At 73.1% G+C, this 57,123-nt stretch carries 48 protein-coding genes and 1 pseudogene (1 of these 49 only partly in view); 30 read left to right on the forward strand and 19 right to left on the reverse strand.

The genetic code is table 11. The annotated features are described in order from the left end of the window. The 9 genes from KV205_RS14895 to KV205_RS14935 all read left to right on the forward strand — a co-directional run. The coding region (locus tag KV205_RS14895) for a HAMP domain-containing protein (protein ID WP_265864828.1) at positions 1–4,193 on the forward strand (4,193 nt) is incomplete at its 5' end. Positions 4,194–4,511: 318 nt separating this feature from the next. Further along, positions 4,512–5,180, forward strand: a complete 669-nt coding sequence (locus tag KV205_RS14900) for a two-component system response regulator (protein ID WP_265864829.1) — start codon at positions 4,512–4,514, stop codon at positions 5,178–5,180. 148 nt (positions 5,181–5,328) lie between these two features. Continuing rightward, the gene (locus tag KV205_RS14905; RefSeq protein WP_265864830.1) at positions 5,329–8,142 is read left to right on the forward strand and encodes a DNA translocase FtsK; all 2,814 of its coding nucleotides are present in this window, start codon (positions 5,329–5,331) and stop codon (positions 8,140–8,142) included. 266 nt (positions 8,143–8,408) lie between these two features. Continuing rightward, the gene (locus tag KV205_RS14910) at positions 8,409–9,239 is read left to right on the forward strand and encodes a helix-turn-helix domain-containing protein (protein ID WP_265864831.1); all 831 of its coding nucleotides are present in this window, start codon (positions 8,409–8,411) and stop codon (positions 9,237–9,239) included. A gap of 120 nt (positions 9,240–9,359) precedes the next feature. Further along, positions 9,360–10,904, forward strand: coding sequence for a 30S ribosomal protein S12 methylthiotransferase RimO (gene rimO / locus KV205_RS14915; protein ID WP_265864832.1), 1,545 nt, complete (start codon positions 9,360–9,362; stop codon positions 10,902–10,904). Beyond that, entirely contained in the window at positions 10,901–11,602 is a 702-nt protein-coding gene (gene pgsA / locus KV205_RS14920) for a CDP-diacylglycerol--glycerol-3-phosphate 3-phosphatidyltransferase (RefSeq protein ID WP_265864833.1), read from the forward strand. Before rimO ends, pgsA begins: the two co-directional genes overlap by 4 nt. Further along, on the forward strand, positions 11,599–12,141 hold the full coding sequence (locus KV205_RS14925; protein ID WP_265864834.1) for a CinA family protein: 543 nt from the start codon (positions 11,599–11,601) through the stop codon (positions 12,139–12,141). The genes pgsA and KV205_RS14925 overlap by 4 nt, the downstream gene beginning before the upstream one ends. Positions 12,142–12,250: 109 nt before the next feature. Beyond that, a complete protein-coding gene (locus tag KV205_RS14930) occupies positions 12,251–12,634 on the forward strand; it encodes a helix-turn-helix domain-containing protein (RefSeq protein WP_265864835.1) in 384 nt (127 codons plus the stop codon). Positions 12,635–12,927: 293 nt separating this feature from the next. After that, a complete protein-coding gene (locus tag KV205_RS14935) occupies positions 12,928–13,197 on the forward strand; it encodes a hypothetical protein (protein WP_265864836.1) in 270 nt (89 codons plus the stop codon). On the opposite strand, the gene KV205_RS14940 is transcribed toward KV205_RS14935, so the two are convergent. The 3 genes from KV205_RS14940 to KV205_RS14950 all read right to left on the reverse strand — a co-directional run bounded on the left by KV205_RS14940 (position 13,145) and on the right by KV205_RS14950 (position 19,592). Beyond that, positions 13,145–13,918 (reverse strand): SDR family NAD(P)-dependent oxidoreductase, encoded by a 774-nt coding sequence (locus tag KV205_RS14940; RefSeq protein ID WP_265864837.1) that lies wholly within the window; start codon positions 13,916–13,918, stop codon positions 13,145–13,147. The genes KV205_RS14935 and KV205_RS14940 overlap by 53 nt on opposite strands. A gap of 32 nt (positions 13,919–13,950) precedes the next feature. Further along, the gene (locus KV205_RS14945; RefSeq protein WP_265864838.1) at positions 13,951–14,760 is read right to left on the reverse strand and encodes a DNA-formamidopyrimidine glycosylase family protein; all 810 of its coding nucleotides are present in this window, start codon (positions 14,758–14,760) and stop codon (positions 13,951–13,953) included. 194 nt (positions 14,761–14,954) lie between these two features. Then, positions 14,955–19,592: an ATP-dependent helicase gene (locus KV205_RS14950; protein ID WP_265864839.1), complete on the reverse strand. Its 4,638-nt coding sequence runs from the start codon at positions 19,590–19,592 to the stop codon at positions 14,955–14,957. Between the two features lie 355 nt (positions 19,593–19,947). On the opposite strand from KV205_RS14950, the pseudogene KV205_RS14955 reads away from it, so the two are divergent. From KV205_RS14955 to KV205_RS14965, 3 genes and pseudogenes are all read left to right on the forward strand, one after another. After that, a pseudogene (locus KV205_RS14955) lies at positions 19,948–20,718 on the forward strand (AraC family transcriptional regulator); the annotation flags it as partial. An 87-nt stretch (positions 20,719–20,805) separates the two neighbouring features. Further along, positions 20,806–21,555: an AzlC family ABC transporter permease gene (locus KV205_RS14960; protein ID WP_265864840.1), complete on the forward strand. Its 750-nt coding sequence runs from the start codon at positions 20,806–20,808 to the stop codon at positions 21,553–21,555. Further along, positions 21,552–21,860, forward strand: a complete 309-nt coding sequence (locus KV205_RS14965) for an AzlD domain-containing protein (protein ID WP_265864841.1) — start codon at positions 21,552–21,554, stop codon at positions 21,858–21,860. The genes KV205_RS14960 and KV205_RS14965 overlap by 4 nt, the downstream gene beginning before the upstream one ends. A 39-nt stretch (positions 21,861–21,899) precedes the next feature. Here KV205_RS14965 and KV205_RS14970 read toward each other — a convergent pair whose 3' ends face one another. Then, entirely contained in the window at positions 21,900–22,844 is a 945-nt protein-coding gene (locus tag KV205_RS14970) for a hypothetical protein (RefSeq protein ID WP_265864842.1), read from the reverse strand. Between the two features lie 78 nt (positions 22,845–22,922). Between KV205_RS14970 and KV205_RS14975 the strand changes: the two genes are divergently transcribed. Continuing rightward, positions 22,923–23,117, forward strand: a complete 195-nt coding sequence (locus KV205_RS14975) for a DUF3046 domain-containing protein (RefSeq protein ID WP_265864843.1) — start codon at positions 22,923–22,925, stop codon at positions 23,115–23,117. 241 nt (positions 23,118–23,358) lie between these two features. Further along, positions 23,359–24,534: an AI-2E family transporter gene (locus tag KV205_RS14980; protein ID WP_306806317.1), complete on the forward strand. Its 1,176-nt coding sequence runs from the start codon at positions 23,359–23,361 to the stop codon at positions 24,532–24,534. Here the strand turns inward: KV205_RS14980 and KV205_RS14985 are convergent. From KV205_RS14985 to KV205_RS15000, 4 genes are all read right to left on the reverse strand, one after another. Next, entirely contained in the window at positions 24,525–25,304 is a 780-nt protein-coding gene (locus KV205_RS14985; protein WP_265864845.1) for a cytochrome d ubiquinol oxidase subunit II, read from the reverse strand. The genes KV205_RS14980 and KV205_RS14985 overlap by 10 nt on opposite strands. A 51-nt stretch (positions 25,305–25,355) precedes the next feature. Next, positions 25,356–26,645, reverse strand: a complete 1,290-nt coding sequence (locus KV205_RS14990) for a cytochrome ubiquinol oxidase subunit I (RefSeq protein WP_265864846.1) — start codon at positions 26,643–26,645, stop codon at positions 25,356–25,358. A 136-nt stretch (positions 26,646–26,781) separates the two neighbouring features. Then, the gene (locus tag KV205_RS14995) at positions 26,782–27,447 is read right to left on the reverse strand and encodes a response regulator transcription factor (protein ID WP_265864847.1); all 666 of its coding nucleotides are present in this window, start codon (positions 27,445–27,447) and stop codon (positions 26,782–26,784) included. Beyond that, positions 27,444–28,667, reverse strand: a complete 1,224-nt coding sequence (locus KV205_RS15000) for a sensor histidine kinase (RefSeq protein WP_265864848.1) — start codon at positions 28,665–28,667, stop codon at positions 27,444–27,446. Before KV205_RS15000 ends, KV205_RS14995 begins: the two co-directional genes overlap by 4 nt. 223 nt (positions 28,668–28,890) lie before the next feature. Between KV205_RS15000 and recA the strand changes: the two genes are divergently transcribed. Together recA and recX are read left to right on the forward strand one after the other, a co-directional pair. Next, complete coding sequence (gene recA / locus KV205_RS15005; protein ID WP_265864849.1) at positions 28,891–30,018, forward strand: recombinase RecA; 1,128 nt, start codon at positions 28,891–28,893, stop codon at positions 30,016–30,018. A 4-nt stretch (positions 30,019–30,022) separates the two neighbouring features. Further along, positions 30,023–30,589: a recombination regulator RecX gene (gene recX, locus KV205_RS15010; RefSeq protein WP_265864850.1), complete on the forward strand. Its 567-nt coding sequence runs from the start codon at positions 30,023–30,025 to the stop codon at positions 30,587–30,589. Between the two features lie 82 nt (positions 30,590–30,671). Here the strand turns inward: recX and KV205_RS15015 are convergent, their stop codons facing one another. From KV205_RS15015 to KV205_RS15040, 6 genes are all read right to left on the reverse strand, one after another. Beyond that, positions 30,672–32,003: a hypothetical protein gene (locus tag KV205_RS15015; protein ID WP_265864851.1), complete on the reverse strand. Its 1,332-nt coding sequence runs from the start codon at positions 32,001–32,003 to the stop codon at positions 30,672–30,674. Positions 32,004–32,089: 86 nt separating this feature from the next. Continuing rightward, positions 32,090–33,775 carry an FAD-dependent monooxygenase gene (locus KV205_RS15020; protein ID WP_265864852.1) on the reverse strand — a complete coding sequence of 562 codons (1,686 nt, stop codon included), beginning with the start codon at positions 33,773–33,775 and terminating at the stop codon, positions 32,090–32,092. Between the two features lie 170 nt (positions 33,776–33,945). Further along, positions 33,946–34,899, reverse strand: coding sequence for an amino acid ABC transporter permease (locus KV205_RS15025; protein WP_265864853.1), 954 nt, complete (start codon positions 34,897–34,899; stop codon positions 33,946–33,948). After that, a complete protein-coding gene (locus KV205_RS15030) occupies positions 34,896–35,543 on the reverse strand; it encodes an amino acid ABC transporter permease (protein WP_265864854.1) in 648 nt (215 codons plus the stop codon). The genes KV205_RS15025 and KV205_RS15030 overlap by 4 nt, the downstream gene beginning before the upstream one ends. A 151-nt stretch (positions 35,544–35,694) precedes the next feature. Beyond that, positions 35,695–36,612: a glutamate ABC transporter substrate-binding protein gene (locus KV205_RS15035; protein ID WP_265864855.1), complete on the reverse strand. Its 918-nt coding sequence runs from the start codon at positions 36,610–36,612 to the stop codon at positions 35,695–35,697. Between the two features lie 132 nt (positions 36,613–36,744). Continuing rightward, positions 36,745–37,542 carry an amino acid ABC transporter ATP-binding protein gene (locus tag KV205_RS15040; protein WP_274710471.1) on the reverse strand — a complete coding sequence of 266 codons (798 nt, stop codon included), beginning with the start codon at positions 37,540–37,542 and terminating at the stop codon, positions 36,745–36,747. Positions 37,543–37,761: 219 nt separating this feature from the next. On the opposite strand from KV205_RS15040, the gene KV205_RS15045 reads away from it, so the two are divergent. Together KV205_RS15045 and KV205_RS15050 are read left to right on the forward strand one after the other, a co-directional pair. Next, complete coding sequence (locus tag KV205_RS15045) at positions 37,762–38,466, forward strand: response regulator transcription factor (RefSeq protein ID WP_265865089.1); 705 nt, start codon at positions 37,762–37,764, stop codon at positions 38,464–38,466. 18 nt (positions 38,467–38,484) lie between these two features. Beyond that, entirely contained in the window at positions 38,485–39,903 is a 1,419-nt protein-coding gene (locus KV205_RS15050) for a HAMP domain-containing sensor histidine kinase (protein ID WP_265864856.1), read from the forward strand. Between the two features lie 14 nt (positions 39,904–39,917). Here KV205_RS15050 and KV205_RS15055 read toward each other — a convergent pair whose 3' ends face one another. From KV205_RS15055 to KV205_RS15065, 3 genes are all read right to left on the reverse strand, one after another. Beyond that, positions 39,918–40,916 (reverse strand): TAXI family TRAP transporter solute-binding subunit, encoded by a 999-nt coding sequence (locus KV205_RS15055; RefSeq protein ID WP_265864857.1) that lies wholly within the window; start codon positions 40,914–40,916, stop codon positions 39,918–39,920. 92 nt (positions 40,917–41,008) lie between these two features. Beyond that, the gene (locus tag KV205_RS15060; protein WP_265864858.1) at positions 41,009–41,230 is read right to left on the reverse strand and encodes an RCC1 domain-containing protein; all 222 of its coding nucleotides are present in this window, start codon (positions 41,228–41,230) and stop codon (positions 41,009–41,011) included. Positions 41,231–41,303: 73 nt separating this feature from the next. Further along, positions 41,304–42,206 carry a LysR substrate-binding domain-containing protein gene (locus KV205_RS15065; RefSeq protein WP_265864859.1) on the reverse strand — a complete coding sequence of 301 codons (903 nt, stop codon included), beginning with the start codon at positions 42,204–42,206 and terminating at the stop codon, positions 41,304–41,306. A gap of 189 nt (positions 42,207–42,395) precedes the next feature. Between KV205_RS15065 and KV205_RS15070 the strand changes: the two genes are divergently transcribed. The 6 genes from KV205_RS15070 to KV205_RS15095 are packed head-to-tail and all read left to right on the forward strand — an operon-like array spanning position 42,396 to position 48,413. Continuing rightward, positions 42,396–44,024, forward strand: a complete 1,629-nt coding sequence (locus KV205_RS15070) for a four-carbon acid sugar kinase family protein (RefSeq protein WP_265864860.1) — start codon at positions 42,396–42,398, stop codon at positions 44,022–44,024. Next, positions 44,021–45,025: a 4-hydroxythreonine-4-phosphate dehydrogenase PdxA gene (gene pdxA / locus KV205_RS15075; protein WP_265864861.1), complete on the forward strand. Its 1,005-nt coding sequence runs from the start codon at positions 44,021–44,023 to the stop codon at positions 45,023–45,025. Before KV205_RS15070 ends, pdxA begins: the two co-directional genes overlap by 4 nt. Positions 45,026–45,037: 12 nt before the next feature. Next, positions 45,038–45,784 (forward strand): HisA/HisF-related TIM barrel protein, encoded by a 747-nt coding sequence (locus KV205_RS15080; protein WP_265864862.1) that lies wholly within the window; start codon positions 45,038–45,040, stop codon positions 45,782–45,784. Continuing rightward, positions 45,781–47,313 (forward strand): tRNA (N6-isopentenyl adenosine(37)-C2)-methylthiotransferase MiaB, encoded by a 1,533-nt coding sequence (gene miaB, locus KV205_RS15085; RefSeq protein WP_265864863.1) that lies wholly within the window; start codon positions 45,781–45,783, stop codon positions 47,311–47,313. The genes KV205_RS15080 and miaB overlap by 4 nt, the downstream gene beginning before the upstream one ends. 29 nt (positions 47,314–47,342) lie before the next feature. Then, a complete protein-coding gene (locus KV205_RS15090) occupies positions 47,343–47,678 on the forward strand; it encodes a hypothetical protein (RefSeq protein ID WP_265864864.1) in 336 nt (111 codons plus the stop codon). 27 nt (positions 47,679–47,705) lie between these two features. Beyond that, positions 47,706–48,413: a class III extradiol dioxygenase subunit B-like domain-containing protein gene (locus KV205_RS15095; protein WP_265864865.1), complete on the forward strand. Its 708-nt coding sequence runs from the start codon at positions 47,706–47,708 to the stop codon at positions 48,411–48,413. Between the two features lie 95 nt (positions 48,414–48,508). On the opposite strand, the gene KV205_RS15100 is transcribed toward KV205_RS15095, so the two are convergent. Next, positions 48,509–48,763 carry an antitoxin gene (locus tag KV205_RS15100; RefSeq protein ID WP_265864866.1) on the reverse strand — a complete coding sequence of 85 codons (255 nt, stop codon included), beginning with the start codon at positions 48,761–48,763 and terminating at the stop codon, positions 48,509–48,511. 55 nt (positions 48,764–48,818) lie between these two features. Next, a complete protein-coding gene (locus KV205_RS15105; RefSeq protein ID WP_265864867.1) occupies positions 48,819–49,115 on the reverse strand; it encodes a hypothetical protein in 297 nt (98 codons plus the stop codon). 113 nt (positions 49,116–49,228) lie between these two features. On the opposite strand from KV205_RS15105, the gene miaA reads away from it, so the two are divergent. The 6 genes from miaA to hflX all read left to right on the forward strand — a co-directional run. Further along, positions 49,229–50,167: a tRNA (adenosine(37)-N6)-dimethylallyltransferase MiaA gene (miaA, locus tag KV205_RS15110; protein WP_265864868.1), complete on the forward strand. Its 939-nt coding sequence runs from the start codon at positions 49,229–49,231 to the stop codon at positions 50,165–50,167. A 108-nt stretch (positions 50,168–50,275) separates the two neighbouring features. Further along, complete coding sequence (locus tag KV205_RS15115) at positions 50,276–50,740, forward strand: hypothetical protein (protein ID WP_265865090.1); 465 nt, start codon at positions 50,276–50,278, stop codon at positions 50,738–50,740. Positions 50,741–50,828: 88 nt separating this feature from the next. Next, positions 50,829–51,704, forward strand: a complete 876-nt coding sequence (gene dapF / locus KV205_RS15120; protein WP_265864869.1) for a diaminopimelate epimerase — start codon at positions 50,829–50,831, stop codon at positions 51,702–51,704. A 228-nt stretch (positions 51,705–51,932) separates the two neighbouring features. Further along, positions 51,933–54,077 carry a bifunctional (p)ppGpp synthetase/guanosine-3',5'-bis(diphosphate) 3'-pyrophosphohydrolase gene (locus KV205_RS15125; protein ID WP_265864870.1) on the forward strand — a complete coding sequence of 715 codons (2,145 nt, stop codon included), beginning with the start codon at positions 51,933–51,935 and terminating at the stop codon, positions 54,075–54,077. A 106-nt stretch (positions 54,078–54,183) separates the two neighbouring features. Next, positions 54,184–55,764: a M1 family metallopeptidase gene (locus KV205_RS15130; RefSeq protein WP_374214673.1), complete on the forward strand. Its 1,581-nt coding sequence runs from the start codon at positions 54,184–54,186 to the stop codon at positions 55,762–55,764. A gap of 122 nt (positions 55,765–55,886) precedes the next feature. Beyond that, positions 55,887–57,123 carry the 5' portion of a GTPase HflX gene (gene hflX / locus KV205_RS15135; protein ID WP_265864871.1) on the forward strand. The gene runs 257 nt beyond the window's last position, so 1,237 of the gene's 1,494 nt are visible here — the first part of the coding sequence; the start codon lies at positions 55,887–55,889; the stop codon falls past the right edge of the window.

The following is a 57,123-nucleotide window of genomic DNA, read 5'->3' on the forward strand; positions in this document are numbered from 1 at the left end:
GTGATCTGTCGCAGAAGGTCACGGTGGACGTGGCCGGCGAGATGCTGGAGCTGAAGAACACCGTCAACACGATGGTGGACCAGCTCTCGGCGTTCGGTTCCGAGGTGACCCGGGTGGCCCGGGAGGTCGGTGTCGAGGGCCGGCTCGGCGGTCAGGCGCAGGTGCAGGGCGCGGCCGGGACGTGGAAGGACCTGACGGACTCGGTGAACACCGCGTTCCGCAACCTGACCGGCCAGGTGCGGGACATCGCGCAGGTGACCACGGCGGTGGCCAATGGTGATCTGTCGCAGAAGGTCACGGTGGACGTGGCCGGCGAGATGCTGGAGCTGAAGAACACCGTCAACACGATGGTGTCGCAGCTGTCGTCGTTCGCCGACCAGGTGACGCGGATGGCGCGGGACGTGGGCACCGAGGGCCGGCTGGGCGGTCAGGCGCGGGTGGACGGCGTGTCGGGGCGCTGGCGGGAGCTCACCGACTCGGTGAACTTCATGGCCGGCAACCTGACCTCGCAGGTGCGGCAGATCGCCCAGGTGACGACGGCGGTGGCCCGGGGTGATCTGTCGCAGAAGATCGACGTGGACGCGCGCGGCGAGATCCTGGAGCTCAAGAACACCATCAACACGATGGTCGACCAGCTGTCCGCGTTCGCGGACCAGGTGACCCGGGTGGCGCGCGAGGTGGGCACCGACGGGCGGCTCGGCGGGCAGGCCGTGGTGCCGGGCGTCGCCGGTGTGTGGCGGGACCTGACGGATTCGGTGAACGGCATGGCCGGGAACCTGACGGCGCAGGTGCGCAACATCGCGCAGGTCGCGACGGCGGTGGCCCGGGGTGATCTGTCGCAGAAGATCGACGTGGACGCGCGCGGCGAGATCCTGGAGCTGAAGAACACCCTCAACACGATGGTGGACCAGCTCTCGGCGTTCGCGGAGCAGGTGACGCGGGTGGCCCGTGAGGTGGGAACCGACGGCATCCTGGGCGGTCAGGCCGAGGTGCAGGGGGTCTCCGGCACCTGGAAGGACCTCACCCAGTCGGTGAACATGATGGCGAACAACCTGACCTTCCAGGTCCGGAACATCGCCGAGGTCACCACGGCGGTCGCGAAGGGCGATCTGTCCAAGAAGATCACCGTCGACGCCAAGGGCGAGATCCTGGAGCTGGTGACGACCGTCAACACGATGGTGGACCAGCTGTCGAACTTCGCCGACGAGGTGACCCGGGTGGCCCGCGAGGTGGGCACCGAGGGCATCCTCGGCGGCCAGGCCCGGGTGCGCGGGGTGACCGGCATCTGGAAGGACCTCAGCGACAACGTCAACCTGATGGCCAACAACCTGACCAGTCAGGTGCGCAACATCTCCCGGGTGTCCGCGGCGGTCGCCAACGGCGACCTGACGAAGAAGGTCACGGTCGAGGCGCGCGGCGAGGTCGCCGAGCTCGCCGACACCGTGAACACGATGGTGACGACGCTGTCCTCGTTCGCCGACGAGGTGACGAGGGTGGCCCGTGAGGTGGGCACCGATGGCATCCTCGGCGGCCAGGCCCGGGTGCCGGGCGTCTCGGGCACCTGGAAGGACCTCACCGAGTCGGTGAACTCGATGGCCGACAACCTCACCGGTCAGGTGCGGCAGATCGCCGCGGTCGCCACCGCCTTCGCCAAGGGCGACCTCACCAAGAAGATCGACATCGACGCGCGCGGCGAGATCCTGGAGCTGAAGAACACCCTCAACACCATGGTCGACCAGCTGTCGAACTTCGCCGAGGAGGTCACCCGGGTGGCCCGCGAGGTGGGCACCGACGGACAGCTCGGCGGCCAGGCCCGGGTCCGGGACGTGGAGGGCACCTGGAGCGACCTGACGGAGTCCGTGAACGAGATGGCCGGGAACCTCACCCGGCAGGTGCGCGCCATCGCGGCCGTCGCCACCGCGGTGACCCGCGGCGACCTCAACGTCAAGATCGACGGTGTGGACGCGGCCGGTGAGATCCAGGCGCTCCAGGACAACATCAACACCATGATCGCGAACCTGCGCGACACCACCCTCGCCAACGACGAGCAGGACTGGCTGAAGAGCAACCTGGCCCGCATCTCCGGTCTGATGCAGGGCCGCCGCGACCTGGAGGACGTGGCCTCGCTCATCATGAGCGAGCTGACGCCGGTCGTCTCGGCCCAGCACGGCGCCTTCTTCGTGGCCATGCCGACCGGTTCCGCGCACGGCGAGGCCGAACCCGTGGGGGAGGGCGAGGGCGCGTACGAGCTGCGGATGCGCGGCAGTTACGGCTACTCCGCAGGCTCCATGCCGACCTCGTTCCGGCCGGGCGAGACGCTCATCGGGACGGCCGCCGAGGAGAAGCGGACCATCCAGGTCAACGTGCCGCCGGGCTATCTGAAGATCTCGTCCGGTCTGGGCGAGGCCGCCCCGGCCCATGTGATCGTGCTGCCCGTGCTGTTCGAGGGCCGGGTCCTCGGCGTGATCGAGCTGGCGTCCTTCCAGCCCTTCACCCAGATCCAGCGGGACTTCCTCAACCAGATCGCCGAGCTGATCGCGACCACCGTCAACACCATCAGCGTCAACACCCGCACCGAGGTGCTGCTGCAGCAGTCGCAGGAGCTCACCGAGCAGCTGCGGGAGCGGTCGGCGGAGCTGGAGCACCGGCAGAAGGAGCTGCAGAACTCCAACGCGGAGCTGGAGGACAAGGCCGAACTCCTGGCCCGGCAGAACCGGGACATCGAGGTGAAGAACACCGAGATCGAGGAGGCCCGGCAGGTCCTGGAGGAGCGCGCCGAACAGCTCGCGGTCTCCATGCGCTACAAGTCGGAGTTCCTCGCGAACATGTCGCACGAGCTGCGCACCCCGCTCAACTCGCTGCTGATCCTGGCCAAGCTGCTCGCCGACAACGCGGACACGAACCTGACGCCCAAGCAGGTCGAGTTCGCCGAGACCATCCACGGCGCCGGCTCCGACCTGCTCCAGCTGATCAACGACATCCTCGACCTGTCGAAGGTCGAGGCGGGCAAGATGGACGTCTCGCCGACCCGGATCGCCCTCGTGCAGCTGGTCGACTACGTGGAGGCCACCTTCCGGCCGCTCACCGCCGAGAAGGGCCTCGACTTCTCCGTACGGGTCTCCCCGGAGCTGCCCGCGACCCTGCACACCGACGAGCAGCGGCTGCTTCAGGTACTGCGCAACCTCCTGTCGAACGCGGTGAAGTTCACCGACACCGGGGCCGTGGAGCTGGTGATCCGGCCGGCCGGGGCGGACGTGCCGCAGTCGATCCGGGAGCAGCTCCTGGAGGCGGGCACGCTGCACGACCCGGAGGCCGACATGATCGCGTTCTCCGTGACGGACACCGGCATCGGGATCGCCGCCGGCAAGATGCGGGTGATCTTCGAGGCGTTCAAGCAGGCCGACGGCACGACCAGCCGGAAGTACGGCGGTACGGGCCTTGGCCTGTCGATCAGCCGGGAGATCGCGCGGCTGCTCGGCGGCGAGATCTACGCGGCGAGCGAGCCGGGCCGCGGCTCGACCTTCACGCTCTACCTGCCGCTGAGCCCGGTCGCGCCGGCGACGGCGCACGGGGCGGACGCGCAGGACCCGGACGAGCGTCCCGGGGCCGGCGACGAGCTGGGCGAGGGGTTCGTGCACTTCGCGCCCGCACCGGTGCACACCGAGGCCCGCTCGGGGGCCGGCGCGCTGTTCCGGCACCGCCGCAAGACGGCCGAGCAGTGGCCGCAACTCCCGGGCCAGTCGCCCAAGGGTGAGCAGCCGGCCGTCGAGGAGGAGCGGCCGGAGGCCGCGCCGCGCCCGGTGTATACGTTCGCGGGTGAGAAGGTGCTGATCGTCGACGACGACATCCGCAATGTGTTCGCCCTGACCAGCGTCCTGGAGCAGCACGGGCTCGCCGTGCTCTACGCGGAGAACGGGCGCGAGGGCATCGAGGTCCTGGAGCAGCACGAGGACGTCTCGGTGGTCCTGATGGACATCATGATGCCGGAGATGGACGGTTACGCCACGACCACCGCGATCCGGCGGATGCCGCAGTTCGCGGGGCTGCCGATCATCGCGCTGACCGCCAAGGCGATGAAGGGCGACCGGGAGAAGGCCATCGAGTCCGGGGCCTCGGACTACGTGACCAAGCCGGTCGACCCGGACTATCTGCTGTCGGTGATGGAGCAGTGGATGCGCGGGGAGGGACGCTAGGAAAGGTCCTGGAGAGGTGCTCCGGCGGCGGCCCCGCGGCCGGAGCCGGGGCACCCCTCCGCGGCCGGCCCTCGCCAACCGGGTGTGAGAGCCCGCCGGACGGGGAACCTTCTGGTCTCCCGCCGCGTTCGACGTACGGGCACGGCTTGCGTGTTCTGTGACAATGCGGTGACAGGGTGTGGCGACGGGTGGGGTGCGGCTACGATGACCGGCACAAGGACGGACGGCGCATGGGAGTCGTCTTCTGGGGCGGCGCCCGGTGCTTCCCCCGGCACGCAGAGCCGGAGCGAGCCAGTGCCGGGGCGAGGAGGACGGGGCATGGTGCAGAAGGCCAAGATCCTCCTGGTCGATGACCGGCCGGAGAATCTGCTGGCGCTGGAGGCCATTCTCTCCGCGCTCGATCAGACACTGGTGCGGGCATCGTCCGGGGAGGAAGCGCTCAAGGCGCTGCTGACCGACGACTTCGCGGTCATCCTGCTGGACGTCCAGATGCCCGGCATGGACGGATTCGAGACCGCCGCGCACATCAAGCGGCGCGAGCGGACCCGGGACATCCCGATCATCTTCCTCACCGCCATCAACCACGGCCCCCACCACACCTTCCGGGGGTACGCGGCGGGCGCGGTCGACTACATCTCCAAGCCGTTCGACCCGTGGGTGCTGCGCGCCAAGGTCTCCGTCTTCGTCGAGCTGTACATGAAGAACTGCCAGCTCCGCGAGCAGGCCGCGCTGCTCCGCCTCCAGCTGGAGGGCGGCGCGGGCCAGCCCAAGGAGTCCCCGGGGCTGCTCGCCGAGCTCTCCGCCCGGCTCGCCGCCGTCGAGGAGCAGGCCGAGGCGCTGTCCAAGCAGCTCGACGACGACTCCGCCGACGCCGCGGCCGTCGCCACCGCCGCGCACCTGGAGCGCAAGCTGACCGGACTGCGCCGCGCGCTCGACGCGCTCGAGCCCGGCACCGGCGGCGCGCCCTCCCTGCCGGCGCAGAACTGACACACGCTCACCGGAGCGGGCCGGAGCGGGCCGGAACCGACGCCCGCCGTGAGCGGGCGTCAGTTTCACGCCCCGGCAAGGGCGACACGAACGGGTGAGCGCGGACAGCGCTGTTTCCCCGGCGGGTTGCGCAGGTAACCTCAGCACCATGGCCTCACGTACGTCCGGCAAGGGTTCCCAGGGCACGGCGGGCACCGCGAAACCACGGGCCGCCGGCCGTACGAGCGGTGCTGGCGGTGCCGCGAAGAAGACGACGGCCGCCAAGTCGCCCGCCAAGCCCCCCGCGAAGAAGGCTCCGGCCAGGAAGTCCGCGCCCGCCAAGCGCGCGCCCGCGCGCAAGACGGCGGCGAAGAAGCCCGCGGCTCGCCCGGCACCGTCCCCCACCGGGGGCGTCTACCGGCTGGCGCGCGGCCTCTGGCTCGGACTCGCGCACGCCGTCGGGGCGATGTTCCGGGGGATAGGGCGGGGCGCCAAGGGCCTCGACCCGGCCCACCGCAAGGACGGCCTCGCGCTGCTGCTGCTCGGCGTCGCCCTGATCGTCGCCGCCGGCACCTGGTCGAATCTGCGCGGCCCGGTCGGCGACCTGGTCGAGATGCTGGTCACCGGCGCCTTCGGCCGGCTCGACCTGCTCGTCCCGCTGCTCGTCGGCGCCATCGCCGTACGCCTGATCCTCTACCCGGAGAAGCCGGAGGCCAACGGCCGGATCGTGATCGGCCTGTCCGCGCTCGTCATCGGCGTGCTCGGACAGGTGCACATCGCCTGCGGCTCGCCCGGCCGCGGCGACGGCACCGACGCCATGCAGGACGCCGGCGGGCTCATCGGCTGGGCCGCCTCCAAGCCGCTGATCTTCATGATGGGCGAGGTCCTCGCGGTGCCGCTCCTGGTGCTGCTCACCGTCTTCGGACTGCTCGTCGTCACCGCCACCCCCGTCAACGCCATCCCGCAGCGGCTGCGCGCGCTCGGCGCCCGGCTCGGCCTGGTCGAGCCCGAGTACGGGCCCGAGGAGGCCGCCGGGGCGCAGGACTACGACGACGAGTGGCGCGAGGACGCGCCCCGCACCGCCCGGCCCGTGCGCCGGCGCGCGCCCGGCGCGGGCCCGGACTACGACCCCGACCGGGCCGAGGCCGCCGCCCTGGAGCGGCGCGGCCGGCGGAGCCGTACCACCCCGTCCGCGTCCTCCTTCGACACCACCGGACTCGACCCGGTCGACGTGGCCGCCGCCGCGGCCGCCGCGCTCGACGGCGCCGTCCTCAACGGCATGCCGCCGTCCCCGCTGGTCGCCGACCTCACCCGGGACGTCACCGCCGAGCGGGCCGCCGCCGTGGCCGCCGCGGCCGCCGACGCGCAGCCCGAGGCCCCGGAGACGGCGCCCGTCCCCACCGCCCGCGGCGCCGCCCGCGACCGGTCCGGCGGCGGGGTGCCCGACCTCACCAAGCCGGCGCCCGAGCCGACCGACCTGCCGCCGCGCGCCGAACAGCTCCAGCTCTCCGGCGACATCACGTACTCGCTGCCCTCCATGGACCTCCTGGAGCGCGGCGGCCCCGGCAAGACCCGCAGCGCCGCCAACGACGCCATCGTCGAGTCGCTCACCAACGTCTTCGCCGAGTTCAAGGTCGACGCGGCCGTCACCGGCTTCACCCGCGGCCCGACGGTCACCCGGTACGAGGTCGAGCTCGGCCCGGCCGTCAAGGTCGAGAAGATCACCGCGCTCACCAAGAACATCGCGTACGCCGTGGCCAGCCCCGACGTGCGGATCATCTCCCCGATCCCCGGCAAGTCCGCGGTCGGCATCGAGATCCCCAACACCGACCGCGAGATGGTCAACCTCGGCGACGTGCTGCGCCTCGCCGAGGCCGCCGAGGACGACCACCCGATGCTGGTGGCGCTCGGCAAGGACGTCGAGGGCGGCTATGTGATGGCCAACCTGGCGAAGATGCCGCACATCCTGGTGGCCGGCGCGACCGGCTCCGGCAAGTCGTCCTGCATCAACTGCCTGATCACCTCGGTGATGATAAGAGCGACCCCGGAGGACGTCCGGATGGTGCTCGTCGACCCCAAGCGGGTCGAGCTCACCGCCTACGAGGGCATCCCGCACCTGATCACCCCGATCATCACCAACCCCAAGCGGGCCGCCGAGGCCCTGCAGTGGGTGGTGCGCGAGATGGACCTGCGCTACGACGACCTGGCCGCCTTCGGCTTCCGGCACATCGACGACTTCAACCAGGCCATCCGGGACGGCAAGGTCCAGCTGCCGCCGGGCAGTGAGCGCGAGCTCAAGACCTACCCGTACCTCCTGGTGATCGTCGACGAGCTCGCCGACCTGATGATGGTCGCGCCGAGGGACGTCGAGGACGCGATCGTGCGCATCACCCAGCTGGCCCGCGCGGCCGGCATCCACCTGGTGCTCGCCACCCAGCGGCCCTCGGTGGACGTCGTCACCGGTCTGATCAAGGCGAACGTGCCGTCCCGGCTCGCCTTCGCCACCTCCTCGCTCGCCGACAGCCGGGTCATCCTCGACCAGCCCGGCGCCGAGAAGCTGATCGGCAAGGGCGACGGCCTGTTCCTGCCGATGGGCGCGAACAAGCCGGTCCGCATGCAGGGCGCCTTCGTCACCGAGCACGAGGTCGCCACCGTCGTCCAGCACTGCAAGGACCAGATGGCGCCGGTCTTCCGGGACGACGTCACCGTCGGCACCAAGCAGAAGAAGGAGATCGACGAGGAGATCGGCGACGACCTCGACGTGCTGTGCCAGGCCGCGGAACTGGTCGTCTCCACCCAGTTCGGCTCCACCTCGATGCTCCAGCGCAAGCTGCGCGTCGGCTTCGCCAAGGCCGGCCGGCTGATGGACCTGATGGAGTCGCGCAGCATCGTCGGCCCGAGCGAGGGCTCCAAGGCCCGCGACGTGCTGGTCAAGCCGGACGAGCTGGACGAGGTGCTGGACCGGATCCGCGGCGGGGAGTAGGGACCCCGGCCGGCCAGGCCCGTCCGGACGAACCCGCCCGAGCAGGCCCGTCCGGGCGGCGCACCGGGATCGAGACCTGGCCGAGACTCACTCGTAAGGGAAAGTGGGCAACCGTTTCCCTTGGGCGTACGTCAAGTTGGAGGGAGGGACAGGACCCTGTCCCAGCCTCATGGCGTACAAACGACGCCCGCCCGGTTGCCCCACCCTTTCGTACCACCCATAGACTGAACATCCAGCAGGTGGCTACACGCTCGAAAGGCGCTCTCGTGTCCATCGGCAACTCCCCCGAATCCCCCGAGGACGACCGGAACTTCCCGGCAGATGACCGGGATTCGATCGGTCGTGCCCTTCAGCAGGCCCGTGTCGCCGCCGGTCTCACCGTCGAAGAGGTCAGCGCCTCCACCCGCGTGCGCGTCCCGATCGTGCACGCGATCGAGGAGGACGACTTCTCGCGCTGCGGCGGCGACGTCTACGCCCGCGGGCACATCCGCACGCTCGCGCGCGCCGTGGGGCTCGATCCGGCATCGCTGATCGAGCAGTACGACGCCGAGCACGGCGGCCGCCCGTCGCCCACCCCGGCCGCCCCGCTGTTCGAGGCGGAGCGGATCCGCCCCGAGCCCCGCCGGCCCAACTGGACCGCCGCCATGGTCGCGGCGATCGTCGCCGTCGTCGGGTTCGTCGGCTTCACGATGTTCAACGGGAACGACGGCGCCGGCCAGGCCGGTGCGGCGGCGGAGGGCCCGGCCCCCGCGACCAAGACCACCGCCCCGGCCAAGCCCAAGCCGGTCAAGCCCAAGCCCGTGCCCTCCGAGTCCGCCATCGCGGCGGCCCCGCTGGACAAGGTCACCGTCAAGCTGACCGCGACCGACGACAAGAGCTGGATCTCCGCGAAGGCCCACGACGGCAAGCTGCTCTTCGACGGGCTGCTCCTCGCGGGCGAGTCCAAGACCTTCCAGGACGACGAGCGGATCGACCTCATCCTCGGCAACGCCGGGCCGATCGAGCTGTACGTCAACGGCAAGAAGGTCGAGGACACCTTCGAGTCCGGTCAGGTCGAGCGCCTGTCGTACACCAAGGGCGACCCGCAGGCCGGCTGACCCCCGGCCGGCCCCGCCCGGCCCGGTCTTCCGCCGGCCTCCGCCACCGTGTGTGACGGCCGTCGCGCAGGTGAACCCTGCGCGACGGAGGTACGGCCGGGACGAAGTAGTCTTGAGTCCATGCCCGAACGCCGTACCGTCGCCCTTGTCACTCTTGGCTGCGCCCGTAACGAGGTGGACTCGGAGGAGCTCGCAGGCCGCTTGGCAGCGGACGGCTGGGAGCTCGTTGAGAACGCCGAGGACGCGGACGTCGCCGTCGTCAACACCTGCGGCTTCGTCGAAGCCGCCAAGAAGGACTCCGTCGACGCCCTCCTCGAAGCCAATGATCTGAAGGACCACGGCAAGACCCAGGCCGTCGTCGCCGTCGGCTGCATGGCCGAGCGCTACGGCAAGGAGCTCGCCGACGCGCTGCCCGAGGCCGACGGAGTGCTCGGCTTCGACGACTACGCGGACATCTCCAGCCGCCTCCAGACCATCCTCAGCGGCGGCAGCGTCGAGGCGCACGCCCCGCGCGACCGGCGCAAGCTGCTGCCGCTGTCCCCGGTCGAGCGCCAGCAGGCCGCCGCCTCCGTGGCCCTGCCCGGACACGGCGACGGCGCCGAGGCGCCCGCGGCCGCCGAGGAGACGCCCGCCGACCTGACGGATCTCCCCGAGGGCCTCGCGCCCGCCTCCGGCCCCCGCGCACCGCTGCGCCGCCGCCTGGACACCAGCCCGGTCGCCTCCGTGAAGCTGGCCTCCGGCTGCGACCGCCGCTGCTCCTTCTGCGCCATCCCGTCCTTCCGCGGCTCCTTCGTCTCGCGCCGTCCCTCGGACGTGCTGAACGAGACCCGCTGGCTGGCCGAGCAGGGCGTCAAGGAGGTCATGCTGGTCTCCGAGAACAACACCTCCTACGGCAAGGACCTGGGCGACATCCGCCTCCTGGAGAGCCTGCTGCCGGAGCTCGCCGCCGTCGACGGCATCGAGCGGGTCCGGGTCAGCTACCTCCAGCCCGCCGAGATGCGCCCCGGCCTGATCGACGTGCTGACCTCGACCGACAAGGTCGTCCCGTACTTCGACCTGTCCTTCCAGCACAGCGCGCCGGACGTGCTGCGGGCGATGCGCCGCTTCGGCGACACCGACCGCTTCCTGGAGCTGCTCGACACCATCCGCTCCAAGGCGCCGCTGGCCGGTGCCCGGTCCAACTTCATCGTCGGCTTCCCCGGCGAGACCGAGGCGGACTTCAAGGAGCTGGAACGCTTCGTCACGCACGCCCGGCTCGACGCCATCGGCGTCTTCGGCTACTCCGACGAGGACGGCACCGAGGCCGCCGGTTACGAGCACAAGCTCGCCCAGGAGGTCGTCGACGAGCGGCTCGCCCACCTGTCCCGGCTCGCCGAGGAGCTCACCGCCCAGCGCGCGGAGGAGCGGATCGGCGAGACCCTGGAAGTACTGGTCGAATCCTTCGACGAGGAGGACGGCTGGATCGGCCGCGCGGCGCACCAGGCGCCGGAGACGGACGGCCAGGTGATCCTCACCATGGACTCGGCCGACGACGCCGACCTGGCCCCGGGACGTATGGTCAGGGCCGAGGTCGTCGCCACCGAGGGCGTCGACCTGGTGGCGGAGTACTGCAGTGTTCTGGGGAGCGACCCCCAGACCCCCGGAGCCGAGGAGGCGGGCAGATGACCGGAGTCCCGGCATCCGCGACGGGCGGGACCGGTAGCAGGCCGGCGCCCCGCGGCAAGCTGGGGGCTGCGGCCGTCAACCAGGCCAGTCTCTGGAACATCGCCAACATCCTCACCATGATCCGCCTGGTGCTCGTGCCCGGCTTCGTGGTGCTGCTCTTCCAGGACGGCGGCCACGACCCGGCCTGGCGTGCCTGGGCCTGGGCGGCGTTCGCGGTGGCCATGATCACCGACGTCTTCGACGGGCACCTGGCCCGTACGTACAACCTGGTCACCGACTTCGGGAAGATCGCCGACCCGATCGCCGACAAGGCGATCATGGCGGCCGGACTGATCTCGCTGTCCTATCTCGGCGACCTGCCGTGGTGGGTGACGGCGGTGATCCTCGCCCGCGAGCTCGGCATCACCCTGATGCGCTTCTGGGTGATCCGGCACGGGGTCATCCCGGCCAGCCGCGGCGGGAAGATGAAGACCCTCGCGCAGGGCACGGCGGTCGGGATGTACGTGCTCGCGCTCGTCGGTCCACTCGCCACCCTGCGCTGGTGGGTGATGGCGATCGCCGTCGTGCTGACGGTCGTCACCGGTCTGGATTACGTGCGCCAGGCGGTGGTCCTGCGCCGCAAGGGGCTCGCCGCGGAGCGGGCCGCGAAGGCCGCCGAGGCGGCCGGGACGACGGGCGCGGGGGTCGAGTCACGATGAACGGCGCCGCCCGGGTGCTCGAGCTGCTCGCGCTGCGTGGTCACACGCTGGCCGTCGCCGAGTCCCTCACGGGCGGTCTGGTGGCCGCGGAGCTCACCGGGGTCCCCGGGGCCTCGAAGTCCTTCCGCGGCTCCGTCACGGCCTACGCCACGCCCCTGAAGGAGCAGCTCCTCGGGGTGGACGGCACCCTTCTGGCGGAGCGCGGGGCGGTCGACCCCGAGGTCGCGCTGCAGATGGCGGCCGGGGTGCGGGCCCGGCTCGGCGCCGACTGGGGCATCGCCACGACCGGCGTCGCGGGTCCCGAACCGCAGGACGGACAGCCGGTGGGGACCGTGTACGTGGCCGTCGCCGGGCCCGTGCGCGAGGCAGCGGGGGCCGCCCGGGCGGGCAAGGTGGCCGCGTTGCGCTTGAACGGCGACCGAGCGGAAATCCGTAGAGAGAGTGTACGGAGCGTGCTCGAATTGCTGTGGGAACTGCTCCGCGACGAACACTCGGAAAATGCGCGGGCACAGGATACGGAACAGAACGGGGGAGATTGATGTTTGCAGCCATGAGTGAACACGACATCGCTCCCCGCACGGCCGCGGCGCGAGGCGGTACGGTGGGGCGTGAAGGATGCGGCTACGCGGTCCGAGGAGGGAGCCACCGATGATTCTGCTCCGTCGCCTGTTGGGTGACGTGCTGCGTCGGCAGCGCCAGCGCCAGGGCCGTACTCTGCGCGAAGTCTCCTCGTCCGCCCGAGTCTCACTCGGCTATCTCTCCGAGGTGGAGCGGGGGCAGAAGGAGGCTTCCTCCGAGCTGCTCTCCGCGATCTGCGACGCGCTGGACGTACGGATGTCCGAGCTCATGCGTGAAGTGAGCGACGAGCTGTCGCTGGCCGAACTGGCCGAGTCGGCAGCGGCGAGCGAACCGGTGCCGGCGCCGGTACGGCCGATGCTCAATTCGGTGTCGGTGACGTCGGTGGCCGGTGTGTCCACCGAGCGGGTGACCATCAAGGCGCCCGCCGAAGCGGTCGACGTCGTCGCGGCCTGAGCCGAGCGGCAGCACGCAAGCGAAGTTGGGGTGAGCCCCGGTCGGTCCCTGGAAGGGGCGCCGGCCGGGGCTTTCCCGTACCCGTGCGTACGCTCCGCGTACGCGTGAGTGCTTCTCTGGATGCGGGCGCGGCCCGGTCGGGTGAGACTGGGCCGGGGCCGCGCGGGCGGCCTCCGCAGCGACCGGAAGGAATCCGGGCCATGGCGATACGCGAGCCGTGCGCCGGGTCTGCCTCCTGTGCGCCCTCCCGCCGGGTGATCCTGCGGGACTAGCGTCGACCGGAGGAGGCGGCCATGGTACGGCGACGGGTTCCGCTGGTGACGCTCATGCTGGCCGCGGCAGGACTGGTGGCCGGTGGGCTCTGGTGGTGGGCGATGGTGCGCCTGCTGCTGGTGCCGGGGGAGACGGGACCGGTCGAGGGGGCGGTGGCCGCGGGCGGCTGGGGGCTGAGCCTGTTGCCGGTGCACGTGGCCGCCTCGTCACGGCGCCGCGCGGGTGCGCGGGCGCGGCTCACCAGGGCATCGCGACGCCGCCGTTGGGGCGCAGGATCTGACCCGTCGTGAACGACGAGGCGTCGCAGGCCAGATGGAGCACCGCGTGGGCGATGTCGGCCGGCTCGCCGACCCGGCCCAGCGGGGACACCCGGACCATCGCCGCCTCGGCCTGCTCCTGGGCGGCCGGTTCGTGGCGGTCCGTCATCGGGGTGCGCACCCAGCCCGGAGCGACCGCGTTCACCCGCACGCCGTGCCGGCCCACCTCGGCCGCCAGGGTCTTGGTCAGCTGCACCACGGCCGCCTTGGCGACGCTGTAGCAGAGCAGCCCCGGGCTCGCCGTGTCCATGGCGCCCGAGGCCATGGTGACGATCGAACCCGGCACGCCGTGCTCGATCATCGAGCGGGCCGCCTCCTGGCAGGCGTACAGCACCCCCTTGAAGTTCACCGAGAGGATCCGGTCGAGGTCCTCGTCGCGGGTCTCCAGGACGCTGCTGGTGTGCATGATCCCGGCGACCGCCGCCATCATGTGCAGCGGGCCCGCGGCGCGTACGGCGGCGGCGAGGGCGGCCCGGTCGGCGACGTCGAGCGGGTGGAGGTGCGCGGTGCCGCCCCGGCGGGCGATGAGCGCCGCCGTCTCCTTCAGGCCGGGCTCGTCGCGGTCCGCGCAGTGCACGCTCGCCCCCGCCTCGGCGAGGAGCACGGCGGTCGCGCGGCCGATGCCGCTCGCCGCGCCGGTGACGAACGCGGTGCGGCCGGTGAGGTCGTACGCCGTGCGCGCGCTGAGGGTCATGTCCGGACCGTACGACCAGATCTGACGGGTCGTCAATTGGTGCGGGGGTGCTTGTTGCCGTCCGGGCCGCGCTGGCAGCCCGGGCACCAGTAGGTGACGCGGTCGCCCAGCTCCGCGCGCCGCACCGGGCCGCCGCAGCGGGGGCAGGGGCGGCCCTCCCGGCCGTACACGTACAGGCGCTCCCCGGTCCGGCCGGTCGTGGTGGTGCGGCGGTCCGGGCGGTCCTTGTTCGCCTCCAGGAGCCGGTGCGCCGTCGCGACGAGCCGCTCGGGCACGCCCTCGGCGAGCTCACCGACCGGCAGCCACGGGGTGACGCCGGCCAGGAAGGCCAGCTCCGACTTGTAGACATTGCCGATCCCCGCGAGATTGCGCTGGTCGAGCAGGGCCTCGCCGAGGGTGCGGGCCGGGTCGGCGGACAGCCGGCGCACCGCCTCCGCCGGGTCCCAGTCCGGGCCGAGCAGATCCGGGCCGAGATGGCCGACCGCCTTCGACTCCTCCGCCGTGCGGATCAGCTCCAGGACCGGCAGCCGGTAGCCGTACGCGGTGAACTCGGCATTGCCGAGGATCGCCCGGATCTGGTGGGCCGGGCCGCCGCGCGGGCGCTCCCCGGTCGGGAAGATCCGCCAGGCGCCGTCCATCCGCAGATGGGAGTGGAGGGTCAGGCCGCCCTCGATCCGGGCGAGCAGATGCTTGCCGCGCGGAGTGACGTCGAGGACCCGGCGACCGGTGAGGTCGGCGGTGGCGAACCGGGGTACGCGCAGGTCGGAGCGGGTCAGCACCCGGCCGGCGAGCGCCTCGTCGAGCCGGCGGGCCGCGAACCAGACGCTGTCTCCTTCGGGCATGCGCCCATCATGCCGCGCCCGGGGCGGGCTGCGGGTGCACGGTTGTGCGGGATCGCCCGGGCGCGGTGCCCGGCGCCGGGCAGGGCGGCGGGCGTCCGGGCGGGGGGGCGTCCGGGCGGGGGGCTCGGGCGTCGCCCGGAGCCCGGGCCGGCCGGGCCGTGACTGGCCGCACGGTCAGGCGTGGGTCGGCGCGCTCAGGCGCGCAGCCGCAGGCCGCGCGGGGTGGCGTGGAAGCCGGCCGCCTCCAGCGGTCGGGAGAGCGGGGAGGTCAGGGCGGTCGCCCCGTTGATCCGCTCCACCGTGACCGTGCCCAGCGAGCCCGCCGAGGCCGCGGCCGCCAGCGCCTCCGCGGCGGCCTTCAGCGCCGGGGAGTCCGGCTCGGCGGGCCAGGAGAGCAGCGTCTTGCCGCCGCGCTCCATGTAGAGCGTCAGCTCGCCGTCGACCAGGACCACCATGGCGCCCGCCTTGCGGCCCGGCTTGTGGCCGGCGCCGGTGGGCGGCTCGGGCCAGGACAGGGCCGCCCCGTACGCGTTCGCCGGGTCGGCCGCCGCCAGGACCACCGCCTTCGGGCCCGCGCCCTCCTCGGCGCCCCGGTCCCGGGCGTTCGCGGCGGCCCGCAGCCGGTCCACCGCCCCGTCCATGGCGAACTGGGCCGCGCCCAGACCCTCCACCACATAGCCGCGGCGGGCCTGCCCGCTGTCCTCGAAGGCGGACAGGATCCGGTACGTGGCGGAGAAGCCGCCCTCCACGCCCTCGGCGGCCACCGCGCCCCGGGTGACCACACCGTGCCGGTCGAGCAGCGTACGGGCCAGGGCATGGGCCCGGTGGGTCGGCTCCGGCTCCAGGGGCGGCAGCAGCGACCAGCGGCCGCTCACCGTGGGCGGCCCGGTGCGGGAGGCCGGGCGGGCGGCGGCGCTCAGCGTCCCGTACCGGCCGCGCGGGACCGTGCGGCGGGCGCGGTGCGCCGTGGAGCCGGCCGTGCGGCCCGAGCCGAGCAGCGAGCGCAGCGGGGCCAGGGTGTCGTTGGTGAGCCGCCCGGACCAGGCCAGGTCCCACAGGACGTCGGCGAGCTGCGGGTCGGTGGCGTCCGGGTGGGTGGTGGCCCGGACCTGGTCGGCGATCTGGCGGAAGAACAGTCCGTACCCCCCGGAGAGGATGCCGAGGACGGACTCGTGGAGCCCGGTGAGCTCCAGCGGGCGCGGCGGCGGCAGGAGCAGCGGCGCCGCGTCCGCGAGATAGAGGGAGATCCAGCCGTCCTTGCCGGGCAGGGACCCGGCGCCCGCCCACAGGACCTCGCCCGTGGTGGTCAGCTCGTCGAGGAGCGCGGGGGAGTAGTCCCGCACCCGGGACGGCAGGATCAGCTTCTCCAGGGCCGAGGCGGGCACGGGGGCGCCCTGCAGCTGCTCGATCGCCCGCGCCAGGCCGTCGATTCCGCGCAGGCCGTTGCTCCCCAGGTGCTGCCACTGGGGCAGGAAGGTGGCGAGCGCGGCCGGCGGGACCGGCTCCAGCTCGTGCCGCAGGGCGGCGAGGGAGCGGCGGCGCAGACGTCTGAGGACGGCGGCGTCGCACCATTCCTGGCCGATGCCCGAGGGGTGGAACTCTCCTTGTACGACGCGGCCGGCGGCGGCCAGGCGCTGCAGCGCGCCGTCGGTGACCGCCGGGCCCAGGCCGAAGCGGGCGGCGGCCTCGGAGGACGTGAACGGGCCGTGGGTACGGGCGTGCCGGGCGAGCAGATCGCCCAGCGGGTCCTTCACCGGCTCGGTGAACGCCTCCGGCACGCCCACCGGCAGCGCCGTGCCCAGCGCGTCCCGCAGCCGGCCCGCGTCCTCGATCGCCGCCCAGTGGTCGGCGCCCGAGATCCGCACCCGGATCGCGCGCCGGGCCCGGGACAGCTCCTCGGCCCAGCCGGGCTCGGCGCCCCGCTCGGCCAGCTCGGCCGTGGTCAGCGGACCGAGCACGCGCAGGGCGTCGGCGACGCCCTCCGCGTCCTTGATCCGCCGGTCCTCGGTCAGCCACTGGAGCTCCCGCTCGAGCTCCGTGAGCACGTCGGCGTCGAGCAGCTCCCGCAGCTCGGCCTGCCCGAGGAGCTCGGCGAGCAGCCGGGAGTCCAGGGACAGGGCGGCGGCCCGGCGCTCGGCGAGCGGCGAGTCGCCCTCGTACAGGAACTGGGCGACATAGCCGAAGAGGAGGGAGCGGGCGAACGGGGACGGCTCCGGGGTGGTGACCTCCACCAGGCGCACCCGGCGGGACTCGATGTCGCCCATCAGCTCGCGCAGACCGGGGACGTCGAAGACGTCCTGGAGGCATTCGCGGACCGCCTCCAGGACGATCGGGAAGGAGCCGAACTCGCTCGCCACCTGCAGCAGTTGCGCCGCCCGCTGGCGCTGCTGCCACAGCGGTGTGCGCTTGCCCGGATTGCGCTTGGGAAGCAGCAGGGCGCGCGCCGCGCACTCGCGGAAGCGGGAGGCGAACAGCGCCGAGCCGCCGACCTGGTCGGTGACGATCTGCTCGACCTCGCCCTGGTCGAAGGCGACGTCGGCGGCGCCCACCGGCGCCTGGTCGGCGTCGAAGACGGTGTCGGCGAGCCGGCTCGGATCCACCGGCTCGCTGTCGAGCAGGTCGAGGCCCATCAGATCCGCGTCCGGCAGCCGCAGCACGATGCCGTCGTCGGCGTGCATCACCTGCGCGTCCATCCCGTACCGCTCGGCGAGCCGGGCGCCGAGGGCCAGCGCCCACGGGGCGTGCACCTGCGCGCCGAACGGGGAGTGCACCACCACCCGCCAGTCGCCCAGCTCGTCCCGGAACCGCTCCACCAGGATCGTCCGGTCGTCCGGGACATGGCCGCAGGCCTCGCGCTGCTCCGCGAGATACGCGATGACGTTGTCCGCCGCCCAGGCGTCGAGCCCGGCGGCGAGCAGCCGCAGCCGGGCGTCGTCCGGCGCGAGGGCCCCCACCTCGCGCAGGAACGCGCCGAGCGCCCGGCCCAGTTCGAGCGGACGGCCCAGCTGGTCGCCCTTCCAGAACGGCAGCCGCCCCGGCACGCCCGGCGCGGGCGACACCAGGACCCGGTCGCGGGTGATGTCCTCGATCCGCCAGGACGTGGTGCCCAGCGTGAACACGTCGCCGACCCGCGACTCGTACACCATCTCCTCGTCGAGCTCGCCGACCCGGCCGCCGCCCTTCTTCGGGTCGGCGCCCGCCAGGAACACCCCGAACAGACCCCGGTCGGGGATCGTGCCGCCCGAGGTGACCGCGAGCCGCTGCGCGCCGGGGCGGCCGGTGACCGTGCCCGCGACCCGGTCCCACACCACGCGCGGGCGCAGTTCGGCGAAGGCGTCCGAGGGATAGCGTCCGGCCAGCATGTCCAGGACCGCCGTGAACGCCGACTCGGGCAGCGCCGCGAACGGCGCCGCCCGGCGCACCGTCGCGAGCAGGTCGTCCACCTGCCAGGAGTCCAGAGAGACCATCGCCACCAGCTGCTGGGCGAGCACGTCCAGCGGATTCGCCGGGATCCGCATCGACTCGATGGAGCCGGACCGCATCCGCTCGGTGACCACCGCCGACTGCACCAGATCGCCCCGGTACTTCGGGAAGACCACGCCCGTCGACACCGCGCCCACCTGGTGCCCCGCGCGGCCCACCCGCTGGAGCCCGGAGGCGACCGAGGGCGGCGACTCGACCTGCACCACCAGGTCCACCGCGCCCATGTCGATGCCCAGCTCCAGGCTGGACGTCGCCACCACCGCCGGCAGCCGGCCCGCCTTCAGATCCTCCTCGACCTGGGCGCGCTGCTCCTTGGACACCGAGCCGTGGTGCGCCCGGGCGAGCAGCGGCGGCGCCCCCCGGGCCGCGCCCGACTGGGCCATGATCTCGGCGGGCGGCTTGTCGTCGGGCAGGGCCTCGCCGGTGGCCCGCTCGTACGCGATCTCGTTCAGCCGGTTGCAGAGGCGCTCGGCGAGCCGGCGCGAGTTCGCGAACACGATCGTCGAGCGGTGCGCCTGCACCAGGTCGGCGATGCGCTCCTCCACATGCGGCCAGATCGACGGCCGGTCGCCGCCGTCGCCCGCGTCGGAGGCGGGGGAGCCGCCCAGCTCACCCATGTCCTCGACCGGCACGACCACCGAGAGGTCGAACTCCTTGCCCGACGGCGGCTGGACGATCTCCACCTTCCGCTGCGGCGACAGATAGCGCGCCACCTCCTCCACCGGCCGCACCGTCGCGGAGAGCCCGATCCGGCGGGCCGGGCGCGGCAACAGCTCGTCCAGCCGCTCCAGGGAGAGCGCCAGATGCGCGCCGCGCTTGGTGCCGGCGACCGCATGGACCTCGTCGAGGATCACCGTCTCCACGCCCGCGAGCGCGTCCCGGGTTGCCGAGGTCAGCATCAGGAACAGCGACTCGGGCGTGGTGATCAGGATGTCCGGCGGCCGGGTCGCCAGCGCCCGGCGCTCGGCCGGCGGGGTGTCGCCGGACCGGATCCCCACCTTCACGTCGGGCTCGGGCAGTCCGAGCCGGACCGACTCCTGCCGGATGCCGGTCAGCGGCGAGCGCAGATTCCGCTCCACGTCGACGGCCAGCGCCTTCAGCGGTGACACGTACAGCACCCGGCAGCGCTTCTTCGCGTCGGCGGGCGGCGGCACCGCCGCCAGCCGGTCGAGCGAGGCCAGGAAGGCGGCCAGGGTCTTGCCCGAACCGGTCGGCGCCACGACGAGCACGTCCGAACCCGCGCCGATGGCCTTCCAGGCACCCTCCTGAGCGGCGGTGGGCGCGTGGAAGGCCCCGGTGAACCAGCCGCGGGTCGCGGGCGAGAACGAGTCGAGTGCGGACCTGACCATGTCCCCCATCGTGCACCCCACCACTGACAACGGCCCGGACCTGGGAAAACCCGCTGGTGGTGGGCCCGGGCGGGGGGCGCAGAATGGGGAGATGAGCACTCCCGACGCGCCGAACCCGCCGACGGGCGCCGCCGCGGCTCCCGGGTCGCGGGCCGCGGGCGGCCCGGCGGACGTCGCCGGGACTTCCGGGAGCTCCCGGGCCACCGGCGCAGCGGCCGGGCGCGAGGGCACCGGCGGTGGCGTTCCCGGCACCGGGTCCCCGCGTGGGCATGCCGTTGCCGAGGGCGACCTCAGCGGGGCTCCCGCCGCCTCCGGGCGGGCCGGGGAGCGCGCGCGGTACTGGCGGCCGGACGGGCTGCCGGGGGTGGACCTGCTGCACGCGCACTACGTGCGGAAGAGCTTCTCCCGGCACACCCACGAGAGCTTCGTCTTCGCCGCCATCACCGAGGGCGTCGAGGCCTTCCACTACGGCAGCGACCTCGTGCACGCCGGGCCCGGCCAGATCGCGCTCGTCAATCCGGACACCCCCCACACCGGGCACGCGGGCGTGCCCGAGGGCTGGACCTACCGCACGATCTACCCCGACGCCGAACTGATCCGCGGCATCGCCGCCGACACCCTCGCGCTGCGCGGGGACGCCGGCTTCACCCAGCCCGTCGTGGACGACCCGTACGCCGCCCGGCTCGTCGTCGGCGTGCACCGGGCCGCCGAGGAGGGCAACGCGCTGGCCGCCGACAGCCTGCTGCGCCTGGTCACCGCGCGGATGCTGCGCAGCCACGGCGGCCGGGTGACGCCGCTGGCCCCGCTCGCCGCCGGGGCGCGGGACGCGGCACGCGCGCGTGCCGTCCTGGAGGAGCGGATGGCCGATCCGCCGACCCTGGAGCGGCTCGCCGCCGAGCTCGGCACCAGCCCCTTCGCACTGCTGCGGGCCTTCCGCGCCGCGTACGGGATGCCGCCGCACACCTGGCTCACCGACGCCCGGGTCCGGCGGGCGCGCCGCCTCCTGGACACGGGGACGCCCCCGGCGGAGGCCGCCGTCGCCGTCGGCTTCACCGACCAGCCACACCTGAACCGGCACTTCACCCGCAGCGTCGGGGTGCCCCCGGGGGCCTACCAGCGGGCCCGCGGCCTGCGCTGAGGCCGTCCGGGGGCCGTCCGGGGGCCGCAAGAACGTACAAGACCGGCCGCCGCCCCGCCCCGTACCGTCGCCGACGTGGCAGAACAGACAGCAACCCCACCAGCAACCCTCGGGACAGCCGACACGAAGAGCGACGCCGCCGTCGTCCGGGACGCGCTCGGGGTCGGGATCGCGGTCGGGCTCTCCGGCTTCGCCTTCGGCGTGACCTCGGCGGGCGCGGGGCTCAGCCTGCTCCAGACCTGCGCGCTCAGCCTGCTCGTCTTCACCGGCGCCTCGCAGTTCGCGCTGGTGGGAGCGCTCGCCGCGGGCGGCAACCCGTTCACGGCCGCCGCCGGCGCCTTCTTCCTCGGCACCCGCAACGCCTTCTACGGGCTGCGCCTGTCCCAGCTGCTCGCGCTGCGCCGGTTCGCCCGCCCGTTCGCCGCGCAGTGGGTGATCGACGAGACCACGGCCGTCGCCCTCGCCCAGCCGGACCGCCGCACCGCGCGGATCGGCTTCACCGTCACCGGCCTCACCCTCTACGTGCTGTGGAACGTCACCACGCTGCTCGGCGCGCTCGGCGCCGAGGCCATCGGCGACACCAATGCCTGGGGCCTGGACGCGGCCGGGCCCGCCGTCTTCCTCGCGCTGCTCGCGCCGATGCTGAAGAGCACCACCGAGCGGGCCACCGCCGCCCTCGCCGTACTCCTCGGCCTCGGACTGCTCCCGGTCCTGCCGGCCGGCGTGCCGGTGCTCGCCGCCGCGCTCGCCGCCCCCGCCGTGCTCTTCTTCCGCGGCCGGTCGAAGACGTCGAAGACCTCGCAGCGACCGGAGGACGCCCGATGAACGTCTGGATCGCCATCGCGCTGACCGCCGGCGGCTGCTACCTGGTCAAGCTGCTCGGCCTGCTCGTGCCCGCCGACACCCTGGAGCGCCCGCTCGTCCGGAAGCTCGCCGCGCTCGTCCCGGTCGCCCTGCTCGCCGCGCTCACCGCCCAGCAGACCTTCAGCAGCCAGGGCGCGCTGACCGTCGACGCCCGCGCCGCCGGGCTCGCCGCCGCGGCCGTCGCCCTCGTCCTGCGCGCGCCCTTCCTGGTGGTCGTCGGCGCGGCCGTCGCGGTCACGGCCGGCGTCCGGGCCCTGGGAGGCTGACCCCGCCCCGGCCCCCTGGACCACCGCAACCTTCAGGCGTCAGCCGATCGACCGCCCGTGCGCCCGCAGCGTGCGCAGCGCCTCCACGGTGACCACCGGCCGGGCCTCCAGGGCGGAGCCCGGCGCCCACTGCCGCCAGTTGACCGGCCAGCCGCCGTCCTCCTCCTGGGCCGCCGCGAGGTGGTCCAGGGAGCGGGCCATCTCCTCGTCCGTGAACCAGCGGCGGGCCAGCGAGTCCGGCACGCGCGCGTAGTCGTACGGGTAGTGGTGCTCGCCCGGCGCGTAGCCCTCGGCCACCGGGTAGTCCTCGGGCCGGTCCGGGTCGAGCACGACCAGGCCCCCCTCGCGCACCAGCCGCCCGAGCCGGTCGCTCGCCGCCTGGGCCCTGGCCCGGTCCGGGACCCCGTCGAGGAAGGCGACGGCGGCCTGGATCTCGTACGGATGCGACTTCTCCAGCGCGTCCACGGCCGCCCAGCAGAACTCGGTGGCGCGGAACAGCCAGGCGTGCCAGACCTGGTTGCGGTGCAGCAGGCCGACCACCGGCCCGGTGGTGAGCAGCTCGCTCGGCGGGTCGTCGACGACCGGGACGAACGGGGCCGTCGGATAGCCGCGCTGCGAGGGGTGGACGGCGGGCAGGGCGCCGTCGTGCGTGGACACCTCGGTGAGATAGCGGCAGATCCGCTCGACCCGCAGCCCGCCGCAGCGGCCGATGGAGTCGAGCACGCGCAGCGCGTGCGCGGTGTGCAGCGGCTGGCTGACCGGACCGCGCAGATCGGGTTCGAGGGCGTGGCCGTAGCCGCCGTCCTCGTTGAGGTAGGCGCTGAGCGCGGTCTCGACGGGGTCGGCGCCGCCGCGCAGGAAGTGGTAGGCGAACCGGCGCTGTTCGAGCACGCGGGCAGTCAGCCAGACGAACTGCTCGGCCCGCGCCAGGGGAGTCGGCTGCGACGCGGACGGAGCGGGGGTTTCTGGAGGATTTCCGGCCATGTTCCGACCGTAGGAGGAAAAGCGCGGCTGACAAGGGCTTCGGCCCGGGCTGCACTCGTCGGGCGGGATACTGGGGTCATGCGGTTGACGATTTTCTGGGAACGGATGACCGAACACTTCGGTTCGTCCTATGTGGAGTCCTTCGCCCGGGACCACGTGATGGCGGAACTGGGCGGACGCACCGTGCACCAGGCGCTCGACGCGGGCTGGGAGGCCAAGGACGTCTGGCGGGCGGTCTGCGCGGCCGTCGGCGTGCCCGCCGAGAACAGATGATGTGACGGCTCCGGGACGGAATGTCCGCGCGGTGCGCGAGACTGGCGGAGTGGCCCCGACTGACGTGAACGACGAGAAGACCGACGAGACGGACGACCCCATCGATCCCGGCACCCCGCGCACCGCCCCCGCTGCCCGCAGCGCACCCACCGAGCCCACCGATCCCACTGAGCCCACCACCCCCGCGGCCCCTGCCGATCCCGCGGACCCGGCCGCCGACGCCGGCCGTCCCGCGTCGCGGATGCCGCGCTGGCTGCCCCGCGCCCTGGTCCTCGCGCTCGCCCTCTACGCCTGCTTCCAGCTCGGCAGCTGGGCCTTCCACCAGCTCGTCGGGCTGCTCGTCAACGTCCTGCTCGCCTTCTTCCTGGCGCTCGCCATCGAGCCGGCGGTCGGACGGATGGCGGCGCGCGGGATGCGCCGGGGGCTCGCCACCTTCATCGTCTTCTTCGGCGTGCTGGTCTTCGGCGTCGGCTTCGTCGTGCTCCTCGGCTCGATGCTCGCCGGCCAGATCGTCGACATGGTCGAGAACTTCCCGAAGTACCTCGACTCGCTGATCAACTGGGCCAACCAGCACTTCCACACCGAGCTGTCCCGGCTCGAGGTGCAGGACAGCGTGCTGCGCTCCGGCTGGCTGCAGAAGTACGTGCAGAACAGCGCCTCCGGTGTGCTCGACGTCTCCGCGACCCTCCTCGGCGGGCTCTTCAAGCTGCTGACGATCTTCCTCTTCGCCTTCTACTTCGCCGCCGACGGGCCCCGGCTGCGCCGCGCCCTGTGCTCGGTGCTCCCGCCGGCCAAGCAGACCGAGGTGCTGCGCGCCTGGGAGATCGCCGTCGACAAGACCGGCGGCTATCTCTACTCGCGCGGACTGATGGCGCTGATCTCCGGTGTCGCGCACTTCGTGCTCTTCGAGATCCTGGGCGTGCCCTACGCGCCCGCGCTCGCCGTCTGGGTGGGTCTCGTCTCGCAGTTCATCCCGACCATCGGCACCTATCTGGCGGGCGCCCTGCCGATGCTGATCGCCTTCACCGTGGACCCCTGGTACGCGCTGTGGGTGCTGGTCTTCGTCGTGGTCTACCAGCAGTTCGAGAACTACATGCTGCAGCCCAAGCTGACCTCGAAGACCGTGGACATCCATCCGGCCGTGGCCTTCGGCTCGGTGATCGCGGGCACCGCGCTGCTCGGCGCGGTCGGCGCGCTGATCGCCATCCCCGCCGTCGCCACCCTGCAGGCCTTCCTCGGCGCCTATGTGAAGCGGTACGACGTCACCGACGACCCCCGCGTCCACGGCCACCGGCGCTACGGCGAGGCGGTCGTGGCCCGGCTGCAGAAGGCGCTGCACGCCAAGAAGGAGCAGCCGGGACGAGACGCCGGGCCGGCACCGGACGGCGCCACCGCGGGCGAGGGCGCTCAGAAGTAGGACGGGCCGGTCACCCGGTGCCCGAAGAGGCGCCGGATCCAGAGCTGGACACCCAGCATCGGCACGGTGACGGCGAGCAGCACCGGGACGAGCAGCCGCAGGGTGGCCGGGCCGGCGGCGTGGGAGCCCGGGGCCAGGACGCTGCCGGCCGCGAGCGGCAGACCGCCGAGCAGCACCGCCGTGAGCGCGAAGGGGTGCCAGGGCCTGCCCGCCCGCCCGACGAGCCGGCGGGCCCGCTCGTACGGCACTCCCGTCAGGCGCAGGGCGGCGAAGCCGAGGCCGTGCGCGGCGAGCAGCGCGGCCACCGCGAGGGCGGTGAGCACGGCGACGGGCCCGCCGGCCGGCTCGTACGGGCGGCCGGTGAGGAGCGCCGCGAGCAGCCAGCCGGTGGCGAGCGCCAGGCCCCAGCTGCCGGCGGTCACGGCGCCGTCGCACAGCGCCCGCCAGCGCGGGCCGGGGCCGCGCTGCCGCGTCCACAGGCCCAGATCCCGTACGACCAGGGCGGCGAGCAGCGCGACGAGCACCGGGAGCTGACCGGTGAGCAGCCGGCCCTCCAGCTCGGGGAAGCAGCCGGCGAGGACGCCCGCGAGGGCGACCAGCCACACCTCGTTCGCCAGGAAGAACGGCGCGAAGGCGGCGATCACGAGCCGCCGTTCGCGGGCGTCGCGGCCCAGGTACGGGGTGAGCATGCCGGTGCCGATGTCCGCGCCGCCCAGCACGAACCAGCCGGCGGCGAAGAGGGCGAGCAGGGCGAGGGCGAGGGTGTCCACGGGCTCGCGGCTCCTTCCTGAGAGGGGCGGACGGGTGCCGGGGCTGTGAGGTCAGTAGCGGGCGGCGGGCAGTGCGTCGGCGGGGTCCGGCGCGTCGCCGTCGGCCTGCTCGTCGTGGCCGAGCCCGCCCTCGACGGGGCCGCGCCGGGCGTGCCGGGCGAGCAACCAGGCGTTGAGGACGGCGAGCAGCACGAAGAGCGTGGTGAAGACGGCGAGCGAGAGCCGCATCGCGCCGGGGGAGAGGCCGGAGACCGCGTCCTCGGTCTTCAGCAGGCCGTACACCACCCAGGGCTGGCGGCCCGCCTCGCGGAACACCCAGCCGCTGATCATCGCGACGTACGGCAGCGGCACCGCGGCCATCAGGGCCAGATGCCAGAGCCGGAAGCGGAAGACGGCTCTTCTGAAGCAGGCGAGGATCAAACCCGCGAAGCTGAAATACATCATCAGGGCGAAGCAGATGAGCATGATCAGCCCCGCACCGCGGGTCCAGCCGACCGAGGGGACGTAGTCCCCGGGGCCGAAGCGGGCGACCAGATCCGCCTGGAGGCGCGCGATCTCCGCGGTCCGCTGCCCGAACACCGCCGACTTCATCGGCTGGAAGGTGCTGAGCGCGGAGAGCTGCAGCCCGCCGAAGACGGCCGTCACCATCAGCGCCGGGAACGACAGGAACACCCCGATGCGCAGGCTGCGCCCGAAGAACTCCCACTCGGGGGAGCGCCGGAACAGGTGGTAGGCGCTCACGCCCGCCATGAAGAACCCCGCCGTGAGCAGCGCCCCGGCCACCACGTGCCCGAAGGCGAGCAGCGCGGACGGGTTGGTGAGCACCGCCACCGGGTCGTCCAGGACCAGGACCCCGTCCTCCGTGCGGTGGCCGACGGGGTGGTTGAGGAAGCCGTTGGAGACCAGGATCCAGTAGGCGGAGAGATACGCGGTGAGCGCCACGATCCAGATCGCGGCCAGGTGCACCCAGCGGTTGAGCCGGTGCCAGCCGAAGATCCACAGACCGAGGAAGGTCGACTCGACGAAGAAGGCCACGATCGTCTCGACCGCGAGCGAGGCGCCGAAGACGTTCCCGGCGTAGTGGGTGAGCCCGCTCCAGCTCATGCCGAACTGGAACTCCATCACGATGCCGGTGACGATCCCGACCGCGTAGTTGATCACGTACAGCTGGCCCCAGAAGCGCACCAGACGCGCGTCCAGCGGCGTGCCGGAGAAGGTCGCCCGGGTCTGCAGCACGGCGACGACCGTCGCGAGGCCCAGGGTGAGGGCGACGAAGAGGAAGTGGCCGCCCGCGGTGAGGGCGAACTGCAGCCGCGCGAGATCGAGTACGTCCTGGTTCACCCCGCAAGCGTCGGCGTACGGCCATGGGCGGCGCGTCGCCCGCCGGTGGACACCCGTCCTACCCCTCGGGTTGCGGCCCCGGCCGGGCGCGTACCCCCGTGGTTGCGGCCGCCGGGCTTGGTCCCCTAGGGGATGCTCAGGCCAGCCAGCCGGGGGTGATCATCCCCGACTCGTACGCCAGGATCACCAGCTGCGCCCGGTCCCGCGCGTCCAGCTTGGTCATGATCCGGCTGACATGGGTCTTGGCGGTCGCGGGGGAGAGCACGAGCCGCCGGGCGATCTCGTCGTTGGAGAGCCCGGCCCCGACCAGGCCCATGACCTCCCGCTCGCGCTCGGTCAGCGCGTTGAGCCGGGGGCTCGGGTCCGGGCGGGGCGCGCGGCCCGCGAACTCGGCGATCAGCCGGCGGGTCACCGCGGGGGCGATCAGGGCGTCGCCGCGCGCCACCACCCGCACCCCGTGCAGCAGCTCCTCCGGCTCGGTGTCCTTCACCAGGAAGCCGCTCGCGCCGGCGCGCAGCGCCCCGTACACGTAGTCGTCGACGTCGAAGGTGGTGAGGATGACCACCCGCACCCCTTCGAGGGCCGGGTCCTGCGTGATCCGGCGGGTGGCCTCCAGACCGTCCAGGACCGGCATCCGGACGTCCATCAGGACCACGTCCGGGCGCAGCTCGCGGGCGAGCGCCACCGCCCGCTCGCCGTCGGCGGCCTCCCCGACCACCTCGATGTCGTCCTCGTCGGCCAGGATCGACCGGAAGCCGGCCCGGACCAGGGTCTGGTCGTCGGCGAGCACGACGCGGATCATGCGGAGTCCCCCTCGGGAGCGATTTCGGGCGCGGGCGCGGACGTGGGCGCGGACGGCGGGAACGGGAGCCGGGCGTCGACCCGGAAGCCGCCGGGAATGTTACGGGCCGTCAGCTCGCCGCCGAAGGCGCGGGCCCGCTCGGCCATGCCCCGGATGCCGCTGCCCGGCGGCCGGTCATCGGGCGCGCCTCCGCCGTCGTCCTCGACGCGCAGCCGCAGCGCGTCCGGGCCCCAGTCGAGCGCAACGAGCACCGAGCGGGCCGCCGCGTGCCGGGTCACGTTGGTCAGCGACTCCTGCACGATCCGGTACGCGGCGAGGTCGAGCGGCGGCGGCAGCGGCACCGGCGTCCCGCCGACCCGGGTGCGCACCTCCAGGCCGGCGCTCGCGGCCCGCTCCACCAGCTCCGGCAGCAGCGCGAGCCCGGAGGCCGGGGCGGTCGGCGCCGCCTCGCCGGCCCCGCGCAGCACCCCGAGGGTGGCGCGCAGCTCGCGCAGCGCCTCCTTGCTGGTGTCCCGTACGGCCCGCAGCGCCTCCTCGGCGGCGGCCAGACCCTGCGCGGCGGCGGGCTTCTTGCCGAGCCGGTGCAGCGCGGCGCCGGACTGCACGTTGATCAGCGAGATGCTGTGGCCGAGGATGTCGTGCACCTCCCGGGCGATCCGCAGCCGCTCCTCGGTGGCGCTCTGCCGGGCCCGGGCCTCCTGCTCCCGCTCGGCGGCGAGGGCGCGCTGCTCCACCTCGCGCAGATAGGCGACCCGGTTGCGCTGGGCGCGGCCGACCGCGACCAGGCTGATCAGCCAGCCGGCCATCATCGCGAGCGAGGTGTCGTCGATCTGCCGGTGTCCCGGCCGCTGTCGGATCTCGCCGAGGCCGACCGCGAGCAGCGTCACGGCCGCCAGCGCGACGGCGGCGGCGAACCGGCCCTCGGCGGCGGTGGTGTAGAGCGCGACCGCGAAGGCGATGAGGAGCGGGCCGTCCTGGGCGGACAGCGGGTAGTAGACGGCGCACGCGAGGAGCGTGACCACGGCGACCGCCACGGGCTGCCGGCGGCGCAGGACGAGCGCGCCGCAGCCGGTCAGGATCAGCGCCCAGCCGAGCGCGGTGCGCCCGGCCGGCTCCGGCTCGTAGCGCGCCACGACCAGGGTCCAGACCGCCGTGACGAGGAACACGACCAGCGCCACGAGCGCGTCGCGGAGGTCGCGCGACCGGAGGCTGAGGGGCATGTTCCGAAGCATAGGCACGGGCCGGGAGCCGTTGCCGGACACCGGCGTGGTGCGCTTGACACGAAAATCGAACATCCATTCTTATGGGGGTGCAGGGCCTTGGGAACACGGGGTTGTGGCCGGGTTTTCCACAGGCTGGAGGGGACGTCGGAGCCCGTTGTCAGTGGCAGGGGTTAGCGTCTTTCCCATGAAGCGATCGACTCAAGCAAACCGGGTGGAACCCATGGCAGGAACCGACCGCGAGAAGGCGCTCGACGCCGCGCTCGCACAGATTGAACGGCAATTCGGCAAGGGTGCCGTCATGCGCATGGGGGAGCGCTCGAAGGAGCCGATCGAGGTCATCCCGACCGGGTCGACCGCCCTCGACGTCGCCCTCGGCGTCGGCGGCCTGCCGCGCGGCCGCGTCGTCGAGATCTACGGCCCGGAGTCCTCCGGCAAGACGACCCTGACCCTGCACGCCGTGGCCAACGCGCAGAAGGCCGGCGGCCAGGTCGCCTTCGTGGACGCCGAGCACGCCCTCGACCCCGAGTACGCCCGCAAGCTGGGCGTCGACGTCGACAACCTCATCCTGTCCCAGCCGGACAACGGTGAGCAGGCCCTCGAGATCGTCGACATGCTGGTCCGCTCCGGCGCCCTCGACCTCATCGTCATCGACTCCGTCGCCGCGCTCGTCCCGCGCGCGGAGATCGAGGGCGAGATGGGCGACTCGCACGTCGGCCTCCAGGCCCGGCTGATGAGCCAGGCCCTGCGGAAGATCACCAGCGCGCTCAACCAGTCCAAGACCACCGCGATCTTCATCAACCAGCTCCGCGAGAAGATCGGCGTCATGTTCGGCTCGCCGGAGACCACGACCGGTGGCCGCGCCCTGAAGTTCTACGCCTCGGTGCGCCTCGACATCCGCCGCATCGAGACCCTCAAGGACGGCACGGACGCGGTGGGCAACCGCACCCGCGTCAAGGTCGTCAAGAACAAGGTCGCGCCCCCCTTCAAGCAGGCCGAGTTCGACATCCTCTACGGCCAGGGCATCAGCCGCGAGGGCGGCCTGATCGACATGGGCGTGGAGCACGGCTTCGTGCGCAAGGCCGGTGCCTGGTACACGTACGAGGGCGACCAGCTGGGCCAGGGCAAGGAGAACGCCCGCAACTTCCTGAAGGACAACCCCGACCTCGCCAACGAGATCGAGAAGAAGATCAAGGAGAAGCTGGGCGTCGGCGTGCGGCCCGAGGAGCCCTCGGCCGAGCCGGGCGCGGACGCGGCGAGCGGCGCGGACGCGGCGGGCGACGACGCCAAGTCCGTCCCGGCGCCGGCCAAGGCCGGCAAGGTGACCAAGGCCACCACGGCCAAGAGCTGACCCGGTGACCGGCCGCACCGAATGGCCGGACGACAGCCCCGACTCGTCGAGGGCCGAGAAGGAGCTGTCGTCCCAGGATCCGGCTGAGCGGGCGCGGGCGATCTGCCTGCGCCTGCTCACCGGAACCCCCCGCACGCGCAAGCAGCTGGCCGACGCGCTGCGCAAGCGGGAGATCCCCGACGAGATCGCCGACGAGGTGCTCTCCCGCTTCGAGGACGTCGGACTCATCGACGACGCCGCCTTCGCCGGGGCCTGGGTCGAGTCCCGGCACCACGGCCGGGGCCTCGCCCGCCGCGCGCTCGCCCGGGAGCTGCGCACCAAGGGCGTCGACCCCACCCTGATCCAGGAAGCGGTCGAGCAGCTCGACTCGGACCAGGAGGAGGCCCGCGCCCGCGAGCTGGTCGCCCGCAAGCTCCGGGCCACCCGAGGCCTGGAGCGCGACCGCCGCCTCCGCCGCCTCGCCGGCATGCTCGCCCGCAAGGGCTACCCGGAGGGCATGGCCCTACGGGTGGTCCGCCAGGCCCTGGAGGCGGAGGGCGAGGACACGGACGGGCTGGACGAGCCCTTCTAGCTCAGCGGCCATGTGTGGTGGCCGCTGAGCCGGCTGGTCATCCGTCACCGGCTCATGCGTCACCGGCTCATCCGTCACGGGCTCAGCCGGTGACGGAGAAGACCACCCGGACGCCGGTGGTGCTGTTGATGCGTTCGTTGAGGCCCCAGATTCGCTTGGAGACCGGGGCGTAGCCGAGGTTCTGGGTGTAGATCGGGGACGTGGTGTAGACGTGCGGGGCGTCGTCGGGCAGGGCCCGGTGGATGCACGAGTAGTCGGCGTTCGGGTCGCCCGAGCCGCCGCCCACGCCCGACGGGCAGGTGCCGCTCATGTACCAGTAGGTGCCGTTGGTGGTGGCGCCCCCCATGTCCCATACGGGTGAGACGAAGCCGCGCGTGGCGTGGCTGACGCCGTGGCCGGACGGGTCGCTGGTGGTGGGAAGGGCGGTGAGGTAGTTGAGCGGCCAGCGGATGACGCGCCCACCGGACCCGCCCTTGACGTACTCGGCGGAGACCAGGCCGTCCTGGCCCGTGCGGTCAAGGCTGAGGGAGTTCAGACAGGGCGTCGTCCCACTGGTGACGACGCAGGCCTGGTTGTCGGCGCCGGTCGTCCGGTACTTGCCGATCATGGGCAGGGCGTAGCTGCTCCAGCGCGCCGAGGACACGCCTCCGGTGATGCCGACAGCCTCCTGGCTCGAGTTGACCTTCCAGATGTGCTGGAGGTCGTAGACCTGGAGCCAGCGCCCGTTGGCCACGAACACCTTGTTGCCGTACCAGACGACACCGTCGGCATGCGTTCCCTGGACCGCCTTGAAGTTGCCGTCTCCGCCCGCGACGGATCCGGTCGGCTCGACCAGCAGCAGGTGGTTGTAGCTGATCTTCCCGTTGTCGGCGTTGACCAGACTCACCCGGGCGAACTCGTTCGGGACGGCCTCGGCGGTGCCCATCTTCCGGCTGAAGTGCCAGGAGGCGAGGAAGGCGGTGCGCCCGTCCACCAGTCCGTCGGGCTGTGCGTCGTACGAGCCGGTGAGACCCTGCGGGGTCCAGCCGCCCGCCTCGGTGTACGAGTTGGACGTGTCGTCACCCTTGTCCCAGCAGAAACCGCTGGGGGAAAGGCTCGCCGAAAGGCCCGTGTCGTGGCACAGGCCGGAAGCGCCGGTCCGGCCACCGGAGGTGAGCACTGCGGTCGAGTTCAGCCGGGTGATCGCGCCACCCGCCTCCACGGCGTTGATCGCCTCGCCGTAGACATCGAAGGAGTTCTTCGACTGCCCGTCGAAGGACGACACCGGGTCAAGGGTGAACTGCCCGGCCGTCGCCGGATCCAACTCCGAGAACGCCATCGCGGCGTGCGCGGGTCCGGCCGCCACCGTGGACCCCGCGGTGATGGCGAGGCCCGCCACGAGCGTGGTGACGACATGCTTCCATGATCTTGTCATGCGGCGAACCCTAACAACGGGCCCGCACGGCTCCGCCCGGTGGACGAAGGCCCTTTGCCGGACTGCCGGACTGCCGGACCGCCGGATCAGGCGGGACGGCCGGCCTCCATGGCGGGGTCGCCCAGGACCGGCTCCTCCTCGCAGGGCGCGCTGCCGCCCCGTACCGCGTCGGCCGCCGCGTGCAGCTCCTCCGGGCGCACACCGGCGAAGGCGGCGGCCAGGTGGCCGTCCGGGCGGACCAGGAGGACCGCGTGGGCGGGGGCGCCGGGGTAGGCCTCGGTGACCAGGAGCTCGGCCGGGGCCGGGAGGGTGTCCACGGCCTCGGCGAGCCGGGGCATCACGCCCGCGCTCACCCAGTGCCGCCGGTCCCAGACCCCGGTGCCCGGGGCGACCAGGAGCACCAGGAGCCGGCCCTGCCCGAGGCGGTCGCGGAGCCGTACCGTCGTGCCGTCGGGCGCGGTCACCCGGACGTCCTCGACCGGACCCCCGTCCGGGGTGCCCACCGGGATCCGGCCCTCGGCCGGTTCGGGCGCCAGCGGCGAGTGCGGATAGGCGGGCAGTGCGCCCAGCGGGCCGCGGCCCAGATGCCCGTCGGTGAGCAGGACGTCGTGGCTGCGGCCGCCGCCGGGCAGGATCGTGCGCAGCCCCCCGCCGCCGCGCAGCACCGGAAGAGCCTGGTCGGCCGCGCGCAGCAGCCCCGCGACGGCGGCCCGGCGCTCGCTCTGGTAGCTGTCGAGCAGCACCGGCGAGGCGTCCCGGTGGTGCCAGCTGTACGCCAGCTTCCAGGCCAGGTTGTCGACGTCCCGCAGCCCCTCGTCGAGGCCCTGGGTGCCGACCGCGCCGAGCAGGTGCGCCGCGTCGCCGGCGAGCAGGACCCGGTCCACCCGCCAGCGCCGGGCGAGCCGGTGGTGCACGGTGTAGACGCCGGTGTCGATCAGGTCGTACGGCGGGGTGACGCCCTCGCACCAGCCGGCCAGGGTGTCGCGGATGCGGGTGACGAGCGCGTCGGGGGTGACCAGTTCGCCGCGCGGCGGCAGCAGCCAGTCGATCCGCCACAGCCCGTCGGGCAGCGGCCGGGCGCTGATCTCGTCGCCGGCGCCCCGCCACGGCGGCTGACGGTGCAGCAGGGCCTCGCCGGCCCAGGGGAGTTCGGTGCGCAGCGCGGCGACCGCGTGCCGTTCGACGGCGGTCCGTCCGGGGAAGCGGATGCCGAGCAGCTTGCGCACGGTGGAACGGGCGCCGTCGCAGCCGACCAGATGGCTGCCGCGCCACCAGGTGCCGTCCGGGCCGCGGGTGTGGGCGCTGACGCCGTGCGCGTCCTGCTCGATCGTGTCGACCCGGGACTCGGCGACCAGAGTGATCAGGTCCTGGCGGGCGATGGCGTCGCGCAGCCCGCGGGCCAGGGCGTGCTGGGTGACGTGCAGCGGGGCGGCGGGTCCGGCGGGCTCGCCGGCCGGGCCGTCCGGTCCGTCGGTCTCGCCGTCGCCGGTGCCCGGGCCGAGGCCCAGGTCGAGCCGGACGTGCCGGGTCTGCTGGCGGCGGCGCATCGAGCGCCAGCCGACCCACCGCACCCCTTCGTCACGCAGGGTGGCGCAGCCGAGGCGTTCGAGGAGGGCGGCCATGTCGGCGCGGAGCACCACGGTGCGGGCGGGCCGCGGCTCCTCCTTGCCGGCGCTCTCGTCGAGGACGACGCTGGGCACGTCCTGGGCGGCCAGGGCGAGGGAGAGCGCGAGGCCGACGGGCCCCGCGCCCACGATGATCACCGGGTCCACGGCGCGGCTCCTGAAGGCTTGCGAGGCCGTACGGTCATGCGGGTTGCACAGCAGAGTGTGGCGCTGGCCCGGAGCTTGATCACAGAACGTATGCAACCCACTGGGGGTGCCCGCGTCAAGTGAGCGGGGGCAGCGGCGTCGCCACTGCCCCCGGATGATGTCACACGCCGTCAGTTCTTCGTGACGCCAGGGCCGTCGGCGGGTCCCGCGGCCGGTCCCGCACCCGGTCCGGCCGCCGCCGCGTCGGCGGCGTCCACGGCCTCCGCGGTGGCCTGCGCGGGCAGGACGGCGGTCACGACCGGGTCGGCGACCTTGATGCCGGTCTTCGCCCGGCGGCCGCGCCGCTCGATCCAGGTGGCGAGCGCGGAGAGGGCCAGGCACAGCGCGATGTAGATGGCGCCGAAGACCACGATCACGGACACGTACGGGTACTGGCCGTTGACCAGCGTGTTGGAGGCGATCAGCCGGGCCGAGTAGAGCAGCTCGGGGTAGAGGATCACGAAGCCGAGCGAGGTGTCCTTGAGGGTCACCACCAGCTGGCTGATGATCGTCGGCAGCATCGACCGGACCGCCTGCGGCAGCAGGACGCTGGTCATCACCTGGGTCTTGGTCATGCCGAGCGCGTAGGCCGCCTCGCGCTGGCCGCGCGGCACCGCGTTGACGCCGGCGCGCAGCACCTCGGCCTGCACACAGCCGTTGTAGACCGACAGGCCGAGGGCGAGCGCCCACATCGAGTAGTCGGTGAGGAAGGCGACCCAGACCGCGAAGATCGTGATGAGCAGCGGGATGGAGCGGAAGACCTCGATGAAGGTGGTGGCCGCCCAGCGGACCGGCTTGTGGTCGGAGAGCCGGCCGACGGCGAGCAGCACGCCGAGGACGAGGGAGCCGACGGCCGCCAGGCCGAAGGCCTTGAGGGTGGACAGCAGGGCGTCGGCGATGTTCTGCCGGATGCCCGCGTAGTTGAAGATGTCCCACATCTCGGGGGCGAGATGCCCCTTGTCGCTCAGCCGCAGCACGCTGACGGCGAGCAGGGCGAGGATCGCGAGGCTGCCGACGACCGCGTAGATCCGGTTGCGGACCTTGGCCTTGGGGCCGGGCGCGTCGAAGAGAACGCTGGCGCTCATCGGGCGACCTCCATGTTGCGCTCGAAGAGTCGGAAGAGGCCGCTGATGGCGAAGGTGATGACGAGGTAGGCGGCGGCCACCCAGAGGAAGATCGGGATGATCGCGTAGCCCTGCTCGCTCATCAGCGTCTGCCAGCCGAAGAGTTCGGTGACGCTGAAGGCACCGGCGATGGCCGAGTTCTTGGTCAGCGCGATGAAGATCGAGCTCAGCGGCGGCAGCACGGTACGGGTGGCCTGCGGCAGCACGATCATGCGCAGCGTCTGCGAGAAGGTCAGACCGAGCGAGCGGGCGGCCTCGGCCTGGCCCAGCGGCACGGTGCTGATGCCGGAGCGGACGGCCTCGCACACGAAGGAGGAGGTGTAGAAGCCCAGCGCCAGCGAGGCGAGCACGAAGGGGCTCATGCCCGGGAAGAGGATCTCCGGGACGACGAAGAAGAAGACCAGGAAGAGCAGCGTCAGCGGGGTGTTGCGCAGCAGCGTCACCCACGCGGTGCCGAAGGCGCGCAGCGGGGGGACGGGGGAGACCCGGAAGCCGGCCACGACGATGCCGAGGACCAGCGCGATCACCGAGCTGACGGCGGTGATCTCCACGGTTCCTATGAATCCGTTGCGGAACTCCGCGAAATGGTCGAGCAGTACGTTCATGAGGACTCCGCGTCGGCAGTCGGCGGCGGGCTTGCGTGCGGCAGGCGTACGGGCAGGCGTACGCCGAGGCACAGGCGTACGGGCAGGGGGAGGCGGGGCGCCCCGCAGCCCCGAGGGGAGGGGGACGGGGCTACGGGGCGCTCACGCCGGATCAGTAGCGGACGAGCGCCGGCGGCTCGGTGTAGGCCGAGCCGGAGAGGCCGAGGGTGGCCTCGTAGATCTTCTTGTAGGTGCCGTCCTTCTCGTGGGTCTCCAGGATGTCGCTCACCTTGTCGCGCAGGACCTTGTCGTCCTTGTTCATGCCGATGCCGTACGGCTCCTTGGTGAACGGCTTGCCGACGACCTTGAGCTTGCCGGCGTTGGCGGCCGCGTAACCCTTGAGGATCGAGTCGTCGGTGGTGACCGCGTCGACCTGCTTGGTGAGCAGCTGCTGCACGCAGTCGGAGTACTTGCCGAGCTCGACGGTCTCCGCGCCGTACTGCGGCTTCTTGATCTCCTGGAGCGGGGTCGAGCCCGTGATCGAGCAGACCTTCTTGCCCTTCAGGCTCTCCGGGCCGGTGATCGCGGTCTCGTCCTTGCGGACCAGGAGGTCGGCGCCGGCCTGGTAGTACGGACCCGCGAAGCCGACCTGCGCCTTGCGCTTGTCGTTGATCGTGTAGGTGCCGACGTAGTAGTCGACCTGGCCGGTGGAGATGGCGGTCTCGCGGAGCTTGGAGTCGACCGTCTTCCACTCGATCTGGTCCTCGGAGAAGCCCAGGTCGGCGGCGATCATCTTGGCGATCTCGATGTCGAAGCCGGAGCGCTTCTTCGTCGCCTGGTCCTCGAAGCCGAGGTACGGCTGGTCGGCCTTGGAGCCGATGATCAGCTTGCCGCGCTCCTTGGCCTTCTTGAAGGTCGCCGAGTCCAGGGTCACGCCGCTCGCCACGGTGTACGTGGGGAGCTTGGGGGCGCTGGCGTCGCCGGGCTTCGTGGCGGGCTTGTCGCCGGCCGAGCCCTCCTTGCCGCCACAGGCGGTCGCGGTCAGAGCGAGCACGGCGACGGCCACGGCCGCGGTCTTGCGGAGCTTCATCGTGAACATCCCTCAGGTCGTGGTTGGTTGATCGTCAGTGTGCAGCAAGTCGCTCGCCGTCACTCAGGAGTTCCGGCGTCGAGGAGTCGCGGGCGTCGCGCCTCGGTGGTCCTCGGTGGTCCTCGGTGGTCCTCAGTGGTGCAGGATCTTCGAGAGGAAGTCCTTGGCGCGGTCGCTGCGCGGGTTGCTGAAGAACTCGTCGGGGGTGGCCTGTTCCACGATGCGGCCGTCGGCCATGAAGACGACGCGGTTGGCGGCGGAGCGGGCGAAGCCCATCTCGTGGGTGACGACCACCATCGTCATGCCCTCCTGGGCCAGCTGCTGCATGACCTCAAGGACCTCGTTGATCATCTCCGGGTCGAGCGCCGAGGTCGGCTCGTCGAACAGGATGACCTTGGGGTCCATGGCGAGCGCGCGGGCGATCGCGACGCGCTGCTGCTGTCCGCCGGAGAGCTGCGCCGGGTACTTGTCGGCCTGGGTGCCGACACCGACCCGGTCGAGCAGCGCGCGGGCCTTGGCCTCCGCCGCCTTCTTCTCCGTCCGGCGGACCTTGACCTGCCCCAGCATCACGTTCTCGAGCACCGTCTTGTGCGCGAAGAGGTTGAAGGACTGGAAGACCATGCCGACGTCCGACCGCAGCCGCGCCAGCTCCCTGCCCTCCTGGGGCAGCGGCCGGCCGTCGATGGTGATGCTGCCGGAGTCGATCGTCTCCAGCCGGTTGATCGTGCGGCACAGCGTGGACTTGCCGGACCCGGACGGACCGATCACCACGACGACCTCGCCCCGGTGGATCGACAGGTCGATGTCCTGCAGCACGTGCAGCGCGCCGAAGTGCTTGTTCACGTCGGACAGCACGACCAGCTCGTCCGTGGCCGGCGCGGCGTCCTCCGGACCCGAACCCGAACCCTTGGTCACTGACACTCCGCTCATCGGCTTCTCGCTCCGTCCTGCTCGGTTGGAGAGGACACTAGAGACCGGGCGTACGGAGCGTCACCACATCTGAGCGAAGTTTGAGCATAACGATACGGTCGCATCCGGACACTCTGCGTGAACGGGATGGCCCTGCTGTTCACGCCCTGGTACACAGATAGTCATCACCCGCCGCACACCCACCCCGCGAGCCCGCGCGCGATCACGAAGGAGGGCCCCGTGAGACTGCTGCTCGTCGAGGACGACGACCACGTCGCCGCCGCGCTCTCCGCGATCCTCGCCCGGCACGGCTTCACCGTCACCCACGCCCGCAACGGCGAGGAGGCGCTGCAGGCCGTGCTGCCCGCCGCGCACGGCGAGCGCCCCTCGTACGGGGTGATCCTGCTCGACCTCGGCCTGCCCGACCAGGACGGCTACCAGGTCTGCGGGCGCATCCGGAAGCTCACCAGCACCCCGGTGATCATGGTCACCGCCCGGGCCGACGTGCGCTCCCGGATCCACGGGCTCAACCTCGGCGCCGACGACTACGTGGTCAAGCCGTACGACACCGGCGAACTCCTGGCCCGGATCCACGCCGTCAGCCGGCGCAGCTCCGGCGGCGACGAGGGCGGCGGCACCGGCGAGGACAGCACCCTGCGGCTCGGCACCGTCACCATCGAGCTGCCCACCCGCCGGGTCAGCGTCGACGACGAGGTCGTCCCGCTCACCCGCAAGGAGTTCGACCTGCTCGCCCTCCTCGCCCAGCGGCCCGGCGTGGTCTTCCGGCGCGAGCAGATCATCAGCGAGGTCTGGCAGACCAACTGGGAGGGCACGGGCCGCACCCTGGAGGTCCATGTCGCCTCCCTGCGCTCGAAGTTGCGCATGCCCGCCCTGATCGAGACCGTGCGGGGCGTCGGCTACCGCCTCGTCGCACCCGCCGCGTAAGCCCCGGCCGTCCCACCCGTGCGCACCCGACTCCTCCCGCTCCTCATCGTGCTGATGGCCGGCGTCCTGCTGGCCCTCGGCTTCCCGCTGGCCGCCAGCACCGCCGCCTCCGAGCAGCAGCGGGTGGTCGTGGACCGGCTCGACGACGAGGCCCGGTTCGCCGCGCTCGCCCAGTTCGTCGACAACGAGAGGCGCTTCGCGCCCGACGAGCGGCGCGCCATGCTGAGCGGCGAACTCGCCAGCTACCACGAGGTGTACGACATCCGGGCCGGCATCTTCTACCGCGACAACCGGTCGATGGCCGTCGCGCCCGAGGACTGGGTCGTGCCGTACGACGGCGAGGCCAGACGCGCCTTCAACGAGGCGCTGCTCGGCCGCCGCAGCCACGACCCCTCCCAGGTCTGGCCCTGGCAGGGCGACGCACGCCTCATCGTCGCCTCCCCGGTCGTCCGGGACGGCGACGTCGTCGCCGTGGTCGTCACCGACTCGCCCACCGGGGACCTGCGGTCCCGGATCCTGCACGGCTGGCTGCTGATCTTCGCCGGCGAGGCCGCCGCCATGCTGCTCGCCGTCGGGGCCGCCTTCCGGCTCACCGGCTGGGTACTCCGGCCGGTCCGGGTCCTCGACGCCGTCACCCACGACATCGCCACCGGCCGGATGAACTCCCGGGTCGCCGCCACCGGCGGACCGCCCGAACTGCGCCGCCTGGCCCACTCGTTCAACGAGATGGCCGACCACGTCGAGGACGTCCTCGACCAGCAGCGGGCCTTCGTCGCCGACGCCTCCCACCAGCTGCGCAACCCGCTCGCCGCGCTGCTCCTGCGGATCGAGCTGCTCGCCCTGGAGCTGCCCGAGGGCAACGAGGAGATCGCCTCCGTGCGCACCGAGGGCAAGCGGCTCGCCCAGGTTCTCGACGACCTCCTCGACCTCGCGCTCGCCGAGCACACCGCCGCCGATCTGCGGCTCACCGACATCGGGGCGCTGACCGACGTGCGGGTGGCGTCCTGGCGGCCGGTCGCCGACGAGAAGGGCGTCACGCTGACCGCCGAGACCTGCGCCGTCACCGCCTGGGCCGACCCGGTCGCGCTGTCCAGCGCGCTCGACGCGGTGATCGACAACGCCCTGAAGTTCACCCCGGCCGGCGAGGACGTCACGGTCGCGGTCCGGCTCGCCCCGGAGCGCGCCGCCGTCGAGATCGAGGTCGCCGACCACGGCCCCGGACTCACCGACGAGGAGCTGGAGCGCGTCGGTGACCGCTTCTGGCGCTCCGGCCGGCACCAGAATGTCAAGGGCTCGGGGCTCGGCCTGTCCATCTCGCGCGTGCTGCTCGCGGCGGGCGGCGGCACGATCGCGTACGCCCGGAACGCGCCGCACGGACTGCGGGTCACGGTGGGCGTGCCCCGCGAGGACCCGAGGACGGGCCAGGACCCGGCCTAGCGGTTCCGGATGGTCTACGGCTTCACGGAGCGGTAGTAGCGGCGGGCGCCCTCGTGCAGCGGCAGCGGCTCCGTGTAGATCGCCGTCCGCAGGTCCACCAGCTGCGCCGGGTGCACCTGGTTGCCGATGCCGTCGCGGCTGGCGATCACCGTACGGGTGAGGCCCTCGACCAGGTCGGGGTCGGCGTCCTCGGCGGTGACCAGGATGTTCGCCACCGCCACCGTGTCCACCGGGTTGCCGCTCTGGGCCAGGCTGTAGGCGTCGCCCGGGATGGTCGCCGAGCGGTAGAAGCGGGTGGAGCCGCCCACGTCGTGCAGGCTGTCCACCAGGGCGGCGTCGAGCGGCAGGAGCCGGACCGGCAGTCGCTCGGACAGCTCCTGGACGCCCGCGGTGGGCAGTCCGCCGGACCAGAAGAAGGCGTCGAGCTTCCGCTCCTCCATCAGCTTCGGCATGGTGTCGATGCCGGCCGAGACCGGGACGACGTCGACGTCCGGGGTCACCCCGGCCGCCGCGAGCACCCGGTCGGCGATCAGCCGCACGCCCGAGCCCGGCTGCCCGACGCCGACCCGGAGGCCGCGCAGATCGGACACAGTCTCCACCGGCGAGCCCTTGGGGACGATCACCTGGACGTAGTCGTCGTAGAGCCGGGCGCAGCCGCGCAGCTTCTCGAAGCCGGGCTTGCGGTCCCGCAGGTACTGGCCCACGGCGTCCGCCGTCGCCACCGTGAAATCGGCCTCGCCGGAGGCGAGCCGGGCGAGGTTCTGCTGGGAGCCCTCACTATCCTTCAGCGTTATCGAGACATCCGGCAGATCGCGGCCGAGGGCCTGCCGCAGCAGCTCCCCGTAGCGCTGGTACACGCCCGTGGGGACCCCGGTGCTGAAGGTCACATGCCCGCTGGGCGTCTTCGCGCCGAACGGAACCAGCCACCAGACGAGCAGCCCGGCCAGGGCCAGCAACGCCGCCGAGACCTGGAGCAGGCGGCGGCGGGCGGTACGGGACGGTGCGGCGGGCATGCCGCGATCCTGCCAGCTCGCTCCCCGTCCTGGCCAGGACGGACGTCACGTTCCCGGCCAGGAGGGGGCCGGCTACCGGTCAGTAGGGCCGATCAGTAGGCGAAGCCGGACTTTCCGGTCGTGGTCGCCGTGACGTGCGTGATCCCGCTGCCGGGCGGCAGCGCGGTGGTCGTCGCCGTCCCGGTGGTCCCGGTGGTGCTGCCGTCGCCGAGCTGTCCGGTGGCGTTGTTGCCCCAGGACTTCACGGTGCCGTCCTTGAGCAGCGCGACCGCGAACCCGTTGGCGGTGTTGCCGGCGCCGCCTCCGCCGCCCATTCCTCCGACAAGGGCCTGCTGAAGACCGCCCCGCCTGCCGCCGGTTCGGTACGGGCGCTCCGTACCGTCCCGCTCAACTGACCGGCCTGGCGGGCGGGTTCAGGTCCGCCGCCTGCTCGCGCAGCCAGCCGAGCAGCGTGGCGAGCCGGGGATCGCGCTCCGGCGGGCGCGGGGTGAGCAGCCCGTAGCCCGTCCCGTCCGGGACGAACCCGTACGGGGCCGCCAACTGGCCCCGTACGAGGTCGTCGTGGACGAGCGCGTACGGGCCGACGGCGACGCCGACGCCCGCCACGGCGGCCTGGAGCGCGAGGTAGAAGTGCTCGAAGGTCTGCTCGCCGCGGACGGTGGACGTCTCGCCGGTCAGGCGGTGCCAGTCGGCCCAGGCGGCCGGCCGGGTGCCGGTGTGCAGCAGGGTGACGGGCTCGCCCGCCCGGAGCCGTTCCACCAGGTCCGGGCGGCACACCGGGCCGATCCACTCCTCGAACAGCGGCACTCTGCTCACCCCCTCCGGCACCGGGAAGTCGTCCCGGCGCACGGCCGCGTCGACCGGCTCCCGGGCGAAGTCCACCGGCCCGCCGCCCGCCGACAGATGGACGGTCAGACCGGGATGGCCCGCCGTGAGGTCCGGCAGGCGCGGGATGAGCCAGCGCATGAGCAGGGTCGGTTCGCAGGACAGGGCGAGCGGCCCGCCGCCGCGCTCGCGGCCGCCCGAGATCTCCCGGGCCGCCTCCTCCACCAGATCGAGCGCGTCCCGTACGGCGGCGGCGAGCCGGCGGGCCTGCGGGGTGGGGCGCAGTGCGCGCGGGCCGCGCTCGAACAGCTCCGTGCCGAGCGCCCGCTCCAGGTTCCGCACCTGCCGGCTGACCGCGCCGTGCGTGACATGGAGCTCTCGCGCGGCCCGGGTCATGCTCGCGTGGCGGACGGTGGCCTCGAAGGGCAGCAGGGTGGTCAGCGGGGGCAGGTCCGGCCGGGTCATGCGTGAAATCTAGTCACAGGATGTGTGAGAAGGAATCGCTTGTCCTGCGGCTTCGTGCGGCGTGATGGTGGATCCCGTCACAGCCGCCGTCCTACGGCGCGTGTCGGCGGTGGGCGCCCGCTGCCCGCCGCCGCCGGCACCTTCCGTCTGCCGTCCGCTCACGCACCCACCCGAGGGGCCCACCCAGCGATGCCGCCTTCCACCGTCGTCGTCCTCGCCGACGACCTCACCAGCGCCGCCGACGGCGCCGCCCCCTTCCGCCGTGCCGGCCACCGCGCCCTGGTCCTCTTCGAACCGCCCGCCCGCCTCGGAGACGGCGTCACGGCCGTCGACCTCGGCACCCGGCTCGCCGCCGGCCCCGACGAGGCCGCGGCCCGGATGCGGCGCGCGGCCGGGGCGTACGCCGGCGCGGACCTGCTGATCAAGACGGTCGACTCGACCCTGCGCGGCCATGTCGCCGCCGAACTGCGGGCCGCGCTCGCCGGTTCGGGCCGCCGCGCCGCGATCCTCGCCCCCGCCTTCCCCACCGAGGGCCGTACGACGGTGGCGGGCGTGCAGTACGTGGACGGCGTACGGGTCGACGAGAGCGCCTTCGCCCGCGACCCCGCGCACCCGGTCCGCACGGCCGACCTCGCCCGGCTCCTCCCGGAAGCCGTACTCCTCGAACCCGGCGCGCTCGCCGAACTGCCCCGACTGGTCGCGAAGGGCGGGGTGTTCGTCTGCTCGGCTCGCACCGAGGCCGACCTCGACGCGGTTGTGGCCGCCGTTCCGCGCCCCGAGGAGGTGCTGTGGGTCGGCTCCCCGGGCCTTGCCGACGCCCTGGCCCGCCACCACCCCCGTACCCCCGCCGCCCCCCGCCCCGAACTCCCGCCCGCCCCCCGTCCCCTGGCCGTCGTCGGCAGCGCCAACCCCGCCAGCCGCCGCCAGCTCGCCGCCCTGCGCGCCGTGGCCGGCGCCGCCGTCCACACCCCCGAGGAACGCGGCACCGAGCCGGGCGTACTGCTGCGCGCGCTCGTCGAGGAGGCGCGGCGCACGGTCGCCGAGGGCCGGGCCGACGGCCTCGTCCTCACCGGCGGCGAGACCGCCGCAGCCGTCCTCGGCGCACTCGGCGCCACCGGCGTCGAGCTGTACGACGAACCGGAACCGGGCATCGCCCGCGGCACGCTGTACGGGGGGCGGCTGCCGGGGACCGTGGACGAGCGGGCGGACCGGCAGGCCCGGGAGGACCGGGCCGACCGTGAGGATCGGGCGGACCAGGCCGACCGTGAAGACTGGGCGGACAGGGTGGACCGGGACGGCCGGGCGGATCGGGAAGACCGAGAGGACCGAGAAGACCGGGCCGACGGTGAAGACCGGGAGGTCCGGGTGGACCCGGCCCGCCGTGAAGACCGGGCGGACCCGGCGGACCGGGTGGACTGGGAAGACCGAGAAGACCGGGCCGACGGTGAAGACCGGCAGGCCCGGGAGGACCCGGCCGACCGGAAAGTACGCCGAGCCGGCGGCCGGTCGGCGGGTGAGCCGGACGGTGGGGACCCCGACGCCACCGAAGCGGGCCCCCGCTCCACGGCGACGCCGGACCCTTCCGGCCGCCCCGGCAACACCAGCCCCTCTGGCTCCTCTGGCTTCTCCAGCCCTCCCGGCTCCTCCGGACCTTCCGCACGCCCCGGCTCCTCCGGCGTCCCCGATTCCTCCGGCGCCTCCAGCACCTCCGGCCTCCCCAGCACCTCCCGCCTCCCCGTCCTCGTCAAGGCCGGCGGCTTCGGCGACGACGGCACCCTGGTGCGCCTCTCCGCGCTCCTCGCGGGAGGGGCCCGATGACCGGACCCGGCACCGGCGCCCGCCCCATCGCCGTCACCATGGGCGACCCGCACGGCATCGGCCCCGAGATCACCGTCAGGGCTTGTGCCGACCCCCGGCTGCCCGCCCCCGTTCTCGTCATCGGCGACACCGGCGCCCTCACGCGCGCGTGCCGGGCCACCGGGGTGGACCTTCGGGTCCGTCCCGTAGGGGACGCGACCGGGGCCGACCGTACGCCCGGCGTCCTGGACGTGCTGCCCACCGGGCCGGAGCTGCCCGAGGACCTGGCCCTCGGCACGGTCGCGGCGACCGCGGGCGCGGCCTCCTACGCGTACGTACGGAAGGGCATCGCCCTCGCTCTCGCCGGCCAGGTGCGCGCCCTGACCACCGCGCCGGTCAACAAGGAGGCCCTGCGCCTCGCCGGCGTCCCGCACCCCGGTCACACCGAGATCCTGGCCGAGCTCACCGGCACCGAGCGCTACGCGATGATGATGGCCAACGACGAGCTGCGGGTCGTCCTCGTCACCGTCCACCAGGCCCTGCGCGAGGCGATCGACGCGCTCACCGTCGAGCGGGAGCTGGACATCGTCCGGCTCGCGCATCAGGCACTCGCCCGCCGGATCCCCGGCGGCCGGCCCAGGATCGCCGTCGCCGGTCTCAACCCGCACGCGGGCGAGAACGGTCTCTTCGGCCGCGAGGACCTCGACGTCATCGCCCCGGCCGTGCGCGCCGCCCGTGCGGAGGGCATCGACGCGAGCGGCCCGTGGCCCGCCGACACCGTCTTTCTGCGCGCCCGCGCGGGGGAGTTCGACGCGGTCGTCGCCCAGTACCACGACCAGGGTCTGATCCCGGTGAAGTACCTGGGCCTGGAGCACGGCGTCAACATCACCCTCGGCCTGCCGTTCGTGCGCACCAGCGTCGACCACGGCACCGCCTTCGACCTCGCGGGCACCGGCACCGCCGACCACCGCAGCCTGCTCACCGCCCTGCGCCACGCCGCCGAACTCACCCCAGAGAGGTAGGCCCTCAAGCCCATGGACTTCGTCTTCATGCTCACCCGGGACGACCGGACCGTCACCGACTGCCTGCACGTCCTGGACTCCGTCCGCGACCTCGGCATCACCCACATCGGCTTCAAGGACGTCGGCGTGGACCCCGCGACCCTGCACCGCCTCCACGCACAGATCCGGGAGCTCGGCGCCGCCAGTTACCTGGAGGTCGTGTCGACCACCCGCGAGCAGGCCCTCGACTCGGTCCGGGCCGCCGTCGACCTCGGCGTGGACTGGCTGATGGGCGGCACCTGGGTCGACGAGACCCTCGACCTGCTCGCCGGCACCCCGGTCCGCTACCTCCCCTTCGTCGGCGAACCGATCGGTCACCCCACCCGCCTGGCCGGCGACCCGGCCCGGATCGCCGCCGACTGCCGCCGCGCCGAGGCGGCGGGCTGCGCGGGCGTCGACCTGCTCGCCCACCGCGCCACCGAGGCCGCCCCGCTCGACCTGGTGCGGGCCGCCCGCGCGGCGACCACCGGCCGAATCGTCGTCGCGGGCTCGGTGACCACCGACGCGCAGATCCACGCGCTCGCCGAGGCCGGCGCCGACGCCTTCACGGTCGGTTCGGCGGCCTTCGCGGGCACCGTCCGGCCCGCCGCCGGCGGACTCGCCGCGCAGCTCACGGCGGTGCTCGCGGCCGCCGGCCGGCCCACCCGGCGCGGGGGCGGCGCGGGGCCGCGGGACGAGCGGGCGGGGCAGCTCCGCGACCCCCTTACCCTTGAGGGATGACCAGCAGCAGCGACCGGACCGGAGCAGTGGACGAAGTGGGCGTTTCGCGAACCTACGAAGTGCGCACCTACGGGTGCCAGATGAACGTCCACGACTCCGAGCGGCTCTCCGGCCTCCTTGAGGACGCTGGTTACGTCCGTGCCCCCGAGGGCTCCAACGGCGACGCCGACGTCGTGGTCTTCAACACCTGCGCGGTCCGCGAGAACGCCGACAACAAGCTGTACGGCAACCTCGGCCACCTCGCGCCGATGAAGGCCGCACGGCCCGGCATGCAGATCGCCGTCGGCGGCTGCCTGGCGCAGAAGGACCGCGACACCATCGTCAAGCGGGCCCCCTGGGTCGACGTGGTCTTCGGCACCCACAACATCGGCAAGCTGCCGGTGCTCCTGGAGCGCGCCCGGATCCAGGAGGAGGCGCAGGTCGAGATCGCGGAGTCCCTGGAGGCCTTCCCGTCGACGCTGCCGACCCGCCGCGAGTCCGCGTACGCCGCCTGGGTCTCGATCTCCGTCGGCTGCAACAACACCTGCACCTTCTGCATCGTCCCCGCGCTGCGCGGCAAGGAGGAGGACCGCCGGCCCGGCGACATCCTCGCCGAGATCGAGGCGCTGGTCGGCGAGGGCGTCTCCGAGATCACCCTGCTCGGCCAGAACGTCAATGCGTACGGCTCCGACCTCGGCGACCGCGAGGCCTTCAGCAAGCTGCTGCGGGCCTGCGGCGAGATCGAGGGGCTGGAGCGGGTCCGCTTCACCTCCCCGCACCCGCGCGACTTCACGGACGACGTGATCGCGGCGATGGCCGAGACCCCGAACGTGATGCCGCAGCTGCACATGCCGCTGCAGTCCGGCTCGGACACGGTCCTGAAGGCGATGCGCCGCTCGTACCGGCAGGAGCGCTTCCTCGGGATCATCGAGAAGGTGCGCGCCGCCATCCCGCACGCCGCCATCTCCACCGACATCATCGTGGGCTTCCCCGGCGAGACCGAGGAGGACTTCGAGCAGACGATGCACGTGGTCCGCGAGGCCCGCTTCGCGAACGCCTTCACCTTCCAGTACTCCAAGCGCCCCGGCACCCCGGCGGCCACCATGGAGGGCCAGATCCCCAAGGAGGTCGTGCAGGCGCGCTACGAGCGCCTCGTCGCCCTCCAGGAGGAGATCTCCTGGGAGGAGAACAAGAAGCAGGTCGGCCGCACCCTGGACGTCATGGTCGCCGAGGGCGAGGGCCGCAAGGATGGCGAGACCCACCGCCTCTCCGGCCGCGCCCCCGACAACCGGCTCGTCCACTTCACCAAGCCCGACGAGGACGTGCGCCCCGGCGACGTGGTGACCGTCGAGATCACCTACGCCGCCCCCCACCACCTCCTCGCCGAGGGCCCGACCACCGCCGTCCGCCGCACCCGCGCGGGCGACGCCTGGGAGAAGCGCACGGCCGCCGAGGCGGCGAAGCCGGCGGGCGTCCTGCTCGGCCTGCCGAAGATCGGCGCCCCCGAGCCCCTGCCGGTCGCGGACGCGCCGGCCTGCGGGAGCCACTGACACCGAGGTACCGGCAACGGGGGGATCACATGGGCAACTGGGTCGTCGTCGCGCAGTACGGCGTCGCCAGCGACGGGAACGCGTTCCGGACCGAACTGGTCAGGACCGTGACCGGCAGCAGGGAGGAGGCCAGGGAGGCGCTGCGTGAGACGGCCCTGGCCTACCGCGAACCGATGCGTGAGAAGCGGCGCCGGGTGTTCCGGCTGAGCGGTGGCGACAGCTACCTCGTGCGGGTGAACGGCCTGGTCTCCGAGACGGACACCGTCCTCACCATCGCCGAGCTGGTGTACGACTCCGCCGACCCGAAGCTCGGTCCGGTGGACGGGTGGGGCGGGGTTCCGCAGGGCCCGGAGAGCCCTTCGTAGGCGCCTCGCCGCAGTAGGCTGCGGATCATGCTTGTCGCCGCCGCCGTGTGTCCCTGCCCGCCGCTCCTCGTGCCCGCCGTCGCGGCCGGGGCCGCGTCCGAGCTCGCCGAGGCCCGTACGGCCTGTTCCGACGCGCTCGGCGTGCTCGCCGCGTCCCGGCCCGACCGGCTGGTCGTGATCGGGCCCGCCGACGAGGGGGAGCGTGGGGTCTTCCCGGCCGGGTCGGCCGGATCCTTCGCCGGGTTCGGTGTCGACGCGACCGTACGGCTCGGGGCGGGGCCCGGTGGGGATCGGGTGCTGCCGGCATCCCTGGCGGTGGCCGGGTGGCTCCTGGAGCACACGGACTGGGCGGACGCGCCCGTCGAGGGCCTGGGCGTCGGTGAGCCGCTGGAGGCGGTGCGCTGTGCCGCGACCGGGCGGGAGATCGCCGCGTCGGCGGAGCGGGTCGCGCTGCTCGTCATGGGCGACGGCAGCGCCTGCCGCACCGTGAAGGCCCCGGGCTATCTCGACGAGCGTGCCGAGCCCTTCGACGCGGCCGTCGGCCGGGCGCTGGGCGCGGCGGACCCGGCGGCGCTGCTCGCGCTCGACGCGGAGCTCGCGTACGAGCTGAAGGCGGCCGGCCGGGCGCCGTGGCAGGTGCTCGCGGGCGCGGCGGAGGGCGCGGGCCTGGCGGGCCGGCTGCTCTACGAGGACGCCCCCTACGGGGTCGGCTACTTCGTCGCCGCCTGGAGCTAGGCGCGGCGCACCCACGACGGCGGACGACTGCGGACGGCCGCGGAGCGATGCGCTCCGCGGCCGTCCGCCGTGGGGGAGGAACGGGGCGACCGAGGTCAGGCGGCCGGAGGCGGGCCCGACGGGCCCTCGTCCTTGTGGGCGAGGCGGTCGATGGCGTGCTTGGCCTTGCCGGTGCCGGACTCGATCTTGTCGCTGTACTTGCCCTTGGTCTTCTCGTCGACCTTCCTGGCGGCCTTCTCCAGGCCGTGCTCCACCTTGCCCCCGTGCTTCTCGGCGAGGCCGGAAACCTGGTCCGAGACCTTGTCCTTGGCAGGGGCTAGCTTTGCCTTCAGTGAATCCAGGAAACCCATGGGGTCACCGTCCCTCCACGTTCCTCGTGCCCTCTTTCAGGGCCTGCTCCAGGGCCTACTTGCGGGCGCCTTCGCCGGCCGCCCCGCTGTCCGCGGCCTCCTCCGCCGACTGCTGCTTCGGGATCTCCACGGTCCCGTCCTTCACCACCGGGCCGGCGTCGTCCACGACCTCGGCGGAACCCTCTGCGGAAGCCTCGGCAGCGGCTTCGGCGGCGGGCTCCGGCGTTCCGGTCCCGGCCTCCGCCGTCTCGCCCGCCTCGGCCGCTTCCGGCTCCTCCGTCACGGACTCCGTCACGGCCGCAGTCTCCACGGCGTCCTTGCTCTTACGGCGAAACAGTGCGAAAACGCCCATATCTGCTCCCTAGCGTACTCAGGGTCGTCATTCCGGAACAGGCAACGAAGCCGGACGGAGGCCGTCACGTCGCTCATTCGGGGACATCGCCCGAGGTTTGCGAGACTGGGGCGGTGAGAAGTGCAGCTCCCGCCTCGCGGGTCATCGCCGTCGTCGGCCCCACCGCGGCCGGAAAGTCCGATCTGGGCGTCTTCCTCGCCCAGGAGCTGGGCGGCGAGGTCGTCAACGCCGATTCCATGCAGCTCTACCGGGGGATGGACATCGGCACCGCCAAACTGACGATGGAGGAGCGCGGCGGCGTCCCGCACCACCTCCTCGACATCTGGGACGTGACCGAGGCCGCCAGCGTCGCCGAGTACCAGCGGCTGGCCCGCGCCGAGATCGACCGGCTGCTCGCCGAGGGCAAGGTGCCGGTCCTGGTCGGCGGCTCCGGCCTGTACGTGCGCGGGGCCCTCGACGTGATGGAGTTCCCCGGCACCGACCCCGAGCTCCGGGCCCGCCTGGAGGCCGAGCTGGAGGAGCGCGGCTCCGGCGTGCTGCACGCGCGCCTGGCCGCCGCCGACCCCGAGGCCGCCCGCGCGATCCTGCCCAGCAACGGGCGGCGCATCGTGCGCGCCCTGGAGGTCATCGAGATCACCGGCAAGCCCTTCACGGCCAACCTGCCGGGCCACGACTCCGTCTACGACACCGTGCAGATCGGCGTCGACGTCGCCCGCCTCGAGCTCGACGAGCGGATCGCCACCCGGGTGGACCGCATGTGGGACGCCGGGCTCGTCGACGAGGTGCGCGCCCTGGAGGCGCGCGGCCTGCGCGAGGGGCGCACCGCGGCCCGCGCGCTCGGCTACCAGCAGGTGCTCGCGGCGCTCGCGGGGGAGTGCACCGAGGACGAGGCCCGGGCCGAGACCGTGCGCGCCACCAAGCGCTTCGCGCGCCGCCAGGACTCCTGGTTCCGGCGCGATCCCCGGGTGCACTGGCTCAGCGGGGCCGCCGAGGACCGCGGGGAACTCCCGCGACGGGCCCTGACGTTGGTCGAACGAGCGGTTACAGCCTGATCACGTGATGGCATCGGGACGTCATGCCCGTCATTCCGGGGGTGCGGAGCGTGCCATCATCGAGCATCGATCGACCAAGTGGAGTCCGAGTGGGGAGGGCGCGTGGCGATGGAGGCCGGCCCTCGCGACACCGAACAGCAGTCCGCCGTCCGGGGCGAAGTCCCCGGTGAGGCGCGAGGTCTGACACCGGACGGTCCGGACGAGGCCGAGGGCAGCGCCGTCGAGGTCGACGCCGCCGAGGTCGAGGTGGAACTGCGCCCGCAGCGCCGCCTGAGGATCTGGCAGCTCGCGCCGATCGTCGGGCTCGCCGCCGTCGGCTCGCTGATGTTCGCCTTCCCGCTCGCCTTCGGCTCGGGCGACGGCGGCGCCGTCGTCGCCATGCTCGGCCTGCTGATCAGCTCCTGCGCGGCGGGCTGGGGCATGATGGCCGCCCGCCGGGTCGGCCACACCTGGCCGGGCCTTCCGGTACGGGGCTCCGGCGAGCGCCCGAACTGGCGCGCCCTCGCCCTGTACGTGCTCCTCAGCGCCGTCCTGGTGGCCCTGGCCGTCTGGCGCGTCGCCCGGCTCCGCTGATCCCAGGCCCGGCCCGTGGGCCCCGGGCCTCGGCCCGCTGAGCCCCGGCCCCCCGCCGTCGCCGTACCCGCCCCGTACAGTTGATCTCATGACCAGCGCGCAGACCTCGCCGCTCGCCTTCCTCAAGGGCCACGGCACCGAGAACGACTTCGTGATCGTCCCCGACGCGGACAACGCCGTCGACCTGCCCCCCGCCGCCGTCGTCCGGCTGTGCGACCGGCGGGCCGGGATCGGCGGGGACGGGGTGCTGCACGTGGTGCGCAGCGCCGCGCACCCCGAGGCGCGGGAGATGGCCGGCGAGGCCGAGTGGTTCATGGACTACCGCAACGCGGACGGCTCGGTCGCCGAGATGTGCGGCAACGGGGTCCGGGTCTTCGCCCGCTACCTCCAGCACGCCGGGCACGTGACCGCCGGCGAGGTCGCCGTCGCCACCCGCGGCGGGATCAAGCGGGTGCACCTCGACAAGGACGGCTCCGTGACCGTCCGCATGGGCAAGGCCCTGCTGCCCGCGGACGGCGTCACCGTGACCGTGGACGGCCGCAGCTGGCCCGCCCGCAACGTCAACATGGGCAACCCGCACGCGGTCGCCTTCGTCGACTCCCTCGACCACGCGGGCACCCTCTACGACGAGCCGCCGTACGAGCCGGCCGCGGTCTACCCGGACGGCGTCAACATCGAGTTCGTCGCCGACCGCGGCCCCCGGCACGTCGCCATGCGCGTCCACGAGCGCGGCGCCGCCGAGACCCGCTCCTGCGGCACCGGCGCCTGCGCCGTCGCCGTCGCCACCGCCCGCCGGGACGGCGTCGACCCGGCCGCGACCGGCACCCCCGTCACGTACACCGTGGACGTCCTCGGCGGCACCCTGGTGATCACCGAGCACCCCGACGGGGAGATCGAGATGACCGGCCCCGCGGTGATCGTCGCCGAGGGCGCCGTCGAGCCGGAGTGGCTGGCCGGCTCCTGAGGCCGAGGCGGCTCCTGAGGCCGAGGCGGCTCCTGAGGGTGATCCTTTCCTTCTGAGACGGCTGGAATCGAAACCGTCAACGACTGATTCGTCCCTCGAATGGGTGATCCCGTTCACGCTCGGCGAGAGCGGGACTGCGCCACGTGGTGGGGTCGGTAGCATCAAGCACCGGCCCGCCGGGCACGCCTTGCCCGGCCCTCCGCCGGTCGACGCCGCCGGAGGTGCCCCATGAGCGCAGAGGCCGCCAACCCCGTGAGCGACGCCGAGGCCGCCGGCCCGGACGCTCCCGGGCGCAGACGAGCCCGCCCCAGGATCGATCTGCGCCGCCTCGGTCGCGCCGCGCTGCTCGGCGCGACCGCCGGACCCGCCGCCCGCGACCGGCTGCCCGACGCCATCGGGCACGTCGCCGAGGCCCACCGCGCCCACCACCCGGACGCCGGCCTGGCCGTGCTGCGCCGCGCCTATGTGCTCGCCGAGTCCTCGCACCGGGGCCAGTTCCGCAAGAGCGGCGAGCCGTACATCACCCATCCGCTCGCGGTCACCCTGATCCTCGCCGAACTCGGCGCCGAGACCACCACGTTGACCGCGGCGCTGCTCCACGACACCGTCGAGGACACCGAGGTGACGCTTGACCAGGTGCGCCGCGAGTTCGGCGACGAGGTCGCCTATCTCGTCGACGGCGTCACCAAACTGGAGAAGGTCGACTACGGCGCCGCCGCCGAGCCCGAGACCTTCCGCAAGATGCTCGTCGCCACCGGCAACGACGTCCGCGTGATGTCGATCAAACTCGCCGACCGGCTGCACAACATGCGCACCCTCGGCGTGATGCGCCCCGAGAAACAGGCCCGCATCGCCAAGGTCACCCGCGACGTCCTCATCCCGCTCGCCGAACGCCTCGGCGTCCAGGCCCTCAAGACCGAGCTGGAGGACCTGGTCTTCGCCATCCTCCACCCCGAGGAGTACGAGACCACCCGCGCCCTCATCGCCGGCACCCCGGGCGCCGCCGACGCCCTCGCCGGCGTCGCCGAACAGGTCTCCGGCGTGCTGCGCGAGGCCGGCATCGGCGCCGAAGTCCTCGTCCGGCCACGGCACTTCGTCTCCGTCCACCGGGTCCGCCTCAAGCGCGGCGAGCTCCGCGGCAGCGACTTCGGCCGGCTCCTCGTCCTGGTCGCCGAGGACGCCGACTGCTATGCCGTCCTCGGCGAGCTGCACACCTGCTTCACCCCGGTGGTCTCCGAGTTCAAGGACTTCATCGCCGCCCCCAAGTTCAACCTCTACCAGTCGCTGCACACCGCCGTCGCCGCCCCCGACGGCGCCGTCGCCGAAGTCCTCATCCGCACCCACCAGATGCACAAGGTCGCCGAGGCCGGCGTGGTCGCCCTCGGCAACCCGTACATCGGCCCGGAGACCGGCGAGCCGGTCGAGGACGGCGAGCGCGTCGACCCCACCCGCCCCGGCTGGCTCTCCCGGCTCCTCGACTGGCAGCAGTCCGCCCCCGACCCCGACACCTTCTGGACCTCGCTGCGCGCCGACCTCGCCCAGGACCACGAGATCACCGTCTTCCGCACCGACGGCGGCACCCTGGGCCTGCCCGCCGGCGCCACCTGCGTCGACGCCGCCTACGCCGAGCACGGCGAGGCCGCCCACAGCTGTCTGGGCGCCCGCGTCAACGGCCGGCTCGCCCCGCTGAGCACCGTCCTCCACGACGGCGACACCGTGCAGCTGCTGCTCGCCCAGGACTCCGCCTCCGGGCCCTCCCCGCAGTGGCTCGACCACGCCCGCACCCCCGCCGCCCGGATCGCCATCACCGGCTGGCTCCGGGCCCATCCCGAGGCAGCCAAGGTGCCCGCCGCCGCGCCCCGTGCGCCCGTCAGCGTCACCGCGGACCGGCGCACCGGCAGCCGGCTGCGCGCCGAACTGCCCGGCGGACCGGACGGCGCCGCACCCCCCGCCGTACGCCCCGCGGGCTGCTGCACCCCCGTACCGCCCGACGAGATCACCGGCTTCGTGGTCCGCGGCGGCGCCGTCACCGTGCACCGCACCGGCTGCGCCTCCGCCGACTCGATGAAGCGGCTCGGCCGGGACCCCGTCACCGTGCACTGGGGCGACACCGCCGAATGCCGGGTCACTCTCGTCGCCGAGTCCTTCGGCCGCCCCCGGCTGCTCGCCGACCTCACCGAGGCCATCGCGGCCGAGGGCGTCGCCGTCGTCTCCGCCACCGTCGAACCGCCCACCGAGCAGCGGGTCCGCCACACCTACACCCTCCAGCTCCCCGACGCCGCCGGGCTGCCCGCCCTCATGCGGGCCATGCGCGACGTGCCCGGCGTCTACGACGTGAGCCGCGCCCGGCACCCCGCCACGCCCCAGCTGTGAGCGCCCAGCTCTGAGCGCCGCCGCCGGTCCGCCGGGCGTGACACCTTCGGGTGGCGCCCGCGCGAGTCGCCCCGGGGCGACGCCCGGGCCCTGGTAGCGGTAGCGCATGCTCCCCTCCCGTGCCGTCCCCGCCCCGCAGCCGCCCTCACGCGCGCGTGCGCCACGACCGGTCCCCCCACCGACCCCACGACCGGCGTCCCGGCCGGCGCCACGCGCGCGTGCCCGTGCGCTGCGCTCCGCCGTGCTCGTCGCCCTCTCCGCGGGCCTGGTCGCCGCGGCGCTGCCCGCCCCCGCGCCCCTCGGCATCGGCGACCCGCTCTTCCCGCAGCTCGGCAATCCCGGCTACGACGTCCTCTCGTATGACATCGCGCTCACCTACCCGGGCAAGAACACGGCACCGCTCTCCGGCACCACCACCATCGAGGCGCTGGCCACCGACGAGCTGGAGCGGATCAACCTCGACTTCACCCACGGCACCGTCTCCGCCGTCACCGTGGCCGGCGAGCCCGCCGAGTTCGCGAGCAGCGGCGAGGACCTGGTGATCACCCCGGCCCGCCCGGTCGAGGCCGGCGAGGCCGTCGAGATCGCCGTCACCCACACCAGCGACCCCCGGGGCCCGGCCGACTCCGGCGGCTGGGTCCGCACCGGCGACGGCCTCGCCATGGCCAACCAGGCCGACGCCGCCCACCGGGTCTTCCCGTCCAACGACCACCCCTCCGACAAGGCGTACTTCACCTTCCGGATCACCGTCCCCGACCGCTTCACCGCCGTCGCCAACGGCCTGCCCCAGAGCCGGGAGCAGCACGACGACAGCACCACCTGGACCTACCGCACCGTCCACCCCATGGCCACCGAACTCGCCCAGGTCTCCATCGGCGAGTCCGCCGTCGTGCACCGCAGCGGCCCGCACGGCCTGTCCGTCCGCGACGTGGTCCCCGCCGCCGACAAGGAGCGCCTGGAACCCTGGCTGGCGCGCACCCCCGGACACCTGGAGTGGCTGGAGCAGCGGGTCGGCCCGTACCCCTTCGAGAACTACGGGGTGCTGATCGCCGACGCCGACACCGGCTTCGAGCTGGAGACCCAGACCCTCTCGCTCTTCGAGCGCCGGCTCTTCACCGAGCCCGGCTTCCCCGAGTGGTACGTCGAGTCCGTCATGGTCCACGAACTCGCCCACCAGTGGTTCGGCGACAGCGTCTCCCCGCGCGCGTGGTCCGACCTGTGGCTCAACGAGGGGCACGCCACCTGGTACGAGGCGCTGTACGCGGAGGAGAACGGCGGGCCCACCCTGGAGCGGCGCATGAAGGCCGCCTACGCCGCCTCCGACCGGTGGCGCGCCGACGGCGGCCCGCCCGCCGCGCCGAAGCCGCCCGCCCCCGGCGAGAAGATCAGCCTCTTCCGGCCCGTCGTCTACGACGGCGCCGCCCTGGCCCTCTACGCGCTGCGCGAGGAGATCGGCACCGAGGCCTTCGGCCTCCTGGAACGCCGCTGGGTGGCCCAGCACAAGGACGGCACCGCCACCACCGCCGACTTCACCGCGCTGGCCGGCGAGATCGCCGGGCGCGACCTGAGCGCCTTCCTGCACGCCTGGCTGTACGGGGCGAAGACCCCGCCCATGCCCGGGCACCCCGACTGGAAGGCGCGCCAGCCGGTCTCGAAGCGGCCGCCGAAGGCCGCGAAACCGGGGTGACGGGCCCCCTCCGGCCGTGTCACCATCGTCGGGTCGGCGACGCGGCCGGACGGGCGGGAATTCTTCCGCCGGGTCACGCGTTGTGACCGGCACAACGGATTTCTCTTCGACGTAAGGATCAAATGACCTCCTCTTCATCCCCTTCCCAGGACAAGCAGAGCTTCGCGGACACCCGCCGCACCGAGAGCCTTCGGGCCGATGCCCTGATGGAAGAGGACGTCGCCTGGAGCCACGAGATCGACGGAGAGCGGGACGGCGAGCAGTTCGACCGCTCCGAGCGCGCGGCCCTGCGCCGTGTCGTGGGCCTCTCCACCGAGCTCGAGGACGTCACCGAGGTCGAGTACCGGCAGCTGCGCCTGGAGCGCGTCGTGCTGGTCGGCGTATGGACCTCGGGGACGGTGCAGGACGCGGAGAACTCGCTCGCCGAGCTCGCGGCCCTCGCCGAGACGGCGGGCGCCCTCGTGCTCGACGGCGTCATCCAGCGCCGCGACAAGCCGGACCCGGCCACGTTCATCGGCTCGGGCAAGGCCCAGGAGCTGCGGGACATCGTCCTCGAGACCGGCGCCGACACCGTCGTCTGCGACGGCGAGCTCAGCCCCGGCCAGCTCATCGCCCTCGAGGACGTCGTCAAGGTGAAGGTGGTCGACCGGACCGCCCTCATCCTCGACATCTTCGCCCAGCACGCCAAGTCGCGAGAGGGCAAGGCCCAGGTCGCCCTCGCGCAGATGCAGTACATGCTGCCGCGACTGCGCGGCTGGGGTCAGTCGCTGTCCCGTCAGATGGGCGGCGGCGGCGGTGGCGGCATGGCCACCCGTGGTCCCGGTGAGACCAAGATCGAGACGGACCGGCGACGGATCCGCGAGAAGATGGCGAAGATGCGCCGGGAGATCGCGGAGATGAAGACCGGCCGCGACATCAAGCGCCAGGAGCGCCGGCGCCACAAGGTGCCCTCGGTCGCCATCGCCGGTTACACCAACGCCGGCAAGTCGTCCCTGCTCAACCGCCTCACGGGCGCGGGCGTGCTGGTGGAGAACGCGCTGTTCGCCACCCTCGACCCGACCGTGCGCCGGGCCGAGACGCCGACCGGCCGGGTCTACACCCTGGCCGACACCGTCGGCTTCGTCCGGCACCTGCCCCACCACCTGGTCGAGGCCTTCCGTTCCACCATGGAGGAGGTCGCCGACTCCGACCTCATCGTGCACGTGGTGGACGGCTCGCACCCGGCCCCCGAGGAGCAGCTCGCCGCCGTGCGCGAGGTGTTCCGCGAGGTCGGCGCGGTCGACGTGCCGGAGATCGTGGTGATCAACAAGGCGGACGCGGCGGACCCGCTGGTGCTCCAGCGGCTCCTCCGGATCGAGA

The organism is Streptomyces sp. SKN60, assembly GCF_026236535.1.
Classification (GTDB): domain Bacteria; phylum Actinomycetota; class Actinomycetes; order Streptomycetales; family Streptomycetaceae; genus Streptomyces.

Excerpts from the sequence above, each read along its gene's own strand:
- KV205_RS14900 (WP_265864829.1), top strand. The coding sequence starts at position 4,512 with ATGGTGCAGAAGGCCAAGATCCTCCTGGTCGATGACCGGCCGGAGAAT.
- KV205_RS14905 (WP_265864830.1), top strand. The coding sequence starts at position 5,329 with ATGGCCTCACGTACGTCCGGCAAGGGTTCCCAGGGCACGGCGGGCACC.
- rimO (WP_265864832.1), top strand. The coding sequence starts at position 9,360 with ATGCCCGAACGCCGTACCGTCGCCCTTGTCACTCTTGGCTGCGCCCGT.
- pgsA (WP_265864833.1), top strand. The coding sequence starts at position 10,901 with ATGACCGGAGTCCCGGCATCCGCGACGGGCGGGACCGGTAGCAGGCCG.
- KV205_RS14925 (WP_265864834.1), top strand. The coding sequence starts at position 11,599 with ATGAACGGCGCCGCCCGGGTGCTCGAGCTGCTCGCGCTGCGTGGTCAC.
- KV205_RS14930 (WP_265864835.1), top strand. The coding sequence starts at position 12,251 with ATGATTCTGCTCCGTCGCCTGTTGGGTGACGTGCTGCGTCGGCAGCGC.
- KV205_RS14935 (WP_265864836.1), top strand. The coding sequence starts at position 12,928 with ATGGTACGGCGACGGGTTCCGCTGGTGACGCTCATGCTGGCCGCGGCA.
- KV205_RS14940 (WP_265864837.1), bottom strand. The coding sequence starts at position 13,918 with ATGACCCTCAGCGCGCGCACGGCGTACGACCTCACCGGCCGCACCGCG.
- KV205_RS14945 (WP_265864838.1), bottom strand. The coding sequence starts at position 14,760 with ATGCCCGAAGGAGACAGCGTCTGGTTCGCGGCCCGCCGGCTCGACGAG.
- KV205_RS14950 (WP_265864839.1), bottom strand. The coding sequence starts at position 19,592 with ATGGTCAGGTCCGCACTCGACTCGTTCTCGCCCGCGACCCGCGGCTGG.
- KV205_RS14965 (WP_265864841.1), top strand. The coding sequence starts at position 21,552 with ATGAACGTCTGGATCGCCATCGCGCTGACCGCCGGCGGCTGCTACCTG.
- KV205_RS14970 (WP_265864842.1), bottom strand. The coding sequence starts at position 22,844 with ATGGCCGGAAATCCTCCAGAAACCCCCGCTCCGTCCGCGTCGCAGCCG.
- KV205_RS14975 (WP_265864843.1), top strand. The coding sequence starts at position 22,923 with ATGCGGTTGACGATTTTCTGGGAACGGATGACCGAACACTTCGGTTCG.
- KV205_RS14980 (WP_306806317.1), top strand. The coding sequence starts at position 23,359 with ATGCCGCGCTGGCTGCCCCGCGCCCTGGTCCTCGCGCTCGCCCTCTAC.
- KV205_RS14995 (WP_265864847.1), bottom strand. The coding sequence starts at position 27,447 with ATGATCCGCGTCGTGCTCGCCGACGACCAGACCCTGGTCCGGGCCGGC.
- KV205_RS15000 (WP_265864848.1), bottom strand. The coding sequence starts at position 28,667 with ATGCCCCTCAGCCTCCGGTCGCGCGACCTCCGCGACGCGCTCGTGGCG.
- recA (WP_265864849.1), top strand. The coding sequence starts at position 28,891 with ATGGCAGGAACCGACCGCGAGAAGGCGCTCGACGCCGCGCTCGCACAG.
- KV205_RS15015 (WP_265864851.1), bottom strand. The coding sequence starts at position 32,003 with ATGACAAGATCATGGAAGCATGTCGTCACCACGCTCGTGGCGGGCCTC.
- KV205_RS15025 (WP_265864853.1), bottom strand. The coding sequence starts at position 34,899 with ATGAGCGCCAGCGTTCTCTTCGACGCGCCCGGCCCCAAGGCCAAGGTC.
- KV205_RS15030 (WP_265864854.1), bottom strand. The coding sequence starts at position 35,543 with ATGAACGTACTGCTCGACCATTTCGCGGAGTTCCGCAACGGATTCATA.
- KV205_RS15035 (WP_265864855.1), bottom strand. The coding sequence starts at position 36,612 with ATGAAGCTCCGCAAGACCGCGGCCGTGGCCGTCGCCGTGCTCGCTCTG.
- KV205_RS15040 (WP_274710471.1), bottom strand. The coding sequence starts at position 37,542 with ATGAGCGGAGTGTCAGTGACCAAGGGTTCGGGTTCGGGTCCGGAGGAC.
- KV205_RS15055 (WP_265864857.1), bottom strand. The coding sequence starts at position 40,916 with ATGCCCGCCGCACCGTCCCGTACCGCCCGCCGCCGCCTGCTCCAGGTC.
- KV205_RS15060 (WP_265864858.1), bottom strand. The coding sequence starts at position 41,230 with ATGGGCGGCGGAGGCGGCGCCGGCAACACCGCCAACGGGTTCGCGGTC.
- KV205_RS15065 (WP_265864859.1), bottom strand. The coding sequence starts at position 42,206 with ATGACCCGGCCGGACCTGCCCCCGCTGACCACCCTGCTGCCCTTCGAG.
- KV205_RS15070 (WP_265864860.1), top strand. The coding sequence starts at position 42,396 with ATGCCGCCTTCCACCGTCGTCGTCCTCGCCGACGACCTCACCAGCGCC.
- pdxA (WP_265864861.1), top strand. The coding sequence starts at position 44,021 with ATGACCGGACCCGGCACCGGCGCCCGCCCCATCGCCGTCACCATGGGC.
- KV205_RS15080 (WP_265864862.1), top strand. The coding sequence starts at position 45,038 with ATGGACTTCGTCTTCATGCTCACCCGGGACGACCGGACCGTCACCGAC.
- miaB (WP_265864863.1), top strand. The coding sequence starts at position 45,781 with ATGACCAGCAGCAGCGACCGGACCGGAGCAGTGGACGAAGTGGGCGTT.
- KV205_RS15090 (WP_265864864.1), top strand. The coding sequence starts at position 47,343 with ATGGGCAACTGGGTCGTCGTCGCGCAGTACGGCGTCGCCAGCGACGGG.
- KV205_RS15095 (WP_265864865.1), top strand. The coding sequence starts at position 47,706 with ATGCTTGTCGCCGCCGCCGTGTGTCCCTGCCCGCCGCTCCTCGTGCCC.
- KV205_RS15100 (WP_265864866.1), bottom strand. The coding sequence starts at position 48,763 with ATGGGTTTCCTGGATTCACTGAAGGCAAAGCTAGCCCCTGCCAAGGAC.
- KV205_RS15105 (WP_265864867.1), bottom strand. The coding sequence starts at position 49,115 with ATGGGCGTTTTCGCACTGTTTCGCCGTAAGAGCAAGGACGCCGTGGAG.
- KV205_RS15115 (WP_265865090.1), top strand. The coding sequence starts at position 50,276 with ATGGAGGCCGGCCCTCGCGACACCGAACAGCAGTCCGCCGTCCGGGGC.
- dapF (WP_265864869.1), top strand. The coding sequence starts at position 50,829 with ATGACCAGCGCGCAGACCTCGCCGCTCGCCTTCCTCAAGGGCCACGGC.
- KV205_RS15125 (WP_265864870.1), top strand. The coding sequence starts at position 51,933 with ATGAGCGCAGAGGCCGCCAACCCCGTGAGCGACGCCGAGGCCGCCGGC.
- KV205_RS15130 (WP_374214673.1), top strand. The coding sequence starts at position 54,184 with ATGCTCCCCTCCCGTGCCGTCCCCGCCCCGCAGCCGCCCTCACGCGCG.